Here is a 57,405-nt window from a genome sequence, read left to right on the forward strand (position 1 = left end):
GTCCATCGGTGACGTGCAGGGCCACAACATCGAAGCCGCCGCCTTCATGGGTCAGGTGAGGGTCGCCCTGCGGGCCCTGGCCTCGGTGACGAGCGAACCGGGGGAACTGCTGGCCCGGACGAACGACCTGCTCCTGTCGCTCGGCACCGATCTCTTCGTCACCTGTACGTTCCTACGGCTCGACCCGGCCACCGGGGTGCTGGAGAGCGCGCGGGCGGGGCACGTGCCCTGCGTCTGGGCCACCGCGGACGGACGGTCCGGCATCACCAGGGACGAGGGCGGGCCACCGCTGGGCGTCCAGGAGGGGGCGGTGTACCCGACGACCCGCTCCCGGTTCACCACGGGCGGAGTGTTCGTCCTGCTCACGGACGGCGTGGTGGAGGGACCCTCGCTGGCGGTCGACGAAGGGCTCGAACTCGTCGTACGACTGGCCGGCGCCGCCGCCGTCGCCGGTGTGGAGGCGGAGTCGCTCGCCGCGGGCCTGATCAGGTTCTCGGATCTCGTGGGGCACGACGACGACGCCGCCGTGCTGGTCCTGCGCCACGACGGGCCCGGCATCCGGCTGTAAGACGGATCCCGCATGCCCCGCATGCCCGGCGGCGTCCGGCCCGCGCTCGATCCGGCCGGGACCCATCCCGGGATCCATCCCGGGACCCCCCGGGGCCTCTCGCCTCGCCGAAGCGGCGGAGCCGGTGTCTCATGGCTGCTGTGGTGCGTATCCGGGAGCTGAGCGGCCCTGTCGTCACCGGCGTGCAGGTGCTGGCTGTCGCCGCCTGCTACTTCGCGGCAGCACGGCTGGGACTCCTGCGGCAGTACGTCATCGACGGAGCGGTCTTCACCCCCATCTGGCCGCCCACAGGGATCGCCGTCGCCGCTCTGCTGATCCTCGGCCTGCGCTGCTGGCCGGGGATCGCCCTCGGCGCGTTCCTCGCGGTGCTGTCCATCGCCCCGCTGCGGCCCACGGTCGTCGGCAGTGTGGTCGGCAACACCGCCGCCCCCGTCTGCTCGTATCTCCTGCTGCGCCAGGTGGGCTTCCGCAACGATCTCAGCCGCCTGCGCGACGGTGTCGCACTGGTGTTCCTGGGCGCCCTCGGCAGCACGCTGATCAGTGCGACCGTCGGCGTCGGGGTCATCGTCTTCAGAGGAGGGCTCCCGGCGGAAGACTTCTGGACGGCCTGGCCGGCCTGGTGGGTGGGTGACGCGATGGGCGTCCTGATCGTCGCCCCGCTGCTGCTCGCGCTGCACGAGGCGCGCTGGCCCCCGCGCATGTCGCGGTGGAAGGAGGCGCTGGGGATGGCCCTCGTCGCCTGCGTCCTCGTTCCGCTCGCCACCCACAGCTCCCTCAGCATGCTGTTTCTCGTCTACCCGCTGCTGATTTGGGCGGCGCTGCGGTTCCAGCTCGTGGGCAGCATGCTGTGTGCGCTGTTCGCCTCCGTCCTGGCCACCGTCGCGGCGACCGACCAGGTCGGTCCCTTCGTCGGACTGTCCCCTACGGAGCTGATGTTCAAGCTCCAGGCTTTCAACGGTGGCATGGCCCTGACCGCGCTGCTCCTTTCCTCGGTGATCACCGAGCAGCTCAACACCAGACGCTCCGTGGAACTGGCCTGCCAGGAACTGGCCGAGGTTCTCGAACACCTCACGGCGAACGAGTCCCGTCGTGAGCGGCCGCAGGAGGAGAAGGAACGGGGGGAGGGGCAAGGGGAGGAAGAGGGGGAGGGTGACGACGGGGGACGGCAGAGCGCGCCGTGACCGTCGCGCAGGTCGGGTGTACGTGGTGCGTCACTCGCGGACGGCGCGGCGCGGCGTAGGCGGTCCGCGCCCGCCCGTGTCCGGCGTGTCCGGCGTGTCCGTGTCCGGCGTGTCCGGCGTGTCCGTGTCCGGCGTGTCCGCCCTTCTGGGTTCGGTCAACTCTCTTGCTCGGCAAGGGAGTTCCGCGCTTGTTCGAAACTACGAACCTGCTCCCGGCCGGGTTACCGTCGCGCGTCGCATCTGATAGTAAACCTTCCTGTCAGTGCAATCAGGTACGGACCAACTCCACCCCCCACCTTCAATCGGAGTCCCCGTGAAGCACATAACCTCCGGGACGGCGGGCCTCACCGTCGCTTCCCGCCGCACGGCCCTCGCTCTGGTCGGCGCCCTGGCGGCGGCCCCGCTGCTCGGTTCCCCCGGGGCCGCCGCGAGCCCCGTGACCACCGCCGCCCCGGGCCTCGACGACCCGGCGAAGAAGGAGATCGCCATGCGGCTGGTGTCGAGCGCGGAGAACTCCTCGCTCGACTGGAAGGCGCAGTACAAGTACATCGAGGACATCGGCGACGGCCGCGGCTACACCGCGGGCATCATCGGGTTCTGCTCCGGCACCGGCGACATGCTCGACCTCGTCCAGCTCTACGCCGACCGCAGGCCCGGCAACGTCCTCGCCCGGTACCTCCCGGCGCTGCGCGCGGTGAACGGCACCGACTCGCACGACGGACTCGACCCGTCGTTCCCCGGCGACTGGCGCAGGGCCGCCCAGGACTCCCGCTTCCAGCAGGCGCAGGACGACGAGCGCGACCGGGTGTACTTCGACCCGGCGGTCCGGCAGGGCAAGGCCGACGGACTGCGCGCCCTGGGCCAGTTCACCTACTACGACGCCATCGTGATGCACGGCGACGGCGACGACCCCACCTCTTTCCGCAGCATCCGCAGGCGGGCCCTGGGCCGGGCGAAGCCGCCCGCGCAGGGCGGCGACGAGACGGCGTACCTGAACGCCTTCCTGGACGCGCGGGTGTGGGCCATGCGGCAGGAGGAGGCGCACAGCGACACCAGCCGGGTCGACACCGAACAGCGTGTCTTCCTGCGCAAGGGCAACCTCGACCTCGACCCGCCGCTGGACTGGAAGGTGTACGGCGACAGTTACCACATCGGCTGAACGTCCGAGCGAGTGACCCAACTCCCGGACGAGCGCCCCGCCGACCGCGGTCGGCGGGGCGCTCACGGATAACCCTCCCCGGCCCGGTACCCAGTTGACTCGTGCCGACCTCTGGTCCCGGCGACGTACCGACCGGTATACAAACCGAGTCGAACGCGCGAACACCGCAACGGCGCGGTGTGGCACGCCGACCTGGAACCTGGGGGAGTGCTCCATGAAGCAGTACGGCAGTCCGGCCGCGACAGCCCCGCGCCACCGCCGCGTCACCGCCCTGGGAGCGGCGCTCGGCGTCTGCGCCCTCGGCCTGGCCTCGGCCGCGCCGGCCACGGCCGCACCGGCCACGGGCGACGGACGGCACACCGGCCACGGTACGCGGTACGTGGCGCTCGGCGACTCCTACACCTCGGGACCGCTCATCCCCCGGCAGGTGGACGCCAACTGTGCCCGCTCGGACCACAACTACCCCTCACTCGTCGCGGCGGCGCGCAAGGCGACCGCGTTCAAGGACGTGAGCTGTGCCGGCGCGACGACCGAGAACATGTGGAAGGCCCAGGGGGCGAACGGCCCGCAACTGGACGCGGTGCAGCGCGACACCGACCTCGTGACGGTGCAGATCGGCGGCAACGACGTCGGCTTCGGTTCCATCATCGCCACCTGCGCCCGGCTCGGCGCGACGGACGTGACCGGCAACCCGTGCCAGCGCTACTACGCCTCCACCGGCACCGACCAGTTGACGCTCAACATCCTCGACACCATGCCCAAGGTCGCCGCCGTGCTGCGCGCGGTGCACACCAGGGCGCCGCACGCCCGGGTGCTCCTCGTCGGCTACCCGGACCTGCTGCCGGACGACGGCAGCGGCTGCTACCCCTCGGTGCCGTTCGCGGCGAAGGACTTCCCCTACCTGCGGGACACCGGCAAGCGTCTCAACCTGATGCTGCGTCTGGTGGCCCTGCTCAACCGCGCCGAGTACGTGGACACCTACGGGCCCACGGTCGGCCACGACATGTGCAAGGCGCCGGCGGACCGTTGGATCGAGCCGCTCCAGCCGGCGTCCCCGGCCGCCCCCGCCCACCCCAACGCCAAGGGGGAGGAAGTCATGGCGCGTGCGGTGACCGCGGTCCTCGACCCGGGCCACGGGCACCGCTGACCGGTGCGGTCGCCGCGGCCCGCCGGGGCGGCGACGGACGCCGGAGCCGGAGTCGGCGGCCGGGACGTGCATGACCGCCGGTTCTGGCAGTATCGGCCCATGACGATCCGTACCCGTACCGACCGTTCGTGGGGTTCGCTCTGGTCGAAGGGCTCGGTGCTCTCCATCGGGTCGGTGAACTCGGTTCTCTCCGTCGGCTCCGCGGGCAGTGCCCTGTCCGTGGGGTCGATCGGCAGCGTGCTGTCGGTCGGCTCCCTCGGCTCCGCCGTCAGCGTGGCCTCCGCCGGTTCCTGGCTCAGCACTGGATCCGCGCTGTCCGCCGCGTCCTCCTGGTCGGTCCTGTCCTGGCGCTCCGACGGCGCGACGGTCGCGGCGAGGACCGTGGCGATGGCGGGGATCCTGGCGGTGGCGGGGATCCTGGCGGTGGCCGCCGGCGGCACGGTCCTGCTGGCACGCACCGCCCGGCCGGGCGGCCGACCCGGCATTCGCCCCGGCTCCGGGCCCCGGCTCCGACCGGGCTCCGGCTCCGTGTAGACACGCGTGCCGCGAGGCTCAGGCGGAGTCCTCCCCGGACTCCTCCGGCGCCGCGGCGGGCTCCTGGGCGTCGGGCGCGGAGTAGTACACGGACGTGCCCTGCTTGGTGCGCTGGGCGTGGCTCCTGGCCACCAGTCCTTCGAGCGTCGTGCGGACGACGGTCGTCTTGACGGAGCGCTCGGGGTGCTGCTGCCCCAGCGTGGTGGCGATCTCGGCGGCGGAGCGCGGTTCGCGCTGCTCGGCCAGGTGTGCGCGGACGATGTCGACGAGGGTGCGCTGGGTCGGCTCCGAGGCCTGCGTCTCGGGCGCCGCGTTCCTGCGGGCCGACTTGGTGCCCTTGGCGCGGCTCGGGGAGCTCTTGCGCGCCTCCCGCGTCCGCCGGCCGGTGCCCGTCGCGTCGGCCGTCTTCTTGCGCGGCGCCGGTACCACCGCCGTGGTGTCGGCCTCGGGCTCGACCGCCGGCTCTGCCTCCGCCGTGACCGGCTCCACTGTGCCGCCGAGGACCTGACGGAGGTTCACCAGGACGGTGTGGTCCTGCTGGATCGAGGTCAACTGCTCCTGCAGCGAGGCGATTTCACCGGCGAGCCGTTCCTGCTCCTTGACGTTGCGCTCCAGGTCGGCGGCCACCTGGGTGGCGTACTGCGACGTCAGTCCGGTTGTGCCCGTAGTGGTTTCGGACATGCTGTTCACACCTCTTTCATGGGCCCTCCGGCCCCGGGAACGGCAAGCCGTGGGCGTATGCAGAACCAAATATGCCTGCTCTTGGGGCTGGTGCCGTAAGAGTAGTGGCAATTACGGCCGCACAGCCGGTAGTAGAGATAGTAGAGAACGCGACCGCGTGTCGTGCCCGCCTCGCATGTCCGGGAATCGCCTCGACGCACTCGGGTCACCCCTGTCACATCACCTGACTTCGTCATTGACAGTCAGCAGGCCCCACAGCTAACTTCGCAGCACGAAGCCAGAGAGGAAGGCAGTGCGCCGTGGGACGGACACGTACGTACGAGTGGGACGACCCCGCCGCGACCGCGGCCGCCGCCGCGCGCGACTCCGGGCTCGACTTCCTGCGGGCCATGCAGGCCGGCCGGCTGCCGGGGCCGCCCATCCTCGCCACCCTGGACTTCTCGCTCGACGAGGTGGAGCCGGGACGGGTGGTGTTCTCGTTGACCCCGGGCGAGGAGCACTACAACCTGATCGGCAGCGTCCACGGCGGTGTCTTCGCCACTCTGCTCGACTCGGCGGCGGGCTGCGCCGTCCATTCCACGCTGCCGCACGGCACGGCGTACACGTCCCTCGACCTGACCGTGAAGTTCCTGCGGCGGATCACGGTGGACACCGGCCGGGTGCGCGCGGTCGGCAGGGTCGTGCACGGCGGACGCCGGACCGCGCTGGCCGAGGCCACGCTGATCGACGCGTCGGACCGCCTGCTCGCCCACGCCACCAGCAGCTGCATGCTCTTCCCGGTGTCCGACCCGCAGGCCTGAGGGCGGGCCCGCGGCGCCGGGCGCGCACGGCGGAGCGCGACTCGGGTTACCCGGCGGCGTGGCGTTGACGGTACCGGGCGGTCGCGCGGCGAGGATGGCAGCCGGTACGGGTGCGGACGGCTGCCGCGTCCGCCGCGGAGACTCGGCTCGGAGGCGGATGTGACGGTGCGTCGGGTCGGCTTGGTCGTCCACGGTGGGCGCACGGCGGCCATGGACGCCGCACGGACCGTCCGCGCGTGGTGCGACGAGCACGACGTGCAGTGCACGGACATCGACGTGTGGCGGGACGGCGGGCGCCACAGCGCCCAGGAGGAAGTGGAGGCCGCGGGAGACCCCGACCTCATCGTCACCCTGGGCGGGGACGGGACCTTCCTGCGCGGTGCCCGGCTGGCCGCCGAGCACGACGCCCTCGTACTGGGCGTCGACCTCGGGCGGGTGGGCTTCCTGACGGAGGTTCCCGTCACCGTGGTGCGGGCGGCGCTGGACGCCGTGCGGGAGGAGCGGCTGACGGTCGAGAACAGGATGCTGCTCACCCTGCGCGCCTCGCGCACGCTGGAGGTGCCCTCCGGCATGCAGGAGCTGATGCGCTACGGCCGTGGCCCGATGCTGCCGCCGCCACGCGTGCGTACCGACTGCGAGGCCGGTGACGACTGGGGCATCGCGCTGAACGTCGCGGCGCTCAACGACGTCGTCGTGGAGAAACTGGCGAGGGACCGGCAGGTGTCGGTCGGCGTCTACATCGCCGGCCGGCTGCTGGCTTCCTACTCGGCGGACGCGCTGCTGGTGGCGACCCCGACCGGCTCGACGGCCTACAGCTTCGCCGCCGGCGGTCCCGTGGTCTCGCCCCGCGCCGAGGGTCTCGTGTTCACGCCCGTCGCCCCGCACATGGCGTTCAACCGGTCGGTCGTGGCCGCGCCCGACGAACCCATCGCCCTGCGCGTGCTCGAACGGTCCGGTCAGGCCGCGGTCAGCATCGACGGCCAGTTGCGGGGCGTGCTCGACCCGGGGGACTGGATCGGCGTGTACGCGGCACCGCACCGGCTGCGGGCCGTGCGGCTGGGGCCGATGGACTTCTACGGCCGGCTGCGTGAGCGCATGAACCTCACCGACGCCCCGGCCGCGGTGGCCGACGGAACCCCCGCCCCGCTCTGGCCGGTGACCTCCCCGCCGCCGGGGGACCTCGCCCACCTGGCCCTGCCTCCCGCCCCCGGGGAGCCGGCTGCGGCCCCGTGCCCGCCGGCCGCTCCCGGTCCGCGTGACCCTTCGGGCGCGTGACCGTGCGGTCCGTGACGAGGAGCGCGGTGGACAGATCCCTCAGAACGGCCGCCCGCATGACTTGTTGATGTCTCAACAGGGAAATTTTCAACGAGACCGTAGTCGCGGCGAAATGACCTTCGTATTGTCATGCCCATGCGGCTCGACGGGCGGGTCGCATGTGCATGGAGGTGTGGAATGCTGCGCCGAAGACTTGCCACCGCTCTCGCCGGCTCGACCCTGGCCCTGGTCGCCGTCGTCGCCACCGCGACGTCCGCCGGCGCCGTCCCGGCCGACAAGCCCCAGGTCCTGTCGAACTGGACACAGACCACCGCGTCGAGCTACGGCCTCTGGGCCGCCGCCCGCGCGAACCAGTCCGCCTGGTCCGCCTACGCGTTCGACTGGTCCACCGACTACTGCTCCTCCTCCCCGGACAACCCGTTCGGCTTCCCCTTCAGCATGTCCTGCGCCCGGCACGACTTCGGTTACCGCAACTACAAGGCCGCGGGAACCTTCAGCGCCAACAAGTCCCGTCTGGACAGCGCCCTCTACGAAGACCTCAAGCGGGTCTGCGCCGCCTACGGCGGTGCCACGAAGACCGCCTGCGACAGTACGGCGTGGACCTACTACCAGGCGGTCAAGGCTCTCGGCTGAACGACGGCCCGGGCGGTCGAGGGCCCGGGCCGCCGCATCGAGGGTCCGTCCCGGCCGCGAGGCCGCCGACCCTGACGGCGAACGAGTGCGGGGTGTCGAACGAAAGGCGCCCCGCGCTCCGACGGCTTTGCCTTTCCTTTACAACCTGCGCTTCGGTCGACTCGTCTCTCTGCGCGATCCGAAACCCAGCCCGCCGGACCCCTCCGGCCGGGCGGACCGACGAGAGAGAACGACTCATGCGCCGAACTGTCCTCAGTACCTTGGCACTTGCGAGCACGGCCGTACTGGCGAGCACCGTGCCCGCGTTCGCCGACGGGCGAAGCCCGAGCCCGGTCCCCAGCTCCCCCGTGACCGTGGACGCCACCCCCAGTGCCGCCCCGAGCGCCGTCGCGAGCGCCGCCCCGCGTCCGGCGCCCACCACCGCGCCGACCCGGGCCGCGACGCCGGGCCAGGTCAGCCGCGTCCCGAACGGAGCCCCCGACACCGGTGTGACGTCGGCGTCCACCTCGTCCGGCGACGAGGGCGCGGTGATCGGCGGCGCCGCCGCTGCGCTCGCCCTGGCCGGCGGGACGGTGCTCGTCGTGCGTCGCCGGCGGGCGAACGGGGCATGACCCCGCTCTCCAGGCGTGCGTTCGCGACCGCGGCGCTGACGGCGTTGCTCGCGGGCTGCGCCGGGCCCGACACGGACCGCGGCACGGCAGCACACCCGACGGCCACGCAACCGCCCGCGCGGATGTCGGCGCGGGCGGCCACGGCGGCGCCGCTCGGGCGCTCGGTCCCGGTCGGGCTGCGGATCCCGGCCATCGGGGTCGACACCCCGGTCATGCAACTGGGGCTGGCCGCGGACGGCACGGTGCAGGTGCCCCCGGTCACGGCGCACGACCGTGCGGGCTGGTACCGGTACTCGCCGACACCGGGCCAGGTCGGCCCGTCGGTGATCCTCGCCCATGTCACGGTCGGCGCCTACGGCGACGGGGTCTTCCGCCACCTGGCGGACCTGCGCCGCGGCGACCGGATCGAGGCACGCCTGGAGAACGGCAGGACGGCGGAGTTCACCGTCGAGTCCGTACGGACGGTCGCCAAGGCGGACTTCCCGGCGGACCAGGTCTACGGGGACGTGGACCGGCCCGAGCTGCGGCTGATCACCTGTGGTGGCGCCCGTACCGGTGACGGTTACCTCGACAACGTGATCGTCTTCGCCGCGCTGAGCGCCACGAGTCCCTGACCGGCCCGTCCGGCCCGTCCGGACTCCGGTTCACGGTCCCCGGTTCCCGGACCGTGGACCGCGGATCCCGGACCGGTGGAACGCACACCACCGGTCCGGGATCCTCCTGCACGAGCCACCCGACCCGGGCCGTACGGTCGCAGGTCCGGCCGGACGCCCCCGGACCACGACCTTCCGTGCCCAGGGCCCCGAACCCCGACAGCCACGACAGCCACGACAGCCACGACCATGGAGAGCGTTGAAACGGACCCGCGACAAGGCAGCTTCCGAGCTGTTCGCCGCCGTCTACCCGCGTCTCGCCGGCTGGTGCCGCCGCCTCGTCGACGACGACGGGACCGCCCACGAGATCGCCTCGGAGGCGTTCACCCGCCTCTGGGCCCGCTGGACGTCCGTGGAGGAGCCCCGCGGCTTCCTCTACGTCACCGCCGCCAACCTCGTCCGCGACCACTGGCGCAAGGTGGAGCGCGAACGCAGAGCCGTACGCCGAGTCACCTCCGAAGTCGCCGTCCGGCCGCACGACGAGCAGGCGGACCCCTCGGTACGGCTGCTCGTGCAGGCCCTGCCGGAGCGACTGCGCGTGCCCATCCTGCTGCACTACTACGCTGACATGCCGGTCCGGGAGGTGGCCGCACTGACCGGACGCAAGGAGGGAACCGTCAAGGCCGACCTGCACGCGGCCCGCGAACTGCTCCGCGCCCACCTGAGGAGAAGCCTTGATCACAGCCTCTGACGAGGGTCCGGACCTCGACCCCGACGACCCGCTCGCCGTCATCCTGCGGCCCGCCCCCGAGTACCTCGGACCGCCCCCCGGCCGGTACGAGGCGATCCGCCGCAGCGCCGGCCGCCGTCGACTGCTGCGGGCGGCCGCCGGGGTCGGTCTGACCTGCGTCGCCGCGGTCCTCGTCGCGCTGCCGCTGCACCTGAGCACGCCCGAGGCGCCCGTGTCCCCGGTCGTGCCGATGGCGCCGCCGCCCGCGGGCCGCCCCACCGCCGCGCCCGGTGTCACGGCGACGCCCGCGCCGGTCACCCCGCACGCCTCCCAGCAAGCCTCCCCGACCGCCTCCCCGACCGTGGGGGACCGGGTCTCCGTCACGCCCACCACCCGTGACGTCCCGGCGAACCCTCGGGCGGCCGTTCCCAGTCCGTCACGCGCCGGACGCTGAGCCGGGCGACGGCAGGTCCCGGCCCGGGGCCTGCCGTGCACGGCCCGTCGGCGAACGGGCTGTCGTCGGTGGGCCGGACGCCTACCGCCCGGCTGCGTCCACCGCACGCAAGGGGCACCCGGTGTCCATACGCTCCGTCAGTTCGGCGCGCAGGGCGGCGAGTTCGGTCATCCGGGCGTCGACGATCCGGATCTTCTCCGCGAACAGCGCGGACAGTGCCGCCGTGCTGTCCGGGGCCTCGCCGAGTTCCACGAAGTGCCGTGCGATCTCCGCCAGTGTGAACCCGAGCGCCTGCGCGGTACGGACGTACCGGAGCCAGGGAACGGCTTCCGGCGGGAAGTCGCGGTATCCGTTGGGCAGTCGACGGCTCTCGACGAGACCGATCCGCTCGTAGAACCGGACGGTGTCCTTCGTCAGGCCCGTACGTTCGGCCAACTCCCCGATGCGCATGGCCCTTTGTCCTGCCTTCCGTCCGCCCGATGGCCTTGACCTTGGAGCGTACTCCGCTGTTTACCGTGAGGCGTCGGTTGCCCAGCACCCCTCAGGAGCCCCCTCGTGATGCCCCGTCCCGCTCCCGCGCGCCCCGCCTATCTCCGCCTCGTCCGCGCGAGCGCCTGGTACGACCTCGTCGTCACCGCCGGCTTCGCGACACCGTGGACGTACGCCCTGGTCCACGACGTCCTCGACCGGGCGGGCGACACGTTCGGGTGGGGCACGCTGCCCGCGCTCGATCCGACGCAGACCATGTACGCGAACCTGATGGGTTCGCTCGTCGTCGTCTGGTCCGCCCTGCGGCTCCTGCGGCCGGTCGCGGTGCACGGTCTGTTCGACGGTTTCGCCCGGGTGCTGTTCGCGGCCTGGGAGGCGTACGCGCTGGCGCACGGTGCGACGCGGGCGCTGTGGCTGTTCCTCGGGGCCGAGGTGGCGTTCGGGGTCCTCCAGCTCGCGCCGTGGTGGAGCCGGCGTACCCGTCCGACGGCCGGGCTGGCCGACGGGCCCATGTCCGATGCCGCAGGCGGGTGACCGGGGCGCACGGTTCGATGCCGCAGGTCGGTGACCGGGACGCACGGTTCGATGCCGCAGGCCGGTGACCGGGGCGCACGGCTCAATGCCGCAGGCGGGTGACCGGGGCGCACGGTTCGATGCCGCAGGCGGGTGACCGGGGCGCACGGTTCGATGCCGCAGGCCGGTGACCGGGGCGCACGGCTCAATGCCGCAGGCCGGTGACCGGGGTGAACGGCCGGGCGCGGGCGATCAGCAGCGCGACGTCGTCGTGGTCCTGCGGGTTGCGGAGGCTGCCCAGCAGCCGGTTGCAGGTCTCCTCCAGCGTGCAGTCCGGAGCGTCGAGCAGCCCCAGCAGCGCTTCGAGCCGTTCGTCGAGGTGCTCGTGGCGGCTCTCGACCAGACCGTCGGTGTACAGGACCAGCTCGTCGTCCGGGGCGAAGCGGAGGACGGTCGACTCGAACGGGACACCGCCGACGCCGAGCGGGGTGCCCGTGGGCAGTTCCAGCAGCCGCGGTCCGGTGCCCTTGCACACCGCCACGGGCGGCATGTGGCCGGCGTTCGCGATGCGCAGCTCGGCGCGGTGCGGGTCGTAGACGGCGTAGACGCAGGTGGCGATGTACTGCTCGAGCCGTGAGGTGATCGTGTCCAGGTGCTGGAGGACCTGGGCGGGGTCCAGGTCGAGCTCGGTGAAGGCCGCGGTGGCGGTGCGCAGCCGGCCCATCGCGGCGGCCGCGTGGATGCCGCTGCCCATCACGTCCCCCACGACGAGCGCGGTCCGCTCGCCCGCCAGGGGCAGCACGTCGTACCAGTCGCCGCCGACCTCGTAGGCCGCGAGCGCGGGCAGATAGCGGGAGGCGACCCGCAGGCCGGGCAGGTGCGGCGGGTGGTCGGGGAGCAGGCTGCGCTGCAGGGTCTCGGCGGCGTTGCGCACGCTCTGGTGCGTGCGGGCGTTGTCGATGCAGACCGCGGCGCGGGAGGCGAGCTCGGTGGCGATGGCGAGGTCGTCCTCGTCGAAGGGCCGCGGATCGCGGGCGCGGGTCAGCGCCAGGAACCCGAGCGTGGTGCCGCGCGCGATGAGCGGCACGGCCATGTAGGAGTGCACCCCGGCCCGGGCCAGCAGCACCGCCGCGTCCTCGTCGCGGGCGATCCGGGCCAGGTCGCCGCCGTCCGCGTGCCGGATCAGCACGGGCCGCCCGCCGCGTACGCACGTCGTCACCGGACTCTCGGCGGCGTACCGGGTGATCGTGCCGGGCGGGTCGGCGGCCAGGAAGGCGTCGGTGGGGTAGGCGGCCTTCACCGCGAGGGCGCGGAAGAACGCCGGGCCGTCCCGGGAGGCGGGCCGGTACTCGTCGAGCATGGAGTCGAGCAGGTCGACGGCGGCCACGTCGGCGAACTCGGGCACCGTGACGTCCGCCAGCTCCCGGGCGGTCCGACCGACCTCCAGCGTGGTGCCGATCCGGGCGGAGCCGTCGGCGATCAGCGCCAGCCGGCGCCGAGTCTCACTGGCCTCCTGTGCCGACGCGTGGCGCTCGGTGACGTCCACGACGAGCTCCGCCACCCCGAGCACATGGCCGAGGGAGTCCTCCAGCCGGTACATCGAGATCGTCCAGGCGTGGTCGTGCCCGGGGTCGGCCGGAGTGCGCCCCACGACGGTGGACTCCTCGATCAGCGGGCTCCCGGTGCGCAGCACTTGCTTCAGCGCCGTCTCCGTCTCCTCGAACGCCGGGGACGACATGATCTCGCGGTAGTGGCGGCCGAGGTGGTCCGTCGCGGGAATGCCGTGCATGCGTTCCAGGGCGGGGTTCACGGACACGTACCGCAGATCGGGGTCGAAGATCGCCACTCCGACCGGTGACTGGGAGATCAGCCGGGTCGAGAGCGCCACGTCCCGTTCCAGCTCGCGCAGGGTGGGGGAGTCGGCGCCGAGTCCGAGGGCGTAGTACTCGCCCTCGTCGTTCAGCAGGCGCATGTTGCGCAGTTCCACCTGGCGCGTGCTGCCGTCCTTGCACCGGATGGGGAACGTCCCGGCCCAGCTCCGGCCGGTCTCCATGACGTCGATGAAGGCTTGGACCACCCAGTCCCAGTGCTCTTCGTGCACGAGCACGTGCGCGGCGTACCGCCCGAGGGCCTCCTGCGCCGAGTAGCCGTACAGCTCCTCGGCCTGAGGGCTCCACAGCACGATCCGGCCGTCCGCGTCCAGCACGACCGCCGCGACGTTCAGGAGGTCCATCAGCCCGCTCGGCCGACCGCCCACCGCGACACCGAGGGCGGGCGGGGGACGCTCGGGTCCGCTCATCGAGGGCACTCCTTCCGACCGCAGGACGGGCGCCGCCCCCTTCCGGCCGGGAACGCTTCCCGCCGGTGCGCGGGCGTCTCGGCTTCCATGGTCCCCCCGATGCCCGGGATCGCACACTTTCGCGCGGGTTCACCGTCCGGGGTTGGGGGCAGGTGATATGCACGCAGCGCCCCGCACGATCATGCCGACCCGCATACGGAGTGAGGGACGGTGCCGCACGCAGGCGCCGAACCGGGGAAGGGGCTCATGGCAGCGACAGGGAGTGGGCGGGGGCACCACCGGCAGGCATGGGCCGCCCGAGGCGCGCTGGCCGCCGCGGCGGCGGCCGCGCTGCTGCCCCTCGTCTACGGAGGGGTCGGCGGGCTGGTGCTGCTGGCGGTCGGGCTCGTCGGGCTGGCCGTCACCGCCGCCGCGCTCTGGTGGACGCTGTCCCGGCGCGGAGTGATCCGGGCGGCGGCGATGGTGCTGGCGGCCGCCACCCCCGTCGTCGTGGTCGCCCTGTTCGTCGCGGTGGGGCTGCTGTGGGTGATCGCGCTGTCCGCGCTCCTGTGGTGCGCGGCCGTGTGGAGCGGACGGTACGCCCTGCGCAGCACGGACCTGCGTCCCGTATGGATGAAGGAGCACCGCACACCGCCGCCGGAGCGGCCCTTCCTCATCCTCAACCCGCGTTCCGGCGGCGGCAAGGTCGAGAAGTTCTCCCTGCGGGAGAAGGCGGAGCGCCTCGGCGCGCAGGTCGTGCTGCTAGACCCCGGACAGCACCAGGACGTCACCGAGCTGGCCAGGGCGGCGGTGGCCGGGGGAGCGGACCTGCTGGGTGTCGCGGGCGGGGACGGTACGCAGGCCCTGGTCGCCGCCGTGGCCGCGGAGCACGGTCTGCCGTTCCTCGTCATCTCGGCCGGTACCCGCAACCACTTCGCCATGGACCTGGGCCTCGACCGCGACGACCCCTCCACCTGCCTGGACGCGCTCACCGACGGGGTGGAGCTGCACGTCGACCTCGCCTTCGCCGACGGCCGCCCGTTCGTCAACAACGCCTCCTTCGGGGTGTACGGGGCCGTGGTGCAGAATCCGGGCTACCGCGACGCCAAGGTCGGCACCGCGCTGGAGGTGCTTCCGGACCTGCTCACCCGGCAGCGCGGTCCGCGGCTGACCGTCCGTGCCGACGACACCACGCTCACCGAGCCGCAGGCCGTGCTGGTGAGCAACAACGCCTACCGCACCGGCGACCCCTTCGGCTTCGGCCGCCGTGAGCGGCTGAACTCGGGACGGCTCGGGGTCCTCGCCGTCCGCGTCGACAGCGCCGTGGAGGCGGCCGAGCTGGTGCTGGAGCCGAACCCGTCCGGACTGGCGGCGCTGACCGCGCACGAAGTGGTCGTGGAGGCGGACGAGGCGCAGCTGGAGGTCGGGCTGGACGGCGAGGCGCTGCTGATGCCCGCCCCCGTCCGCTGCCGTATTGCACGGCGCTCGCTGCGGGTGCGCGTCCCCCGGGTTCGGCCCGGGGTGCCGGAGGCGCCGCCGCGCCTCGACTGGCGCCGGCTGCGCAAGCTCGCGGCCGCGGTCGGCCGGACGGCCGTACCCGGACGGTCGGCCCGCACCCGCACGGCCGCGCCCGACGACGGGAGCGGCGGCCCGCGCTGAGTGCCGCGCGGGCCGCCGGCCGGTCGCTTTCACGGGTACGTCGCCGCGCCGAGGCGGCGGGTCGGTCGCCTGTGCACGCGCCCCCGGAACCTTCGGGGGCAGCGGCCCGGACGGCCGACTACGCGTCCGGGGCGGCCGCCTCCGGCCCCCCACGGGCTTTCGCGGAACCGGCTTTCGCGGAACCGGCTTTCGCGGAACCGGCATGCGCGGAACCCGCTCTCGCGGCACTGACCTGTGCGGCACCGGCCTGCGCGGCCGGGCCTTCCGGTGCCCAGCCTTCCGGTGCCCGGGCCTCCGGGGCGCAGGGCTGTGCGGCCCGGGCCTCCGGCGCACCGGCCGGTGCACCGCCCGACGGCGCGCCGGCCTCCCGGGTGCCGACCCGCTCTGTACGGGCCGCGGTGGCGCCGGGTTCCCCGGTACGGGCCTGCGGGGCCGTTCCACCGGCGCGCGCACGGCGTCCCTCGCGCAGCAGCAGCCCTCTGGCCGGGCGCTCCACGCCCTCGTACAGCACCCAGGCCAGACCCAGGGACACCGCGAACACGGCGGCGGTCAGGCCCAGGCCTTCCGGCACGCCGAAGCGCGGGCCGGTGCCGACGAGGCTGCGGACGGCGCGTACGACCAGCAGGTGCACCATGTAGAAGGCGAACGAGAGCTCGCCGAGCCGCACCAGCCGCCGGTGCCGCCACAGCGAGGGCAGTCCGCGCAGGTCGGCGACGGCGGCCGCCGGGATCAGCAGGGCGAACCCGAGCAGGGTGCAGGCGGTGGCGGAGTGACCGGGGGTGACCTGGGGCACCAGGAAGTAGCCGATGATCGTCAGGGCGAGCGAGGCCTCCAGACCCGGCCCGCGCCAGCGTCCGAGGAGCACCGTACGGGCCACGGCGGCGCCGAGGACGAACTCGGGCAGCCGGGCAGCGGGGAACGAGTAGAGCTGTCCGCCCAGCCAGGTGTGGGGGTCGCAGGCGCTCAGCGCCAGCACCGCCAGCGCCGACGCCCCGGCGACGGCCGCCGATCCGCGGGCGCCGAGGCGGCGCAGGACGAACGCCAGCGCCGGGAAGAGCGCGTAGAAGAAGGCCTCGCAGGCCAGCGACCAGCTCACCGGGTCGAGCGTCTGCCACCAGGGGCGCCACCAGGAGTGCACCAGCAGCAGGTTGGCCAGGCCCTGGCGGGGCGTGGGCATCGTGAACATGCCCAGGCCGTACGCCATGAGCAGCGCCAGCGCGGCCGTGACCAGGTGGACCGGGTACACGCGGGCGATGCGCCGCCGCCAGAAGGCGAACGCGCGGTCGGCGGGCCGGGCGGACCACATGAGGACGAAGCCGGACAGGACGAAGAAGAAGGACACCCCGCTGCCGCCGGGCCCGAACCCCCAGGTCATGATCCGTCCGCCGGTGCCGCCGAAGTAACCGGCGTTGCGGATGTGCAGTCCGAAGACGAGCAGCGCCGCCATCCACCGCAGACCGGTGAGGGACGGCAGGGCGGGTGCGCGGGCCGCCGAAGCGGCGTCGGCCGCGGCCGACGGGCCGGTGGGCGGCGACGCCCGCGCCGCCGCGTTCGTCCTGGTCTCCTGTGCGGGGGGATGTTCCGTGCCGAGCATGAAAGGCAACCTTGCCGCTTCCTCGCCGTTCATGACGCCCTCGTCCGAAACATCACACGGACGCCACCGTCCAGGGGACGGATCCCTGGCACCCGTGACCGGCCGCGGCACACCCGTACGAGCGCGCCAAGGCCGGTGTCACCGGATGTCCGGCCGAGGAGCGGCCATCCGGGTGGTCCCCGACTTACGCCGGTGGTGGCGGGTCCAGGGAATTACGGCCGCCGGGCGGCGATGTCGTTTCCGTCCGGCGGGTTCGAAGTGGCAACCTGACGAGGGACGGCCGAGACTGTAGGCCATGGATTGGTGATCAATGAGAGCGCACGGCCTCGTGGCTGCCGGATGGCTCGGTCCGTGCCGTTCCACAGAGCGCGGGGACAATGGGCCGGCGGCCGTCTGGGGCCATTGGTCAGGGAAATGTCCTCAGGAGTGCACATGGTAGATCAGTCGTCCGAGATTTTTATATCCGGATTGGACGGAGCCGCTGTGGCCGGGGGTGGCAATGGTGCCGGCCCGACGGTGGAGGACACCGAAAGGGAATTCGCGGAAGTGCTCGCCGGTGTCGTACGCGCGGACCACGTGCCGGCCGACAGTCACTTCTTCGACGACCTCGGGGCCAACTCCCTGGTCATGGCCCAGTTCTGCGCACGGGTCCGGAAGCGGTCGGATCTGCCGGCCGCCTCCATGAAGGACATCTACCGGTATCCCACGATCAGGGCCTTGGCGGCCGCCCTCGCGGACGCGGCCGCCCCGGCCCCCGTCGGCGTGCCGATTCCCGCGGCGGCGCCGGCCGTGACCGACCGCTCCCCGGAGGCGACCCCGGGGAGCACCGGGCGTTATGTGTTCTGCGGAGCCGTCCAGTTGTTCGTATTCCTGGGATATTCGTTCGTCTTCGGGCTCGTCACCGCCCGCGGCTACGAATGGGTCGCGGCCGGCTCGGGGCTGGTCGGCATCTATCTGCGGTCGCTGTTGTTCGGCGGGGTCGGTTTCCTGCTCCTGTGCCTGTTCCCGATCGCGGCCAAATGGATTCTCGTCGGCCGCTGGAAGCCCACCGAATTCCCGCTCTGGGGCCTGGCGTATCTCCGCCTGTGGCTCGTCAAGGTGCTGCTCCACGCCAACCCGATGGTGTTCTTCGTCGGCAATCCGCTGTACGTGCTCTACCTCCGGGCGCTCGGCGCGCGGATCGGCGCGGGGGTCACGATCCTCTCCCGTTCCGTGCCGGTCTGCACCGACCTGCTGACGATCGGCTCCGGCACGGTGATCCGCAAGGAGGCGTCCTTCCTCGGCTACCGCGCGCACGCCGGACGGATCAGGACCGGCCCGGTCACCCTCGGCCGGGACGTGTTCGTCGGCGAGAAGACCGTCCTCGACATCGACACCGCGATGGGCGACGGAGCCCAGCTCGGCCACGCGTCCTCCCTGTACCCGGGCCAGTCGGTCCCCGCGGGCGCGCACATGCACGGCTCTCCCGCGGAGCCCACCGGGATCGACTACGTGCGGGTCGCGCCGGCGAGGTGCGGCGCTCTGCGCCGGACCTGGTTCGGGCTGGTCACCCTGGCGCAGACGTTCCTGCTGTATGTGCCGCTGGCCGTCGGCGGTGTGTACATGCTGTTCGCGCAGATCCCCGCGCTCGGCAAGCGGATCCAGTCGGACACGCCGCTGAATTCGTCGGCGGAATTCTTCACCGACGCCGTACTCCTTTCCGCCGCGTTGTTCTTCGGGTTCGTCGTGCTGGGGCTGGCCGTGCTGTTCACCGTGCCGCGTCTGCTCGCGCTCGTGATCGAGCCCGACCAGGCGTATCCGCTGTACGGCTTCCGGTATGCGGCGCACCGGGCGACAGCGCGGATGACGAACATCAAGTTCTTCGCCTGGCTGTTCGGTGACAGTTCCTACATCGTGCATTATCTTCGGGTTCTCGGTTACGATCTCTCGCGCATCGAGCAGACCGGCTCGAACTTCGGTACGGAGGTGCAGCACGAAACCCCGTATCTGGTGCGCGTCGGCACCGGGACGATGGTGGCGGACGGACTTTCCATCGTGAACGCGGATTTCTCCAGCACGTCTTTCCGGGTTTCCCGGGCGTCGATCGGACCGCGCAACTTCATCGGCAACAACATCGTCTATCCGGCCGGGGGCAGGACGGGGGAGAACTGTCTGCTCGCGACAAAGGTGATGGTGCCCCTCGACGGCCGGATCCGGGAAGGCGTGGGGATCCTCGGATCGCCGCCCTTCGAGATTCCCCGCACGGTCGAGCGCGACGTCCAGTTCGACCATCTCAGGACCGAACAGGAACTCGGCCGCCATCTTGCCGCCAAGAACCGCTACAACACGCGCACACTGCTGCTTTTCCTGTTCCTTCGATGGCTCCACGTCTTTGTGCTCACGGCGTTCGGGCTCGCCACGGAGAGCCTGTACGGAACACTCGGGCATGTGGTGCTCGGTGCGTATGTCGCGATCACCCTCGCCATCACGACGCTCTATTTCGTGCTGTGCGAGCGTTGCATCGGATCCTTCCGCGGACTGCGCCCGCAATTGTGCTCCATCTACGATCCGGCTTTCTGGCGCCAGGAGCGGCTCTGGAAGGTCCCGGAGAACTATCTCAACGTCTTCAACGGAACCCCGTTCAAGAGCGTGGTCTGGCGACTGCTGGGCGTGCGTGTCGGCAGGCGGGTCTTCGACGACGGCTGCCACATCACCGAGCGGACGCTCACCGCGATCGGGGACGACTGCACGCTCAACGTGGGCAGCAAGATCCAGTGCCACTCGCAGGAGGACGGCACCTTCAAGTCCGACCGCACCACCCTCGGTGCCCGCTGCACCCTCGGCGTCGGCGCACACGTGCACTACGGGGTGACGATCGGGGACGGCGCGGTCCTGGCGCCGGACTCCTTCCTGATGAAGGGCGAGGAAGTCCCCCCGAACGCCCGCTGGGGAGGAAACCCCGCCGGGGAGATGCCCGAATCCCTCGACCGGTCCGACCGCCCCGCCGACGCGAGCCCGGCGGACCGGGCCGGGACACGGCACACCGACGACGACGCTGCCACCGCGAGCTGAGGAAGGCCACCCCATGGGAACGCACCTGGAGGCGGACCGCCAGTACTGGCGCCACACACTGGCCGCCGGCGGATGCACCGCGGTGCCACGGTGGGCCCCGGAACCGGCCGCCGGGGTCGCCGAGTACGTGGAGGCGGTGCCGGAGAGCGTGACGGACGCGGTGCGGGAACTGGCCCGTGCCTGGCGGGTACCGGTGACCTCCCTGCTGCTGACCGCGCACGCCAAGGTGCTGGCCGCCCTCTCCGCGGAGGAGGAGGTGGTGACCGGCTACGCCGCCGGGTCCGGCACCGGCCCGCTGCCGTGCCGGCTCAGCCTCGCCCCCGGTTCGTGGCGCGAACTGGTGGCGAGCGTCCACCGCGCCGAGGCGGAAATGCTGGAGCACCGGGACTTCCCCGTGGACGAGGTGCGCCGGGAGCTGGGGACGACGGAGCCGTCGTACGAGATCGTGTTCGACCCGACCGGGGCCGACGGCGGGCCGGCCGACGACGTGGTGCTCGCCGTGGGCTGGTGCGACCGGGACACGGGCCCGGTGCTGCGGGTGCGCTATCGCACCGAGGCGCTCGACGCCGGGTCCGCCGCCCGGATCGGCGGCTACCACGTCACCGCGCTGCGGCTGATGACCACCGACCCGGACGCCGGACACGCCCGGCAGAGCCTGCTCCCGGCCGACGAGGTGCGCCACCAGCTCCAGGCACTGGCCGGACCCAGCCGCGAACTGCCGGACGCGCGGGCGCACGAGCTGTTCGAACAGCGGGCGCGCGCCCATCCGCAGGCGGTCGCGGCGGTGCACGGCGAGGACTCCTGGACGTACGGGGAACTCAACGCGCGGGCGAACCGCCTCGCGCGGGCCCTGCGCACGCGCGGACTCGGCCGCGAGGCGGTCGTCGGCGTGGTCACCGAACGCCGGCTCGACTGGCTGGCCGCGGTGCTGGCCGTGTTCAAGGCCGGCTGCGTCTACCTGCCCATCGAGCCGCACTTCCCCGCGGGACGCGTCGAGGCGACCCTGTCGCGGTCGGGATGCCGGCTCGTGCTGACCGAGACCGGCAGCACCGGCACCCTCGACCGGGCCCTGGAGAACCTGCCCGCAGTGGAACGGCTGCTGATCGAGGCGGCGTACGCCGAGCAGCACGACGGCACCGACCTCGGGGTGCCGGTCACGCCCGACCAGCTCGCCTACATCTACTTCACCTCCGGCTCCACCGGCGAGCCGAAGGGGGCGATGTGCGAGCACGCGGGCATGCTCAACCACCTCTACGCCAAGATCGACGACCTGGGGATCGACCAGGACCGGGTGGTGGCGCAGACCGCCCCGCAGTGCTTCGACATCTCGCTGTGGCAACTGGTGTCGGCGCTGCTGGTCGGCGGCCGGACCCTGCTTGTCGAACAGGACGTCGTGGTGGACGTGGAGCGGTTCGTCGACACCCTCGTCCGCGGCCGGGTGGGGGTGGTGCAGATGGTGCCCTCCTACCTGGAGGTGGTGGTGACCTACCTGGAGCGGCATCCGCGCGAACTGCCCGACCTGACCTGTGTGTCGGTCACCGGCGAGGCCCTGAAGCGGGAACTGGTCCAGCGCTGGTTCGCGGTCCGGCCCGGGATCCGGCTCGTCAACGCCTACGGACTGACCGAGACCTCGGACGACACCAACCACGAGGTCATGGACCGGGTGCCGGACCGGGTGCTGCTCGGGCCCGCGGTCAACAACGTACGGGTGCACGTCGTCGACGAACACCTGGCGCTGGTGCCGCTGGGCGCCCCCGGGCTGATCGCGTTCTCCGGAGTGTGCGTGGGCCGCGGCTACGTCAACGACCCCGAACGCACCCGTGAGGCCTACCGGGACGACCCCTACCGGCCCGGCGGGCGGCTCTACCTGGGCGGCGACTGGGGCCGGTGGCAGCCCGGCGGCAAACTGGAGTTCCTCGGCCGCCGGGACAACCAGGTCAAGATCCGCGGCTTCCGCATCGAGATCGGCGAGATCGAGAACACCCTGCTGCGGGTGCCCGGGGTGCGCGACGCCGCGGTGGTGGTGTCGGAGCCGCCCGGCCGCGCCGCCCACCTGATCGCCTTCCACACCGGAGAGCGCCTGCGCACGGACGACCTGCGCGCGGCCCTGGGCGCCGTCCTGCCCGCCTACATGGTCCCCTCCGCGTTCCACTGGCAGCGGAGCCTGCCCCTGACCGGCAACGGGAAGACCGACCGCAAGGCACTGACCGCGCTCGCCGACCAGGCCGCGCGCGGCGAGGCCGCCGAGGAGCGGCGCAGCGCCCCGTACACCCCGACCGAACGCAAACTCGCGGGCGTGTGGGCCGAGTTGCTGGCCGTGCCCGAGCACCGCATCGGCCGGCACGACCACTTCTTCGAGTGCGGCGGCACCTCGCTGTCGGCCGTGCGGCTCACCCTGGCCCTGGACCGCGCGGTGTCCCTGAAGGAGATCACCCGCCATCCGGTGCTCGCCGACCTCGCCGCGCTCCTCGACGGCGCGACCCGGGAACGCCCCGGACTGCTCCAGCCCCTGGCGGAGCCGGCCGGCGCCCCGGACCGTGCCCTGGTGTGCTTCCCCTACGCGGGCGGCAACGCGGTCAACTTCCAGCCGCTGGCCGGCGCCCTGGCGGACCAGGGGCTGCCGGTCTACGCCGTCGAACTGCCCGGCCACGACCTGGCCGCCCGCAAGGAACCCTTCGTGTCCCTGGAGGAGGTCGCGGAGCAGGTCGCCGCCGAGATCACCGCACGCGGCCTCACCCGGGTCCTGCTCTGGGGCCACTCCTCCGGCGCCGCGACGGCCGTCGAGACCGCGCGGAGACTGGCGGAGCGCGGAGTGAGCGTCGAACGGGTCTTCCTCGGCGCCCAGTTGCTCGGCACCTCCGACGAAAGACGCGCAGCCGTCGCCGAGTTGACGGAGCTGAACAACGTCGAGATCGCCGCCCGGCTCAGCGCGGACGGCGGATACACCGAGCTCGACGAACTCGACGCGCGGCACGCCGAACACATCGGCGCCGCCTACCGGCACGACTGCGTGGCCGCGCACCGCTACCTCGCCGACGCCCTCGAACACCCCCCGGCGGTACGGCTGTCCGTGCCGGTCACCGTCGTCGTCGCCGACGACGACCCGATCACGGCGGGGTCCGCCGAACGCCACCGCGACTGGCAGCTCCTGGCCGAACACGTGGACGTGCACCGACTCGCCGACGGCGGCCACTACTTCCCGCGCACCCGTCCGGCCGCGGCGGCCCGGGCGGTGTGGGGGGACCTGCGATCACCGGCCTCCCGCTGAGCCGTCCGGCCGGCAACCGAAAGGAATCCAGATGTCGTCCTCCTCCCTGGCAGCACTGCCCGAAGCGGACCTGCGACCGGGCACGCCGCCGATCCTGCGGGTCGAGGCCCCCGCCGAGGCCACCCGGTGGGCGGCCGAGAACCGCGACACGCTCAGGGCCCGCGTCACCGAACACGGCGTACTGCTCGTGCGCGGCCTGGACCTGCGCGACGCCGAGCGGACCGCGGCCGTCTTCGCGGCGCTGGCCGGCGACCCGATGACGGAGCGCGAGGCCTTCGCCCCCCGCGAGGTCAAAGGCCCCGGCCTGTACTCCACCACCGCCTGGCCGGCCAACCAGCCGATGTGCATGCACCACGAGCTCAGCTACCGGCTGGAGATCCCGGGCCTGATGCTGTTCGCCTGCCTGCGCGCGCCCGACCAGGGCGGCGCGACCGCCGTGGCGGACGCCGAACAGGTACTGAAGGCGTTGCCGTCCGCGCTGCGGGAGCGGTTCGAACGCGAGGGCTGGATGCTCACCCGCAGTTACAACGACGAGATCGGCGCGTCCCTGGAGGAGTCCTTCGGCACCGACGACCGCGCGGCCGTCGAGCACTACTGCCACGCCCAGGACATCGACTTCGCCTGGCAGCCCGACGGATCCCTGCGTACCCGGCAGCTGCGCAGCGCCGTGGTCACCCATCCGGTCACCGGCCGGCGCTGCTGGTTCAACCAGATCGCCTTCCTCAACGAGTGGACGCTCGCCCCCGAGGTGCGCGAGTACCTGGTGGACGAGTACGGCGCGGACGGACTGCCGTTCAACACCCGCTTCGGCGACGGCTCCCCGATCGGCGAGGACGTCGTCCAGCTCCTCAACGCCACCTACGAGAACCACACCCGGCGCGAGCCCTGGCAGGCCGGGGACGTGCTGCTGGTCGACAACATCCGCACCGCGCACAGCAGAGAGGCCTACACCGGAGAGCGCGAGGTGCTGGTCGGCATGGCCGAGCCGCGGCGCCTGGCCGACGGCGCCCCGACCCCGGAGGCGAGTCTGCGATGACGGCCCTGCCCACTCCCGCCACCCGGACCGCTCCCGCCGCGTCCGCCCCGGCACCGACCTTCGCGGTGATCTCCGGCGCCCAGGTGCAGCGCGCGCTCGACGGGCGCGAACGGCAGATCGTGGAACTGGTCGAGGCGACCTACCGGCTGCACGGGGCCGGTGACTCGGTCAACCCGCCGTCGTACTTCCTGCGCTTCCCCGACCGTCCCACCGCCCGGATCATCGCGCTGCCGGCCTCGCTGGGCGGGCCGCTGCGCGTGGACGGCCTGAAGTGGATCTCCAGCTTCCCGGCCAACGTGGCCGAGGGACTGCCCAGGGCCTCCGCGGTGCTCGTCCTCAACGACCACGACACCGGCTATCCCTTCGCCGTCCTGGAGAGCTCCGTCATCAGCGCCACCAGAACCGCGGCGTCCGCGGCGCTGGCGGCCGACCGGCTCAGCCGCGGGCGGCCCCGCCCGGCCCGGGTCGGATTCGTCGGCACCGGCCTGATCGCCCGGTACATCCACACCTTCCTGGCCGCCACCGGCTGGGCGTTCGACACCGTCGGCGTCCACGACCTGTCCGCGGACAGCACCGCCGGATTCTGCGGCTACCTGCGCCAGGCCGGCACCCCGGGGCACACCGCGCAGATCACGGTGCACGACAGCGCCGAGAAGCTGATCCGCTCCAGCGATCTGGTGGTCTTCGCCACGGTGGCCGGCGCGCCCCATGTCACCGAGCCGGCCTGGTTCGCGCACAACCCGCTGGTCCTGCATGTCTCGCTGCGCGACCTCGCCCCCGAGATCCTGCTCGCCTCCGCCAACATCGTGGACGACGTCGAGCACTGCCTGAAGGCCGACACCTCACCCCACCTGGCCGAACAGCTCACCGGCAGCCGTGACTTCCTGGACGGCACGCTCGACGACGTGATGTCCGGCCGGGTGACCCCGCCGGCCGACCGTCCGGTGATCTTCTCGCCCTTCGGGCTCGGCGTCCTCGATCTGGCCGTCGGCAAGTACGTGTACGACGAGGTGGCCCGGACGGGGGAGCTCCACGTCATCGACGACTTCTTCCACGACCTGCGCCGGTACGGCTGAAGGCACTTCCCCGGCTCTGGCACCTGGAGGCCACCGTGCCCGTCATCTCCGCTCCCTACGCCTTCAACGAAAGTCGGCTCTTCGTCGACCTCCGGTCGATCGTCGGGCATCCGCTCTACTTGAAGTGCGAGGGCTTCAACTTCGCGGGCTCCATCAAGTTGAAGGCCGCGAACGAGATGGTGACGGCCGCCGAGCGGGACGGGATCCTCACCCGGGACTCGATCCTGGTCGAGTCCTCGTCCGGGAACCTCGGCGTGGCGCTGAGCATGATCGCCGCGAGCAAGGGCTACCGGTTCCTGTGCGTGACCGACTCCCGCTGCAACCTGTCGACCCGACTGCTGATGGAGGCGCTGGGCAGCGAGGTGCACGTGATCGCCGAGATGAACGCCGACACCGGTTTCCTCGGCGCCCGCCTCGACTACGTCCGTGAACTCTGCGCGTCCGACGACCGCTACGTGTGGCTCAGCCAGTACACCAATCCGGGCAACTGGCTGGCGCACTACCGGACGACGGCGCCGGAGATCGCCGACGAGTTCCCGCGCCTGGACGTGCTCTTCATCGGCGCGGGCACGACCGGGACCCTGATGGGCTGCGCCCGCTACTTCCGGGAGCACAGCCCCTCGGTCCGGATCGTCGCCGTGGACAGCGTGGGCTCGGTGGCCTTCGGCGGCGAGCCGGGGCGGCGGATGATCCCCGGCCTGGGCATGAGCATGCGACCGCCGCTGCTCGACGAGTCGTTCGTCGACGAGGTGATCAAGGTCGAGGAGGCGGACACCATCCGTACCTGCCACCGGCTGGCCAGGAGCGGCTTCCTGTTCGGCGGTTCCACCGGGACGGTCGTCAGCGGCGCGGCGGACTGGCTGAACCGGCACGACACCCGCGGCATCACCGCGGTGGCCATCGCCGCGGACCTCGGCGAGCGCTACCTCGACACCATCTACCAGACCAACTGGCTCCAGGACCTCTACGGAGACCAGGTACTGGACGCCGGACCACGGACGACGGTCACCTCCTCGGGCCCCCGCGGCCGTGCCGCCCCGCACGGCCGCGACCGGCGCGGCGGCGGTGCGGGGCGTGTCTGACGCCGGCGGCCGGCCGCGTGCACGGCGTCCCGTGACGCCGTCCGGCGGCCGCGTGCTCAGCGCCCGGCCGCGCGGGCCAGGACGTCGGTGACCTGCCGCCGCACCGCGTCCCGGGCGGCCGGACCGAGAGTGCCCACGGCGGTGCCGGACAGGGACTCCAGGACCCGGTCGGCGTCGGTGCCGGCCGCCGTGCTCTCACTGATCACGTCGTAGCCGTCGCGGACGGCGACCCGCAGCCGGCGTTCGCCCGCGCCCTCGGCGTGCACGGCCGCGGCGACGACGAGCGGCGGCGGTCCGCCCGCCTCACCGGACAGCTTGAGATACCCGCTGGCCACCGGTTCGCGCCAGCGCACGCTGAGCAGAGGGTGGCGCTTCGCCACCACCTCGGCCAGGTCGGTCTCGTAGATCCGGTCCGGATCCAGCACCGTCGCCCGGGCGTCGAGCACGAGCGCGGCGGGCAGCAGACACCGCAGGGTGCTGCCGACCAGGTTGCCGCCGACCGTGGCGGTGCGGCGCACGGCGCCGGTCCCCACCGAGGCCGCCGCCAGGCGCATCACGTCCGGTACGCGGTCGTCGATCCCGTTGAGCAGCACGGCAGCGCCCAGCAGTTCGCGCTCCACCACGAGGGCCTCGGGCACCTGGCGCAGCGACACGGCCTGTTCGGGGAAGCCGTCCTGCTGCCAGGTGGCCCACACCAGGCTCGCCCCGCCGATCGGCACGGCTCCCTCCGCTATGCATTCCTGGGCCTCGGACACGGACGTGGGCAGACGCAACAGCACGGCAGCCGACCTGCTTTCCTGGGACGTTGGGGTCGCGCGGGGCGTTGAGGACGTTGAGGATGTTCGGGGCGTCGGGGCGTCGGGGCGTCGGGGCGTCGGGGCGTCGAGGCCCCGGGCCTTGGGTCTCGCGGGATGTCGGGGGGCGACGAGGACGTCGGGGTCGGGGGCGGGACTCGGCCACGTGATCACTGACTCCGCGTATCCTGCCCCTGCGAACGGGGGCGCATACAGGGCTCACACATCTGTTCCGCGCGCCGGTCGCGTACGGACGGGCGGAAGACCGTCGCGACACGGCTTCCCCGTACCGTCCCCCGCCACGCGGGGGAGGCGAACCGCTCCCGTGGCGCGGGCTCGTACGACATGCCTCAGTTCAGGGCCTGTTCGGTCCAGATGGTCTTCCCGGTCGGGGTGTGCCGGGTGCCCCAGCGGTCGGTGAGCTGGGCGACGAGAAGGAGACCGCGGCCGCCCTCGTCGAAGATCCTCGCCCGGCGCAGATGCGGCGAGGTGGGGTTGCCGTCGGACACCTCGCAGATGAGCGAGTCGTCCTGGATGAGCCGGAGCTGGACGGGTGCCGAGCCGTAGCGGATCGCGTTGGTGACCAGCTCGCTGACGACGAGTTCGGTGACGAAGCCGACCTCGGTGAGGCCCCACGCGTCCAGTTGCGCGAGGGCGTGCTTGCGCGCCGCGGCGACACCGGCGAAGTCCGGCTCCAGGTCCCAGACGCGGACGTGGCTGGCGTCCAACGTCCTGGTACGGGCCAGGACCAGGGCGATGTCGTCGGCCGGACGCCGCGGCAGCAGCGCGGCGAGCGTCTCGTCGCAGGCGCCCTCCAGCGAGGTGTGCGGAGCGGCCAGGATCCGGCGCAGCCGGTCGGTGCCGACGTCCGGGTCCTGGCCGGCCGCCTCGATCAGCCCGTCGGAGAACAGGGCGACGAGCGTGCCCTCGGGCAGCTCCAGCTCGGTGGCCTCGAAGGGCAGCCCGCCCACGCCCAGCACCGGTCCGGCGTTGACCTCGACGATGTTCGTGGTGCCGTCCGGCAGCACCAGTACGGGCGGCGGATGGCCCGCGCTGGCCACCGACAGGGCCCGCGCGACCGGGTCGTAGACGGCGTAGAGACAGGTGGCGCCGACCTCGCTGCCCGGGGCGTGGCCGAATTCGTCGCTGCCCAGCCGCAGGACCAGGTCGTCGAGATGGGCCAGCAGTTCGTCCGGTGGCAGGTCGACGTCGGCGAGGGTCTGCACGGCCGTACGCAGTCGGCCCATCGTCGCGGAGGCGTGGATGCCGTGCCCGACCACGTCGCCGACCACGAGGGCGGTCCGGGAGCCCGAGAGCGGGATGACGTCGAACCAGTCCCCGCCGATACCGGCCCGTGAGTCGCTCGGCAGATAGCGGAAGGCCACGTCCACCGCCGACTGCCTGGGGGGCCGGTGCGGCAGCAGGTTCTCCTGGAGGGTGAGCGCGGTGATGCGCTCACGGGAGTAGCGCCGGGCGTTGTCGAGGCAGACGGCGGCGCGGCTGGCGAGTTCCCGCGCCAGGGCGTAGTCGTCCTCGCCGAAGGGTTCGGGCCGGGTGCGGAAGAGGACGGCGACGCCGAGCGTGGTGTCGCGGGCGATCAGCGGCACCGCCATCAGCGAGGTGATGGCGGTGCCGTTGATCCTCCTCGCCCGGGATGGCATGCTCGCCATCCACCGCTCGAAGTCGGCCTCGCCACTGCCGCTGTGCACCGTCCGTCCCAGGTGCAGGGCCCTGGCGGGCGGCGAGTAGGCGGGGTAGGTGTCGACGGCCCCGGGACCGATGACCGGCTCGACGCTGCCCTCGGCGGTCGAGAGGTGCGCGACCCGGTGCAGTACGACGGCCGCGTCCGGCGGGCCGGTGGCCGGCTCCTCGCCCCGGACGACCGGCGCCAGCAGGTCCACGCTCGCGAAGTCCGCGAACTGCGGCACCACCAGGGCGGCGAGTTCGCACGCGGTGCGATCGAGGTCCAGGGTCGTGCCGATCGAGACGGCCGCCTCGTCGAGCACCGCCAGCCGCTGCCGGGCCCGGTACTGCTCACTGCTGTCGAACGCGGCCATCGCCACCGCGCAGACCTCTCCGGCCGGGTCGCGCACGGGCCACAGTTCGAGGCTCCAGGCGTGCTCGTGCGCCTCGGAGGGGGCGCGGGTGTAGCCCTCGTAGTGCCGGGGCCGCCCGGTCGCGGCGACGTCCCGCAGCGCGGCCACGGTGCCCCGCCGGTCCACGTCCGCCGGGACGCCGTCCGGGAACACCCGGCCGCGCAGGACGTCCTCCTCGATGCCCATCAGGCGGACCGCCATGTCGTTGAGCCGCAGGTAACGCTGGTCGACGCCGAAGACCGAGAACGACATCGACGCCTGGCGAAACGCCCACTCGACCAGCGGGCGCCCGTCCTCGCCCCCGCCCTGAGGCTCCATGCATTCAGCTTGCCTCCCCGTCTGTGGCCCAACAACTCGGCCGTTCCCGCGCGAGCGCCCTTGGAGCTCCGCCGGGAGACAGGGCGGGTCACCGGGTCACGACAGGGAGTGCCGCCTCTTTCAGGGGCGAGCCCGGCGGGCCTTTCGGCCCCAGTCCTCCAGGACCGGGACGCAGGTCTGCGCGAAGCGGTCGTAGTCGTCGGGGGTGTTGTAGACATGCGCGGACAGCCGGAGGTAGCCGACTCCGTCGAAACTGGTGAAGGCGCACTCCACGCCCAGGTCGACGGTGGCGCGGTCGCGCAGCGCGTCGGCCGCGAGACGCGTGGTCCCCAGCCCCTCGGGGATGCGGACCAGCCGCATCCCCGGTACGGGCATGCCGACGTCGACGCCCTCCACCGCGTCCCCCGCCGCTCCGGCGAACGCGGCACCGACGACCCGGGCCCCGTAGTCGGCCAGTTCGTCCATGTAGCGGCGGGCGGTCTCCCAGCCCCAGGTGCGCTCGACGAACTCCAGCGCCGTCGGCGCCGCCAGGGGTCCGGTGGCGTCGAGTGTGCCCTGCTGGTCGAAACGGTGCGGGAACGGCTCGGCGGCGCTCCACGAGTCGATCAGCGGATGCAGGTGCTCGCGCAGCGGGCCGCGGGCCACGAGGGCGGCCGTGCCGCGGGGCGCGCAACCCCACTTGTGGAGGTTGCCGACCCAGGCGGCGCCGTGTTCCAGCCCCTTCAACGGGGCGGGGAGGAGCCCGGGGGCGTGTGCGCCGTCCACCAGCAGCGTGATGTCGTCGTGCCGGGCGAGCTCGGCCGCGATCCGCTCGACCGGCAGCCTGCGGGCGGTGGCCGAGGTGATCTGGTCCAGGACCACGAGGGCGCACCGGTCGTCCACTTCGGACATCACCGCCCGGTACGCCTGGTCCGCGTCGGCCGCCAGCGGCACGCGCGCCGTGCGCACCCTGCCGCCCCAGCGACGGGCGAGGCGCTCGGCCCCCATGGTGACGGCGCCGTAGCCGTGATCGGTGACGACGACGTCCTTGCCGGGGCGCGCGGACAGGGCCGCGTACACGACGCTGGCACCCGCGCTGGCGTTCGGGACGAGCGCCAGGTCGGCGGCGTCGACCCGGAGGTGCTCGGCGATCTCGGTGCGGGCGGCGGCGATCCGCTCGGTCACGTCCCGGAACCAGACGACGGGGGCGCTCTCCATCTCGGCCCGCAGTTCGTTCTGCCGTCGCTGGGCGACCAACGGGACGGCGCCGAAGGAGCCGTGGTTGAGGTGGAGCATGCCGGGGTCGAGCGACCAGGCCGCGGCTGCGGGCCGGCCGTCGTCCAGCGTCAGCGGGCGGGGCGCGGTGACGACCTGGGTCTCGCTCACGGAACTCCTCGTTGTTCGCGGCCTCGGTGGCCGTGGTGCGGTTGCCCGGACGGCGGCCGCCCGTCGCCGGGCACGGCCCGGCCGCCGGACCGCCCACACCATACCCAGGAGGTCCGTGGGCTGCGCCGTACGGTCTGCGGGCACGGCGCAGTCCACCACCCCGGCCGATCCGCCTCTGCCGAACCGGCCGATCCACCCCGGTCTCACCGTTCCTGCCCGCCGTCCCTGCCGCGTGGTCCCTGCCGTGCCGTCCCTGACGGCCGGGCGACGCTCGGGCGACGGGTCGGGTGCGGCCCGTGTACTACCGCCCGACCGTCCCCCGGTCCGCCGAGCGGGCCCGTGCCGAGGGGGCCGCCTCGTCCGAGGCCGCCTCCCCGACGTCGGACGCGGTCCCGTGGCCGTAACGGACGTGCCAGACGCCGTCGCGCAGGATCAGGGAGACGACGGCGGGCGGGCACGGCAGGTCGAGATGCCGGAAGGCCCTCGCGGGTACGGAGAAGGCATGCACGAGCGCGCCCCGGATGACGGACGGTTCGACGATGGCCAGGGCCCGGTCCGTGTCGGACGGCAGACGGTCCAGCCAGCGGGCGGTGCGCTCGCAGAGATCGCGGACCGACTCGCCGCCGTGCGGCGCGGCGTCGGGATCGGTGAGCCAGGCCGAGTAGCCGTAGGGGTCGTCGGCGACGACTTCGGCCACCGTCCGCCCGCACCACCGGCCGTAGTCGAAGTCCCGCAGGGCGGGTTCGGGCACGGTCTCCAGACCCAGGGCGTCGGCGGTCCGCGCGCAGCGCGCCGAAGGTCCCCGCACGGCCAGCGAGTAGGGCGGGAACCCCGGGTGCGGGGAGGTGGCCCGCGGCGGGCCGCCCGCGAGCGAGAGCGGGTCACCGAAGACCCTCGTGGTCTCCTCGGCGGTCGCGCTCAGAAACGTCAGACACGTCGTCATTCGTCTGACCTCCTCGGCTTCCGTGCCACGTCGCATGGTCGGACGCTGCACCGTCGGCTAGTGGATGAGCTGGGCGGGCGCGGTGGCGGTGTGCATGGCGTACTCCAGCGGACCGCGCCGGAAGCGACGGGTCCAGGCCAGGGCCACGAGCATGGCCACGGTGACGAACGCGGCGAGGACCGCGAACGAGTCCGCGTCGGACATGTCCTCGCTGATACCGAAGGCCTTGATGGCGACGATCTGGCCGACGTAGGCGGTCAGGGAGACGGAGCCGAGCGCGATCAACGGGGCAGCGAGCCGCCGTACGCGGGCGAAGCGGGCCGTGGCGAGCAGACAGGTCGCGACGACCAGCAGAGCGACGCCGGTGTTGCCCACGATGGATCCGGTCGTCTCGCTGTGCGGGGCGGCCACCAGCAGCCAGGCGGGCCTGCCGGGCAGGGGAGGCCCGTCACCGACGGCGTCGGACCACCAGGCGGAGGCGGCCGGACCGCCTCCCACGGCCGCGCTCACGGCGGCCCGGGCGCCCGGAACGAGGTGCAGGGCCAGCCACGACCCGCCGTACCCGACCACCGCCAGGGCGAAACCGCAGGCCGCGACCCTGGCCAGCGCGCGGGGCCGGGTGAGGTCGGTCTTGGCCAGGGCCATGCCCGCGACGATGAACGGGAACCAGGTCAGGACCGGGTAGTCACCCGTGACGAACAGACCGACGAACCCGTCCGTGCCGGTGATCCGGGCCAGGGGATCGTGGGCGATCACGGTGTCGGACCAGTCCCCGCCCTCGACGGCGGCCCGCAGCAGGTACAGCGCCAGGGGCAGGACGATCGCGCCCGCCGCGGCGACCGCGGCCAGGGTGCCTGCCCGCAGCCGGTGGAGGGGGAGAGCGAGGACGAACAGCAGCCCGTAGTAGGACAGGATCACGTTGACCGGGGTGTCCAGGGCGGTCAGCGCGTATCCGAGGGCCACCAGGACGGCCGCGCGGATGAGTACACGGCCCATCGCCTGCCGTCCGGCCCGCCCGGTCCGGGGCCGCGGCCGGCCCGTCAGCAGCACCAGGGTGAAGCCCGCCAGCACGGCGAAGAGCGTGGCGGAGCGGCCGCTGGCCACCTCCAGGAGCCAGCCGACCGGCCCGCCCACCGACGGGTCGGGCCCCAGGTGCACGGCGAACATGCCGACGATCGCCAGACCGCGGGCCAGGTCGAGTCCGATCAGCCGGCCCGTCGACGGCGGGCCGTCAGGGTTGGCGGGGCCGGCTGCAGGGGTGGCGTCCGCCCGGGGCACGGCGGACGCCACCGCCGACGGTGCGTCGTGCGTCATGCGTTCAAGGTTGCGGGCGCCCGTCGGGCGGCAGCCATCCGGCAGTTGTCCGGACCGCCCCCGCCGACTGGCTGGTCCCGGGGCGCCGCTCGGCCGGTCCGGACGGTCCCCGGATCTCGCGCCGGGGGTCCGGGGTCCGGGTGCCGGCACCGGGCGGAGTGCCCGCCGACGTGGTACGAATCGGACAGTGGTCCGTCCGTGAGGGAGCACGCGTGATCCGGGTACTGGTGGTCGACGACGAGGCTCTGATCCGCATGGGCTTCCAGCGCATCCTCGACACGGCCGACGACATCGAGGTCGTCGCGGCGGTGCCCGGCGCCCAGGCAGTGCGCACCGCGCGGGAGACCGCCCCCGACGTGGTGCTGCTGGACATCCGGATGCCGGACGTGGACGGCCTGACCGTCCTGGCCGAACTCCGCGGGCTCCCCGACCCCCCGGTCGTGGCCATGCTCACGACGTTCGACATGGACGAGTACGTGGCGACGGCGCTGCGCTCGGGCGCCTCGGGCTTCCTGCTCAAGGACACCGACCCCGAGGAGCTGCCGTTCATGGTGCGCTCCCTCGCCGAGGGCGGCACCGTACTGTCGGCCAAGGTCACCGGGACCGTGGTGGCGGGCTATCTGGACGCCGGTTCCCAGGACCGCTGCGCCGGCGGCCTCGACCGTCTCACCGACCGTGAGCGGGCGGTGCTGGTCCTGATCGCCGAAGGGCTGTCCAACGCCGAGATCGCCACCCGGCTCTACCTGAGCACGGGCACCGTGAAGGACCACGTGAGCGCCATCCTCACCAAACTGGAGGTGGGCGGACGGGTCCAGGCGGCCCTGCTCGCCCAGCGGGCCGGTCTGCTCCGGGAGGAGGGCGAACCCCTTTGAGGGTGCCGCGTCGACCGCCCCCGGTGCTGTTGGACGCCGTACCGGTCGGGGTCGCGCTGCTCGACGTATGGGCGCACTGGGACCCCGAGGCCTGGGTGCGCATGGCCTGTGCCCTCGGCGCCGCCTTCGCCCTGATCGTGCGGCGCCGTCTGCCGCTGCTGACCTTCCTGCTCACCCTCCCCGCCGTCCTGCTCTCCGACGCGGTCATCGCCTCGCTGATCGCGTTGTACACGCTCGCCTCGATCACCCGGCACCGTGCGCTCCTGGTCGTCTGCGCCCTGCTGTTCACGCTGGGGGACGTGAGCTCGTGGCCCTCCCCGGGCCTGGACCTGACCCGGGGCAGCACCTTCATCACCATCGGTTACACCGGGGCGACCGCGGCCGCGCCGGTCTTCCTCGGCCAGCTCGTCCAGACCCGGCGCGACCTGTCGCTGCGGCTCGCCGAGATCTCCGAGGCCCGGGACCACGAGCAGCTGCTGACCGCCCAGGCGGTCCTGGCCAGGGAACGCGCCCAGCTCGCCCGCGAGATGCACGACGTGGTCTCGCACCAGGTCAGCCTGATCGCGGTACGGGCCGGGGCGCTCCAGGTCGGCACCCGGGACGCGGAGGCCAAGGAGGCGGCCGGCACCATCCGGCGGCTCAGTGTCCAGACCCTCGACGAGCTGCGCCACATGGTCAGTGTCCTGCGCGCCTCCGGCGGGCGCCCCACCGAACTGACCCCGCAGCCGTCCCTGGCCGACCTGGAGCAACTGGTCGGCAGCAGCGGCATCGACGTGCGGCTGACGACGGACGTCCCCGAGGGGCTGCCGCCGACCGTCCAGCGCGCGGTGTACCGCACCGTTCAGGAAGCGCTCACCAACACCCGTAAACACGCTCCCGGCGCCACCGCGACGGTGTGTGTCCGCCACGAGGGCGACGCCGTCCGGGTCACCGTCACCAACACCGCGCCCACCCGGCCCGCGCTGCCGCTGCCCAGCGCGCACTACGGGCTGGTCGGTCTGCGGCAGCGGGCCGCCCTCCTCGGCGGCACGGTGACCGCCGGCCCCACGGCCGACGGCGGCTACGAACTGCGCCTGGAGCTCCCGGCGACCGGGACCGGTCCGTAGTACCGCGCGCCCGGAGGAAATCGGGTGCGCCCAGCGCGGCCCCGCAGTACGGTCGCGCGGTGACGGATGACGACGGCTACTTCGGGGAACGTGTCGCCGCGGACTACGACGCGTCCGCGGCGGAGATGTTCGATCCGGCCCTCGTGGACGCGACCGTGGACGTCCTGGCCGAGCTGGCCGATGGCGGCCGGGCGCTGGAGCTGGGCATCGGGACGGGGCGCATCGCGCTGCCGCTGGCCGGCCGTGGGGTGCCGGTCCACGGCATCGACCTGTCGCGGGCGATGATCGCGCGGCTGCGCGCGAAGCCGGGTGGGGACGCGATCGGCGTCACGGTCGGTGACTTCGCGACGGCGAGGGCGGAGGGCACGTACTCCGTCGTGTACCTGCTCTTCAATACGATCATGAACCTGACGACCCAGGAGGCGCAGGTGGAATGCTTCCGCAACGCGGCGGCCCACCTGGCACCCGGTGGCCGTTTCGTCGTCGAGGTGATGGTCCCCGAACTGCGCAGGCTTCCCGCCGGGCAGACCGTCGTGCCGTTCCACACGAGCGCGACCCGCTGGGCCTTCGACATCTACGACGTCGCCACGCAGGCGACGAGTTCGAACTACGTCGAGGTGGTCGACGGCCGCGGCGAGTACCGGTCGATCCCCTTCCGGTACGTCTGGCCGTCGGAGCTCGACCTGATGGCCCGGCTCGCCGGGCTGCGGCCGCGCGAACGCTGGGAGGGCTGGACGCGCGAACCGTTCACCAGCGACAGCGACCGGCATGTCTCCGTCTGGGAGAAGCCGGTCGCCTAGGGTCGGTCTGTCGCCGCCGGTGGTGCCCGCAGAGGCGGCCGGGCTCAGCCGGCGACGTCGGCCGGCGCGCCGCCGCCGGTGTCCATGCCGCCCCGCGGCTTGACGGCGGAGAGCGGCGGGGTGTCCGTACTGTCCTTCGGCCGCTCGGCGCTGTCCTTCGGCTTGTCGGCACTGCCCTTCGGTCGGTCAGCGCTGTCCTTCGGTTTCTCGGTGGCGAAGGGCGGGCTGTCCGGCCGGCAGGTGGCACCGGCCGGCGGGAGGATCCCGTCGACGAGATAGCGGCTCTCGTAGTCCTTGGCGCAGGTGCTGGGGTTGAGCAGGACGGTGTGCCCGTACCCCCGCACGGTCAGCAGCCGGGCGTCGGCGAGCTGCGTGGCCATCGCCTGCGCGCCCCGGTACGGCGTGGCCGGGTCGTAGGTGTTGTTCACCAGCAGCAGGGGACGGGCCGTGGGCCTGTTCCAGGGGCCGGTGTAGCTGTCGGCGGCCCGGGCGGGCCACTGGGCGCAGGCCTCCGAGGCCCAGGCCCAGTACTGGCCGGCCGCTCCCGCCCGGCGGGCGCCCAGTTCCGCCAGGGCCTGGTAGGCGGCCGGATCGCGCGGATTGGGGCTGTCGGAGCAGAGCACCGCGGCGGCCTGCTCCACCCCCAGGTAGGGCAACTTCGCCGGCTGCGGGAACAGCGGAGGCGACGGCTTCGGCGCGCGGCCCTGCCACAGGTCCTCCAGCCGGCCGGCGGCCCGGGACCACGCGGGATGGACCACGTAGAGGTTGGTGAGGAGGTCGTCGACGGTCGCGCCGTACGTCCACGGACCCACCGGGCGCTCGGCGAGCCGCGTCGACAGCTTTGCGAACTTGTCGTGGGTCGCCGCCGGGCTGCCGGCCGAGAAGGCGCAGTCCGCGGGCGTGGCGGAACCGCACAGGGAGAGGAACCGGTCCAGGGTGGCGGCCGCGCCGATGTCGGCGCCCAGGCGCTGGAAGGTGGTGAGTTCCGGCTCCGTGCCGGTCCCCTCGCCGAACCAGGACCGAGGGTCGAGGTTGCCGTCGAGGACCATGGCGCGGACCCGGTCGGGGAAGAGGTTGGCGTAGGTGGCGCCGAGGAACGACCCGTAGGACGTGCCGAGGTAGCTGAGCCGGTCCTCGCCCACCGACCGGCGGAGCAGGTCGAGGTCCCGGGCGGTGTCGGTGGTCGACACATGGCGCAGGAGCTCCGGGTCGCGCTTCATGCAGCGCTGCCCCAGATCCCGGTACGCGGCCGTCCAGGCCGCCCGCTCCCGCGCGCCGACGGGGAAACCGGCCGGAACGCGGGCCTGCCAGGCCGCGGAGGCCAGGTCATCGTCGAAGCAGCGCACCGCCGTGCTCTCGCCGACGCCCCGGGGGTCCCAGCTGACGATGTCGAACCTCTCCCGCACCTCCTTCGGGAAGAACTCGTACCACTGCGGCATCTGTAGCGTGCCGGGGCCTCCGGGGCCGCCGGGATTCATGAACAGAGTGCCGATACGTCGTCCGGGACCGGTCGCCTTCCGTCTGACGACGGCCAGCCGGATCGAACGCCCGGCGGGTTCGCGGTAGTCGAGCGGCACCTTCGCGGTCGCGCAGTCGAACGGGCTGCCGGAGGTGCAGGGACGCCAGTCGAGCCGCGGGGCGGGCACCGGGGGCAGCGGCGGCGCCGCCGCGGCGAGGTCAGGCCGGGTCACCGCCGTCAGGCAGACGACCGCCGCGGCGAGGGGCGCGGTGCGCCGTCGGCGGACCGCCGTGGACCGGGGTATTCGCATGATCCGTCCTTCCGCCGGCCAGGCCTCGACATGGGGATGTCCCTGCCTGAACACCACCGTGGCCCGACCGGGCGGGCAAGCCGGCGGGGGCCGAACGAACCAGGCCCGTCGGGCGGGCCGGACGGAGGGTCCGAGGGGCGGACGCCCGCGGATCAGAACGTGATCATGACCTTCAGCGCCTCGCGCCGGTCCATCGCGCGATAGCCGTCGGGTACCTCGTCGAGGGTGACGGTGCGGTCGAAGACGCGTCCCGGTTCGACCGAGCCGTCCAGGACGCCCGGCAGCAGGGCGTCGACATAGGCGCGTACCGGGGCCGGCCCGCCGGTCAGGCTGACGTTCGGGCCGAAGAGACTGCCGAAGCCGACCGGGGCTTCCTCGTACTGCGGCACGCCGACCCTGCTGATCACACCGCCGGGACGCACCACGCCGACGGCCGTCTCGTAGGCGGGCAGGTGCCCGACGGCCTCCAGCACCGCGCGGGTGCCGTGCCCGCCGGTCAGGTCCTTGACCCGGTCGACGCCCTCCTCGCCGCGCTCCGCCACGACATCGGTGGCGCCGAAGAAGCGTCCCAGGTCGGTACGGTCCTCGTGGCGGCCCATGAGGACGATCCGCTCCGCGCCGAGCTGCCGGGCCGACAGCACCGCGAGCAGTCCGACCGCGCCGTCACCGATGACGGTGACCGAGTCACCCGGCTCGACCCGCGCCCGGTGGGCGGCGTGGTACCCGGTGCCGTACACGTCCGCCAGGGTCAGCAAGGACGGCAGCAGGCTCTCGTCCACCCCGGCGGGCAGCTTCACCAGCGTGCCCTGCGCCTGGGGCACCCGTACCGCCTCGGCCTGGGCGCCGCCGACGCCGCCGTTGCCGTACCAGCCGCCGTTGGGGCAGGAGGTGTGCAGGCCCTCCCGGCAGAACTCGCAGGTGTTGTCGGCGAAGGCGAACGGGGAGACCACCAGGTCGCCCCGGTCGAGTCCGGACACCTCCGGGCCGAGCTCCTCGACGACGCCGATGAACTCGTGCCCGATCGGGGCGGGCCCGTCCGCGGCGTCCAGGTTGTGGTACGGGTGCAGGTCGCTGCCGCACACACAGGAGCGCACGACGCGCACCACGGCGTCGGTGGGCTGCTCGATCACCGGGTCCGGCGCGTCCTGGACGCGCACGTCACCGGCCTTGTAGAGGAATGTCGCCCTCATGTCGTCCTCTCTCCTGCCAGATGGTGATCAAGGAAATGAGTTCGCGTGACGATGTCCGGGCCCCCGAACCAGGCTGGCACCCGCGTCCGGGATCGCAAACAGGAGGCTTCGCCCCGGCGATCGGGCACGCGGCGGCAGGAGGCCGTGGCTGCTGCGGCCTTGAGGCCCGTGACCACACCACGACCACATCACGCCGAAAATTGAGCACAATCTCTCTGTCATTTCCCGCGACCGATGGTTAATGTGCTTGATCAGAGGCGTAAAGCGGCGCAAAGCTATGCAAAGCTCGTTGCCTTTCGGGTCTGATTGTGTACAAGCAGGCGATCGGTCGAGATGTACACGAGGGGAGAGAGGTGGACATCGCATGCCTGACGACGGGCGGAGCGACGACCCGCGTACGGCGCCCCCGGGCGCGGTCGGGGATTCCCGCGGACCACTGGCGGGAGTCCGGGTGGTCGAGACCGGCTCACTGATCGCGGGGCCGTTCTGCGGGCAGTTGCTCGGCGACTTCGGGGCCGAGGTGATCAAGGCCGAGGATCCCGCCGGCGGCGATCCCATGCGGCAGTGGGGGCGCCTGCTCCCGCAGGGACTCTCGCTGAACTGGCCGGTGATCGCCCGGAACAAGAAGTCGATCACCTGTGATCTGCGTCGGCCGGAAGGGCAGCGGCTCCTGCGGGACGTGCTCGCCACCGCCGACGTCCTCGTCGAGAACTTCCGGCCGGGCACGCTGGAGCGGTGGGGGCTCGGGCCCGCCGAACTGGCCGAGATCAACCCGCGGTTGGTGGTCACCCGCGTCACCGGGTACGGCCAGGACGGCCCGTACGCGCGCCGTGCCGGATTCGGGTCCATCGGCGAGGCGATGGGCGGCCTGCGGTACATCACGGGCGAGCCCGACCGGGCCCCCAGCCGCACCGGCATCTCGATCGGTGACTCGCTGGCCGGCATGTTCGCCGCGCTCGGCACGGTGATGGCCCTGTACTCCCGCGAGCACACCGGGCGGGGCCAGGTCGTCGACTCGGCCATCTACGAAGCCGTACTGGCGCTGATGGAGGCGCTCCTGCCGGAGTGGGAGCTCACCGGATCGCGGCGCGAGCGCACCGGTTCGGTCCTGCCGGGAGTGGCCCCCAGCAACGTCTACCCCACCCGCGACGGATCGGCCGTCCTGATCGCCGCCAACCGCGACACCGTCTTCAACCGGCTGGCCGAGGTGATGGACCGGCCCGAGCTGCGGACCGACGAGCGGTACGGCACGCACGCCGCCCGCGGCGAGAACCTGGAGGAGCTCGACGAGCTGGTCGCCGAGTGGACCCGGCGGTTCGACGCCGAGGAACTGCTCGCCCGGCTGCACGACCACGGGGTACCCGCCGGACTGATCTACACGGCCGAGGACATGCTCGCCGACCCCCACTTCCGGGCGCGGCAGGCGATCGTCCGGCTGATGCACGACAAGCTGGGCTCGTTCCCCATGCAGAACGTCGCCCCCAGGCTGTCCGCGACCCCGGGTGCCGTGCGCACGCTCGGCCCGGAACTCGGACAGCACAACGACGAGGTGTACGGCGGCCTCCTGGGGCTGGACACCGAAGCCAGGGCCCGGCTCCGGGAGCAGGGCGTCATCTAGGGCGTGTTTCGAAAGTCCCGTCTGCCCGGCGACGCCTGGCACGCGCTCCCCCAGAGGGGGCACCCCCAGCCGCGTTGTCGGGATCGCCCCGATACAACCAGTATCGGGGCGACCCTCCGCCTTGCGATCGCACGCACCAGACGCCGCCGGGCCCGCCCTTCGGGCGGACGACGCTACTTTCGAAACACGCCCTAGTCCCCGGGCCGGCCGACTGCACAAGGAGACAGCACGTGACCGTCGGAATCTGTGAAGTGGGCCCACGCGACGGCCTCCAGAACGAGGCCGAGCAGCTCAGCCCGCGGCTGCGCGCCGAGTTCGTCGACCGGTTGTCCTCGACCGGCCTGCGCCGGGTGGAGATCGCCAGCTTCGTCAACCCCGAGCGCGTACCGCGGATGGCCGGCGCGGAGGAGGTCTGCGCCACGGCGAAGCCCGTGACCGGTGTGGACCACGCCGCGCTGGTGCTCAACCCCCGCGGCTACGAGCGACTGGCGCGGACCCGGTGCGTGGAAGCCCGGATGGCCTTCTGCGTCACCGAGTCGTTCAACCGGCGCAACCAGGGGCGCGGCGTGGCGCAGTCGGTCGCGGACGTGGGCGGGATGGTCGCCGCGGCGCACGCCGACGGGCGCCGCGCGAGCGTCACCCTCGCCGCGTCGTTCGGCTGCCCGTTCGAGGGGGTGGTGGACCCCGGCCGGGTCCTGGACCTCGCCGGACAGGTCGCCGCCACCGGGGCCGACGAGATCGTCTTCGCCGACACCATCGGCGTCGGGGTACCCCGGCAGGTGACCCGGCTGCTCACCGGCGCGGCCGCGCTGGGCGTCCCGCTCGGGCTGCACCTGCACAACACCCGTAACACCGGCTACGCCAACGCCTACGCCGGCCTTGAGGCGGGCGTGTCGGTCCTGGACAGCTCCGTCGCGGGCATCGGGGGCTGCCCGTTCGCGCCGAACGCGACCGGTAACATCGCGACCGAGGACCTTGTCTACCTGCTCGAAGGACAAGGTGTGGACACCGGCGTCGACCTCGACGCGCTGTTGTCCACCGCGGCGTGGATCACCGAGGTCCTCGGCAGGCCGTTGCCGGGTCAGCTGCTGCGCGCCGGGCGATTCCCCGTGCCGCCGCGGTGATCCTCCGGGCGGACGGTGTACGGCGGCGTCCCGGAGCACACACGTCGGCGCCGTACCGGGAGTGGGAACGATGACCAGACCGTCGGCGAGGGTCTACGAGGAACTGCGCAGGCGCATCCTGACGGGGGAGTACGCGTCAGGGGCATGGCTGCGCGAGGAGAACATCGCCACCGCGCTCGACGTCAGCCGCACCCCCGTACGCGACGCGCTGCGCCGGTTGCAGGCCGACGGCCTGGTCGAGGCACACCCCAACCGGGGCACGCAGGTGACCGGGATGGGGTCGGCCGGCCTCGACGACATCTTCGAGATACGGGCGCTGCTCGAGAGTCATGCCGCGCGCCGCGCGGCCGAGCGCGAGGGCTCCGAGGCGTTCGTCGAGGAGATGCGCGCACTGTGCGACGCGATGGACGAGGTGGCGGCTGCCGACGGCGACGACGCCGACGACCGGATCACCGCGCTCAACGTGGAGTTCCACCGCACGCTGCACCGGGCGGCCGGCAACGCGCTGCTGCCCGGACTGATCTCCGGGGTCATCGAGATCTCCCTGGTGCGCCACACGTTCCACAACTACTCGTCCGAGGAGATGCGGCGCAGCCTGCGGCAGCACCGTGAGCTGGTCGACGCGATGGACGCCCGCGACGGACTGTGGGCGCAGTCGGTGATGGCCTCGCACGTGCTGGCGGCGCGCGCCTCGCTGCGGCGCCACCTGACGGAACAGCAGCCGCAGGAGTGAGCGGTCGGCGCGCCCCGCGCGGGCGCCGCCCGGGGGCGGTCAGCCGGTGTGGTTGAGCCAGCGCTGGAGGGTGGTGTGGACGCTGCCGGGCAGTGCGCTGAGCTGGTCGATGGCCTCCCGGTCCTCGGGCCGGGGCGGGATGCCCGCCATGGTCAGGGTCGCCTGGAGCTCCAGCCGCCGCCGGTCGCGCGGGTCGATCGTGAAGTCGAGGCGCTGCGCCGGGTTCGGCGCCGGCAGGAAGTAGTCGCCCTCCCCCTTCCGCCGCCAGGTGCTCGCCCAGGTCGCGGGCGCCGCCGGGTCGACGGCGTAGGGGTCGACGTAGGTACGGGGCGAACCGGGCTCGAAAGCGGTGGTGGTCACGTGGGTCTCCTCCTTGTGCGGTCCCTTCTCGCAGGACAGGAGGTGTCACGTGACCGGTCCGGTTGCGCCGCGCGCCGGATGTCACGCCAATGGCGTCATCGGTACGTCATCGGCTGGTCCGCTGAACATCTCACGCGACCGGCGACCGGCGACCGGCGACCGGCGACCGGCGACCGGCGACCGGTGACGAGCGACCGTTCGCCGGTGACGGGGGATCCGCGGACCGAGCCCCCGACCGCACCCCTGGCTACGGCCGCGGTTTGACGGCGACGTCGAGGTAGAAGGCGTCGATGCTGCGCACCGCCTCCTCGAACTCGTCGAGGTTGACGGGCTTGGTCACATAGGCGTTCGCGTGGTGCTCGTACGCCCCCGAGACGTCGTCCGGCGCCGCCGACGTGGTGAGCACGACCACGGGAATCGTGCGCAGGTCCGCGTCCGCCTTGACGATCGCGAGGAACTCGCGGCCGTTCATGCGCGGCATGTTCAGGTCCAGGACGATCAGGTCGGGACGCGTACGGGCCGGGTCACGCAGGTACTCCAGCGCCTGCACGCCGTCGGAGACCTGGGTGAGATTGCGCGTGCCCCGCTCGGCCAGGGCGTCCTGGATGAGCATCGCGTCGGCCACGTCGTCTTCGACCAGCAGTACGTCATAGGGACGGGTGGAGGCAGAGGCTGCCATGTTACGAGCTCCTGGTCGGCTGGTGGGTGGGGGAGGAGACCGGGTCGGTGACCAGTCCGGGCCACCGGCGCCTGGCACCCTGTCGGCTCATTCTCGAGACATGGCCGATCTCCGGATAACCGGCGCCCGCGTCGGCGGCCGCTCGGGCCGCGCCGCGTTCGAGATGCTGCACCGCCTCCTCCATGGTCACCAGAACATACAGGTGCGCGAGGGCGCGGACGCGGTCGGAGGGTACGGGGTCCCCGGCGCGGCCCACCGCGCACAGCTGTCCCGCCGCCCGGCGGGCGACCTCGTCGACGGCCTTCCTGACCTGGGCGGCGAATTCAGGTTCGGACACGTGAGGGACGAATCCGGGGGCAGGCATACGGTCAGCCTAGTTGTCGGTGCGAAGAGTCGACAACAACTGTTGTCCGGCCAGGCTAAGGTGTGCCTGCCGTACGCACGGTTCGGCTGGATGTTCGGAAATCGGTCGGATCCTGAAGGAGTGTCACCTCGTGCAGAACGCCGCCTCCGCCGACGGGCCGATGGCCGGCTGGACCACCCGGCACTGGTTGCGCCGCGGCGTGGCCGCGACCCTGCTGGTGCTGACGGTCCTCGGATCGGTGGGGGTGTGGGCGATGCTCCGGTCGTCGAGGATCTCCGACGAACTGGTCAACCGGCGCAGCCCCGCCCTGGTGAACTCGGTGCGCCTGGAGTCGGCGCTGCTCAACCAGGAGACCGGGGTGCGCGGTTACGGACTGACCGGCCGCAGGGAGTTCCTCGCTCCGTACACCGACGGCGTGGCAGCGGAGCGGCAGGCCGTGGGGCGGCTGGAGGAACTGCTGCGCGGCGACGACGACCTGGCCGATCTCGCGGCCGTACGGAAGGCCGCGGGCACCTGGCAGGACCGGATCGCCCGCCCCGTCTCCGGCGCGTCGGCGTCGGCGGCCCTGACCCTCTCGGCGCAGCGGGCGCAAGAGGGCAAGACCGAGTTCGACGCGGTGCGCAAGGCGCTGGAGCACCAGCAGGACCGGCTCCAGCAGGAACGCCAGAACGCGGCCGCCGCGCTGGGCCGTGCCACGGTCCTGCGCAACTGGACGCTCGCCGTGGACGCCTTCGTCGTCGCCGTGGTGGCGGCGCTCGTCTTCGAGGCGCTGCGGCGGGGCATCACCCGTCCGCTGGAGCAGGTGGGCGCCGGAGCCAGGGACGTGGCCCGCGGCCGCTTCGACCGGCGCATCGCGGTCACCGGTCCCGCGGACATCAGACAACTCGCCGTCGACGTCGACGGGATGCGGACCCGGCTGGTGGACGAACTCGCCTTCAGCGAGGAGTCGCGTCGGCTGCTCGACGAGCAGACGGCCGAACTGAAGCGGTCCAACACCGAACTGGAGCAGTTCGCGTACGTCGCCTCGCACGATCTCCAGGAGCCGCTGCGGAAGGTGTCCAGCTTCACCCAGCTCCTGCAACGACGCTATGGCGGTCAACTCGACGAGCGGGCGGACCAGTACATCGCGTTCGCCGTCGACGGCGCCAACCGGATGCAGGTCCTCATCAACGACCTCCTCGCCTTCTCCCGGGTGGGGCGCGTGCACAACGACCACGCCACGGTGGACCTGGAGGAGGTCCTGCGGCGCACCCTGGACACCCTGAGCATCCCGATCGAGGAGACCGGCGCCGAGGTGACGTTCGACCCGCTGCCCGAAGTGGTCGGCGACGCGACCCAGTTGGGCATGCTGTGGCAGAACCTCCTGTCGAACTCCCTGAAGTTCCGCGACCCCGACCGGCGGCCCGTGATACGGGTGAGCGCGCGACGCGACGGCGACGTCTGGGAGTTCGGCGTCGGCGACAACGGCATAGGCATCGCCCCGGAGTTCCGGGACAAGGTCTTCGTCATCTTCCAGCGGCTGCACACCCGGGAGGCCTATCCGGGTACCGGCATCGGCCTGGCCATGTGCAAGAAGGTCGTGGAGTTCCACGACGGTTCGATCGGGATCGACCCCGACCACGCCCCCGGCACCCGGGTCGTGTTCACCCTGCCCTGTGCCGACACCGCCGACTCACCCAGGTCATCCCAGTCATCCGAGTCATCCGAGTCGCCCGAGTCACCCGAGTCGCCCGCGAGAGAGTCGCAGTCATGACACCACCGGCCCCACGGGACGAGACGGCCTACGACATCCTCCTCGTCGAGGACGACGAGGGCGACGCCCTGCTGGTCGAGGAGCTGCTGTACGACACCGATCTGCCGCACTCCCTCGCGCGCGGCAGGACGATGGCCGAGGCACGCCGGGAACTGGCCGGACGCCGCTTCGACTGCGTACTGCTGGACCTGCACCTGCCCGACATCTCCGGGCTGGAGAGCGTCGAGGCGATCCGGCGGGAGGATCCCCAGGCCGCGGTGATCGTGCTCACCGGGCTCGCCGAGTCCGGCGCGGGGGTCGACGCGCTGGCCGCGGGCGCGCAGGACTACCTCGTCAAGGGCAAGGTCGACCACGAACTGCTCCAGCGGGCCGTACGGTACGCGGTGCAGCGCAAGCAGTCCGAGCGGGCCAGCGCCGCCCTCCAGGTCGGCCGGCTCCGGGCGCAGGAGAACGCCCGGCTGGAGCGGGGCCTGCTGCCCGAACCGATCCTCGCCTCGCCGTCGGTGACGGCCACCAGCCGCTACTTCCCCGGTCGTGAACAGGCGCTGCTGGGCGGTGACTTCCTCGACGTCGTACAGACCGAGGACGGTCAGGTCCACGCGGTCGTCGGGGACGTCAGCGGCCACGGTCCGGACGCCGCGGCGCTCGGCGTCTGTCTGCGCATCGCGTGGCGCGCGCTGACCCTCGGCGGCCACCGCGGAGCCCAGCTGCTGGATCTGCTGGAGCGGATGCACATCGCCGAACGCACCGGCAGCGACCTGTTCACCACCTGCACCCTCGTCACCCTGGACCCGGCCCGCGGCCTGCTCACCCTCCATCTCGTCGGCCACCACGAGCCGCTGATCGTGACCTCCCGCGGCCCCGAGGTGCTCCAGTCCAAGCACGGCATCGCCCTGGGCATCATCCCCGGCCTCGGCGAGTGGCCCGCCACCACGGTGCCGCTGCCGCCGGAGGGCAGCCTGATCGTGTACACCGACGGACTGATCGAGGGCTACGCCGGCGGTGACGACTCCCGCCTCGGCGTCGAGGGCGTGCTGGACATCCTCGGCGAGACACGCTCCTACGGCACCGGCGAACAGCTCGATCACCTCATCGCGGAGGCACGCGCCCGCAACGCCGACCGCCACACGGACGACCTGGCCGTCCTGCGCATCGACTGGTGCGACGTGCGCGGGCCCGAGCCCGGAGCCCGGGTGCCGGACCAGAGCGGTGATCCGCGCGACGTCGCCCGGAGGCAGCCGACCGACCGGTGACGCACGGCTCCTGACGGGGGAGCGGCCGGGGGCCGGGAACTGACGGCGAGACAGGCCGGTGTGCGGCGACGCGAGCGCCGGACACCGCTCCCGCGACGCCGACGCGCTTGCCCACGACCACGGACGGCCTACTCGGAGCGCGACTTCGACCACCGTGTGCCGCGGTGATCAAGTCAAGCGCGGACCTGGTCCATACCAGGTCCTGTCCGAGATCTGGTGAAGAGCGAGGGGCCGCCACTCCACCGCCGCCGACGCGCGGCGGTGTGCGCCGCGGCGTCCGGCGCGGCGGCCTGGTCCGGCCCCTCGACACCTGGAAGGAACGCAAGTGAAGTTGTACTTCGGCGCAGGCCGCGGCAAGGCTCTCGCACTCGCGGCCATGGCCGCGATCGCCGTCACGACCGTCCCGGGAGCGGTGTCCGCGTCGGCGGACGACAACCGGGTGGCGTGCTCGGAGAACTGGGGGTGCTCACCCGCAACACCATCGGCTCCCCGGTCGCCGCCCTGCGCAACGGCCCCATCGCCCGCGACGTGCTGACCGGGTCCAGCCGGCCGCCGTACGGCAACGGCAGTCTCGGCATCGAGGTGGCGGACCACTCGACCAGCCAGACCCCGCCCGCCGAGAAGGTCGACTTCGGGAACGAGGCCGACTTCTTCGGCGCGGACTTCCTGGACCTGGACCAGGTCGGGTTCCATGTCTTCCAGACCAGCGAGAACGTCAGCGCCGGCGGCGGTGACCACGAACCTGCCGAACATCAGGTTCGTGGTCAACCCGAACGTGAGCTCCGCTCCGCGTGACGTCTACTCCACCATCGTGTGGGAGCCCGACCCGGTCCCGGCGACGTCGCTGAACCGCTGGAGCGGCCACCTCGACGCCACCAAGAGCGGCCACCGGTACCTCACCGGCGGCGGGGGCGGCTGCTCCCGGGCCGACAAGTGCGACTTCCAGCACCTCAAGTCCTCGCTCAACGACGGCGGCAGCACGCCGGTCGTCCGCTCCGTCGCGATCAGCAAGGGCCGCGACTACGCGTGGGTCGGCGCGGTCGACGGACTGCGGATCAACCGGTACGTCCACGACTTCGAGGCCAACGGGGTGAACGCCCGCCGGGCCCGCTAGTCACGTAGTCACGAAGGCCCGAAGGCCCGAAGTCACGCAGGCGGGACGGCCCGGCCGTTCCCGGCCGACACGGCCCCGCCGGTCGCCTCCGACCGGCGGGGCCGTCGTGTCTCCCGGCCGTCCGCGGGCCGCCGTCCTGGTAGCGGGGTGCCACCGGCCTCCCCTCGTCGCACGGCCCGGCCGGCGTAGTACCGCGGTACCACCACCCCGCGCCATTGCCCCCCGCGGTACCACGGATCGCGGCCGGCCGGCACCTAGCGTTGCAGGTGAGAGGACCGGACGGGTCCTGCGGCCCAGAGCGAGGGAGCGACGATGATCGAGGCGCAACAGCTGACGAAGCGGTACGGGGAGAAGACGGCGGTCGACCACCTGGACTTCGTCGTGAAGCCGGGCACGGTCACCGGCTTCCTGGGCCCCAACGGCGCGGGGAAGTCCACCACCATGCGCATGATCGTCGGACTGGACGCGCCGACCGCCGGCAGCGTGACCGTCAACGGACGCCACTACGCCGAGCACGGCGCGCCGCTCCAGGAGGTCGGCGCCCTGCTGGAGGCGAAGTCGATCCACCCGGGCCGCTCCGCGTTCGACCACCTCATGGCGCAGGCCCACACGCACGGCATTCCGCGCCGCCGCGTGGAGGAGGTCGTCGAGCTGACCGGCCTCCAGTCGGTGGCGAAGAAGCGCGCCGGTGCCTTCTCCCTCGGCATGGGCCAGCGGCTCGGCATCGCCGCCGCCCTGCTGGGCGACCCGGCCACCCTCATGCTGGACGAGCCGGTCAACGGGCTGGACCCCGAGGGCGTGCTGTGGATCCGCAACCTGCTCACCCAGCTCGCCTCCGAGGGCCGTACCGTCTTCGTCTCCTCGCACCTGATGAGCGAGATGGCGCTGGTCGCCGACCACCTGATCATCGTCGGCCGTGGACGTCTGCTGGCCGACACCACGGTGCAGGAGCTGATCCGCCGCGCCGGCGGCGACTCGGTCACCGTCGCCTCCGACCGGGCGGCCCGGCTGCGCGAGGTGCTGTCCGGACCGGGCGTCGAGATCACCGGCGCGGTCGGCACGGAGGAACTCCAGGTGACCGGCCTGTCCGCACGGGCCATCGGCCTCAAGGCCGCCGAGCACGGCATCCCGCTGTTCGAGCTCAGCTCCCGGACGGTCTCGCTGGAGCAGGCGTTCATGGACCTGACCAGCGACGCCGTCGAGTACCACGGCACCACCACCGTCGAGACCCCCAGGAGCGTGGCATGACGACATCGACCGTGACCGAGAGCTCCGCGACCGCGCCGTCTCCCGCCCGGCCGCCCCGGCCGCAGTACAAGGTGACCGGGCGCAGGGTCCTTCGCTCGGAGTGGGCCAAGCTGTGGTCCCTGCGCTCCACCTGGATCACCCTGGGCCTCGGACTGCTGTTCCTGGTCGGCTTCGGCGTCATCGCGAGCGCGCACTACCACGCCGACTTCGTCGCGGGCCGGCCCCCGCGCCGGGACGACGCCAACGCCACCGCGCTCAGCCTCTCGCTGTTCGGCACCAACTTCGCCCAGTTGGCCCTGGGCGTCCTGGGCGTGCTGGTCTCCGCCGGCGAGTACTCCACCGGCATGATCCGTTCCACGCTCGCCGCGGTGCCCCGCCGCCTGCCGGTCCTGTGGGCGAAGGCGGCCGTGTTCGGCCTGGTCGCCCTGGTCGTCGCCACCGTCGGCGTCCTCGTCGCGTTCCCGATCGGCAGCAGCCTGGTCTCCGACACCCCCGCGGCCCTGTCGCTCTCGCACGAGGGAGTCGTACGCAGTCTGCTGGGCGCCGGTCTCTACCTCGGCACCGTCGCGGTGATCGGCGTCGCGCTCGGCGCGCTGCTGCGCTCGGTCGCCGGCGGCATCGCCGTCCTGGTCGCCTCGCTGATGCTGGTGCCCGGACTGGTCTCGCTGCTGCCCACCTCGTGGCAGGACGACATCAGCCCGTACCTGCCCAGCAACGCCGGCGAGTCGATGTTCGCCCTCACCCACGACGCGACGACGCTGGCCCCCGTCGCCGGAGGCCTGGTCTTCCTCGGCTGGACCGTGCTCGCGCTGGCGGGCGCCGCGTACCGTCTGGTGCGTACCGACGCCTGACCCGGCGGCCGTGGACGGGCGGTGCGTGGACGGGCGGTGCGCGGGCGGCCACGGGCCGGCGCGCTCCGCCCGGCCGGCGTGCGCCACGATGAACAGGTGACCCCCATGAGCAGCGAAGACATCACCGCGCGGGCGGCCGCTCCGGTCGGGGCGGCCGTCCCGGCCGGAGCGACCGCCCTGACCGGGATGGATCCGGTGTGGAACCATCCCCTGGTCGGCCGGGTGTCCCGGGTCGGCCGGAGGTTGCGGCGCACGGACCGCGCCCGGCCGTGGCTGCTGGACACGGCGCTGGTCCTCGTCATGGTGGCCGTGCTGTGCGTGCCGGACCTGTGGCCGCACCACCACGAACGGCACGACCAACTCGCCAAGGCCTTCACCCATCTGTCGCTCACGGCGACCCTCGCGCTCCAGGCCGGACAGGTGCTGCCGCTGTTGTGGCGCCGCAGACGTCCTTCCCTGGCCTTCGCGTTGATCGTCACCGCCTTCCTGGTCCAGTGCGCCCTGGGAGCCTGGCTGCGCGTCGCCGTCGCCGTCCTGGTCGCGCTCTACAGCCTCGCGCTGCACGGACGGCTGCGTCACCTGCCCACCGCCTGCGCCGTGACGGTGAGCGGCCTGGTGCTGCTCGCCGTACGGATGCGCTCCGACGTGTCCGTCCTGGACGGCCTGTTCCTGCTGAGCACCACCATCGTCGCCGCGGTCGCGCTGGGGCTGGCCGTACGCATCCGGCGTGCCCAGGTCGCCGGACTGCGCGACCGCGCGGCCCGACTGGAGATCGAACGCGACCAGCGCAGCCGGCTGGCCGTCGCCACCGAACGCACCCGGGTGGCCCGCGAGATGCACGACATCGTCGGCCACAACCTCTCCGTCATCATCACCCTCGCCGACGGCGGCGCCTACGCGGCCGACACCTCCCCGGAACGCGGCAAGCAGGCCCTGCTGCTCATCGGTGACACCGGACGCCAGGCGCTGGGCGAACTGCGCCGCACCCTCGGCGTGCTGCGCGAGCAGAGCCAGACCCCCCGGCTCAGCCCCCAGCCGGGCCTCGCGGACATCGACGCCCTGTGCGCCCGGATCCGCTCGGCGGGACCCCAGGTCACCTACCGGACCGGGGGCACACTGGACACCCTGGACCGCGGCATCCAGCTCGCCGTCTACCGGATCACCCAGGAAGCCTTGACCAACGCCCTCAAACACGCGGGCCACGACACCCGGATCCGGCTGTCGGTGACCGCCACCGACCCGCTGGTGCACATCGAGGTCCACGACACCGGACCGCGGGACGGGACCGTCCGGATCCGGGCGCCCCACGACGAAGGACACGGACTCGCCGGAATGAGAGAACGCGCGGCCCTCTACGGCGGGACCGTCGCCGCGGGTCCCACGACGGACGGCGGATGGACGGTCCGGGCCACCCTCGACCTCACCCCCCTGGCCGGCCTGCCGGGCCCGGCGGCCTCCGCCGACCCGCCGGGTCCGCCGGACCCCGCCGGTTCTCCCGCCGTGCTCGACCTGACCGGTGCGCCGGGCGAGACCGGGACGGGGGGTGCGGCATGACCACCGTCCTCATCGTGGACGACCAGCCGTTGCAGCGCTTCGGTTTCCGCATGCTCCTGGAGAGCTCTCCCGAGACCGTGGTCGCGGGCGAGGCGGCCCACGGCGGCGAGGCCGTCCGCCAGGCCGCCGAGCTGCGCCCGGACGTGATCCTGATGGACGTCCGGATGCCGGGCATGGACGGCATCGAGGCGACCCGGCGCATCGTCGCCGCCGGCGGCCGCTCCCGCGTCCTCGTCCTGACCACCTTCGACGTGGACGAGTACGCCCACGCGGCGCTGCGCGCGGGGGCCAGCGGATTCCTCCTGAAGGACGCCCACCCGGAGGAACTGCTGGCCGGGATCCGCGCGGTCGCCGCGGGCGACGCGGTGATCGCCCCCGCCCTCACCCGGCGTCTGCTGGACGCCTACGCACACCATCTGCCGCAGGCCGCGCCGGACGCCGGCGCCGAGGGCGATGCCCGGGTGCGTTCCCTGACCGAACGCGAGTACGAGATCCTGGTCGCCATCGGCCGGGGCTGGACCAACGGGGAGATCGCCGAACGTCTCGTCCTGTCGGAGTCCACCGTGAAGACCTACGTCGGCCGAGTCCTGGCGAAGGTCGGGGCGCGCGACCGTATCCAGGCCGTCATCTTCGCCTACGACCTCGGCCTCGCCCGCCCGAATCCACCGGACTGAACCGCGTCCGTACGGCGGGAGGCGAGGTGTGACGCGGTGCGGTGCGGGTCACGGGTGGAAAAACTATACGGATGTGTTTAGCGTGGTAAGCTTACGTTAGTTGCAGTTGTGGTTCCCGAACTTCAAGTGCCTCGACGGTTGTATGCCGTCGGGCGTTTTTTGTCTTTCCGGTGCTTATCCGGACGGGGTTCATTGTGGCGACGCTGGGGCTCGCAAAGTGTGAGCCCGCGGGCACAGCCCCGAAGGAGATGACATGGCTACTGGCACCGTCAAGTGGTTCAACGCGGAAAAGGGCTTCGGCTTCATCGAGCAGGACGGCGGCGGCCCGGACGTGTTCGCCCACTACTCGAACATCGCCACCTCCGGCTTCCGTGAGCTTCAGGAAGGCCAGAAGGTGAACTTCGACGTCACGCAGGGCCAGAAGGGCCCGCAGGCGGAGAACATCACTCCCGCCTGACGTCGAAACGTCTGAGAAAGTTGGGGCCCGCCCGTCAGGGTGGGGCCCGACTTTTTGTTTCTGCATTCTGTGGGAAACCCTTGGTCCGGGAGCTCGACCTCAAAGCCCGGCCCTGAGATTCTGGCCCCGAAGCGCGGCCTTGAAATCGGCTCGTTCTTGCAATTCGTCCGGCTCAGTCCTGCCGGGAATTCCTCGATGCGTGCCCTCGAGGAAGGTTCTGCATGAGCCGTTCACCCCGTCCTGAAGTCGGCTCCAGCGGCGACGCGCGCCGCCGTGCCGCCCGTCCCGAGGAATTCCGGTCGCCGGACACCGTCGCCCCGGCCCTGCCCCCGGCCGCGACCTTCGGTGAACTGGACCTGCCCGACGCGGTGCAGCGGACCCTCGCCGGCCGCGGCCTGAGCGAGCCGTTCCCGATCCAGGCCGCCACCCTGCCGAACTCCCTCGCGGGACGCGACGTCCTGGGGCGCGGACGCACCGGCTCGGGCAAGACGCTCGCCTTCGGCCTGGCACTCCTCGTACGCACCGCGGGCCGACGCGCCGATTCACGCAGGCCGCTGGCCCTGATCCTGGTCCCGACGCGCGAACTCGCCCAACAGGTCACCGACGAACTCGCCCCGTACGCACAGGCGGTGAAGGTGCGCCTGGCCACCGTGGTCGGCGGCCTGTCGATGGGTCGGCAGACGGCCGCGCTGCGCGAGGGAGCCGAAGTCGTCGTCGCGACGCCCGGCCGTCTCACGGACCTCGTCGAGCGCAAGGCGTGCCGCCTGGACCGGGTGGACATCACCGTCCTGGACGAGGCCGACCAGATGGCCGACATGGGCTTCCTGCCCCAGGTCACCGAACTGCTCGACCAGGTGCGGCCCGACGGCCAGCGGATGCTGTTCTCGGCCACCCTGGACCGCAACATCGATCTCCTCGTCCAGCGTTATCTCCACGACCCGGTGGTGCACTCGGTCGACCCGGCGGCGGGAGCGGTCACCACCATGGAGCATCACGTGCTCCAGGTGCACGGCGCCGACAAGTACGCCACCGCCACCGAGATCGCCGCGCGGGACGGGCGCGTGCTCATGTTCCTGGACACCAAGCACGCCGTCGATCAGTTCACCAGGCATCTGCGCAGCAGCGGGGTGCGCGCCGCGGCCCTGCACGGCGGCAAGTCCCAGCCCCAGCGCACCCGCACCCTGGCGCAGTTCAAGGAGGGCGAGGTGACGGTGCTCGTGGCCACCGACGTCGCGGCGCGCGGCATCCACGTCGACGACCTCGACCTCGTCGTCAACGTCGACCCGCCCGGCGACCACAAGGACTACCTGCACCGCGGCGGCCGTACCGCCCGCGCGGGCGAGTCGGGCACCGTCGTCACGCTGGTCACGCCCGACCAGCGCCGCGACATGGCCCGGCTGCTGTCCGACGCGGGTGTCAGGGCCCGGGTCACCCAGGTCCGCTCGGGCGAGGCCGAGCTGAGCCGGATCACCGGGGCCCGCACTCCCTCCGGTGTCGCCGTCGACGGTGCCGCGCCGCTGCCGGCGCAGCGGCAGCGCGGCGGGGCCCCCTTCCGAGGTCTGGGTGCCCGCCCGGGCCGGGGCGGCCGTGCCGCCGCCGAGGCCCGGCAGCTCGCCGAGGCCCGCAAGGCCGCCCGGGTCCGCCGGGGCGCGTAGGAACTGTCCGGCGGTGTACCGATTCTGTCGGCCCGTCGGCCCGTCGGCCCGTCGACCGGGTGACCGGCCGCGCAGGTCGTGCCTGACGCGGCCGGTCACCCGGCGGTGGCCCCTGGATCCGAGGCTGAGCTCAGGGGAGCAGGGGCAGCAGCCAGCAGTTGGAGAGGGTGGCCTGGCCGGCGAGCCGGTCGACCAGCCACGAGATGGCATCGCCCTGGTCCGTCAGGAGCGGGGCGAAGTGGTTGACGATGTTCTTCTCCCCGAGGCTCGGCAGGTTGACCGGGACGTACGTGACGTCGGCGCCCTTGGCGCACCAGTCGGCGGCGAGCCGGCGGGCCTGCCCGTGGGGCACCATGTCGTCGTTGACGCCGGTGACCACCCGCACCGGACCCGCGGGCTTGAGCGTGCCGATGCGCTGGGCGTCGATGAAGGACTTCAGCCGGGGTTCGCCGGCCACCACCTGCGCGACCGAACTGCCGTCCGTCGTCCACTGCGTGCTCGACACGGCCCCGACGGTGAGCAGCGCGTCACCGACGCACATGGTCGAGGTCCTGGCCAGCGCCGTCCTGCCGGCCGCGTTGAGATGCGCGTCGATGACGGGCCCGAGCGACGGGTCGCTCTGCACCATGCCGTTGACGGACCAGCCGATGGCGGCCGCGAGGGAACTGCCGTCGACGCCCTTCATCACCTCGTTCAGATCGGCCGGCGGCGCTCCCGAGTAGGTGCCGGCCACGGGGACGTCGGGTGCGTAGGAGGGCTGGAGTTCGGCGGCGGCGGCGCTGGCGCCCCCGCCCTGGCTGTAGCCGTACAGACCGACCGGGGACGCGGAGGTGACGGATCCTCCGGCCACCGTACGGGCGGCGCGCGCGACGTCGAGGAGGGCGTGTCCCTCGTCGACGCGGCTGACGTAGGTGTGGACGCGGTCGGTGGTGCCGAGCCCCGCGTAGTCGGTGACCGCGACGGCGACGCCCCGGCTCAGGATCCGGTAGATGGCCAGGGCCTCGTACCCGACGGAGACGGATCCTTCGTTCAGGGCGATGGGGTGTTCCAGGGCGAGGGAGGCGGAGCACTGGTCGCCCTGGCCCATCGTGCCGGGGGCGAAGGCCACGACCGGGCGCGGGCCCCTGCCCTTCCAGGCGGCGGCCGGCTCGATGTAGGCGCCGGTCACGGCCATCGGCCGGCCGGCCGAGTCGGTCGACCGGTACATCAGCCGGGTCGCCGTGCCCGGCAGCGGGCCGTCGACCCCGGGCAGGCTCAGCGCCAGGGGGAGCGGCTCGGTGCGTATCAACGCGCCGTTGGTGTCCGGCAGTTGGGCGGGCGGTGTGTAGAACGGCGGGACGGTCGGGGCGGTCGCCTCGACGGCGGCCGCGGCGGACTGGGCCGCGGCGGGCAGGGCGGCGGCGCCCAGGCCGCACACGGCGACCAGCGCGGTGGTCAGCAGACGGCTGCGGGCGGAGGCCGGCCGCCGTTCGCCCGCGGGCGGTGCTGTGGGGGGCTGCTGGGTCCGACGGGGCGTCTCCATCGACGCGTCCTGCGGTCCGGATGGTCCGATCGATCGCTTCATGCGGCTCGCTCCTGCTGGCAGACGGACTTCGGGGCACACGGCCCCTGAAGTCCCGGGTGGGGAGTCGTTCGAGTTGGTGCGTCGCGCATGCCGACCGCCGGACGGTCGCCGTGGGCGGCGACGGTCCGGGATCAGGCGGATGGGACAGCGGGCCCGCTCCTCGTGCTCTCCCGGACTCTCGGACCGGGCGGGCGGCGTACCGGCGGGCACGGGGGTACGAGGCTCTGGCCAGGAGCCTTTGTGGGGTGAGGTTCCGGGGCCGCCGGTCTGGTGCACCGAGGGCGCCTGGAGGTGACTCACGAGTCAGTTACTCGGTAGTCACATCGGCAGAGTAAGACGACGTGTCACTGAGTGACAAGATGTCTGCAAGCGTCAGATGTGGCTCTGGCTATGCTGCGTCGACCAGACGCATTGGGGTGGGGAGCGACAGTGCACGAGGTATCGGCCATGGAGCGTTCGGCTCCGGCGGACCGGGCCGCGCGACGACCGACGCTCGGCGAGCGGCGCAAGTCCGCGCTCCGCGTGGAGATCGCGCACGCGGCCATCCGCCTGTTCACCGAGCAAGGTGTCACCGGCACCACGGGGGAGGAGATCGCGCAGGCCGTCGGCATCTCGGCCCGGACCCTGTGGCGGCACTTCCCGACCAAGGAGAGCTGTGTCAGACCGCTGCTGATCGCGGGCCTGGACTTCGTCGCGGAGGCCCTGCGTGCCTGGCCCGCGGACATGTCGCTGCGGGACTACCTCGAGGACGTCCGCGCGTGGGGTGACGCCTTCGCACCGCCGGAGGCCGTCTGGGAGCTGATCTCCCTGACCCGTACCGATCCGGGACTGCACGCCGTGTGGCTCCAGGTCCACGACGACGCGCTGCCGGTCTTCGCCGAACTGTTCGCCCGCAGGGACGGGAGCAGTCCGGACAGTCTCCGGGTGAAGGTGCACGCGGCGATGTTCAACGGGGCGCTGCGGGCGGCGGTGGAGGACTGTCTGGCGGCGCCCGCGGCGATCCGTTCGGAGACCGGCCTGAACACCTCCCTGCGCACCGCCCTGCGCGCGGCGGCCGAAGGACTGCCCTACTGAACCGGCACGACACACCGCGGCCGAGCGGTCGAGCCACCCGGCGACCACTCGTCCGAGGGGTCGCCCGGCCGCTCGGCCGGGGGACCGCGCGCCCGCCCGGCATTGCGTCCCCCGGGTGCGGCCGGTGACCTCTTCGGGGATGCGGCCTGCGGCCGACGCGGGCGATGCCCCATGATGAGCGGGCGATGACCACGCCCCGCACGCTCCGCCCCCGCACCCCGGTACCCGGCCCGCCGCTGCCCGTCCTGCGGGCAGCCGTGTTCGCGGTCGTCGGGACGGCCCTCGGGGTGAGCGCGCACCATCTGGTCACCGAGGGGCCCGCGCCCTGGCGGCACGGCGCCCTGGCGGCCG

The 57,405-nt window shown here is 72.6% G+C and carries 52 protein-coding genes (2 of these 52 only partly in view); 37 read left to right on the forward strand and 15 right to left on the reverse strand.

Annotated features, from left to right (window positions below; translation table 11 throughout):
* The 5 genes from ACWC24_RS30355 to ACWC24_RS30375 all read left to right on the forward strand — a co-directional run.
* Positions 1-568: the 3' portion of a PP2C family protein-serine/threonine phosphatase gene (locus ACWC24_RS30355; RefSeq protein WP_450666083.1), read on the forward strand. 263 nt of this gene lie to the left of the window's left edge; 568 of the gene's 831 nt are visible here — the last part of the coding sequence; its start codon lies off the left edge, out of view; the stop codon is at positions 566-568.
* Positions 569-699: 131 nt separating this feature from the next.
* A complete protein-coding gene (locus ACWC24_RS30360) occupies positions 700-1,749 on the forward strand; it encodes an MASE1 domain-containing protein (protein WP_450666084.1) in 1,050 nt (349 codons plus the stop codon).
* 313 nt (positions 1,750-2,062) lie between these two features.
* A complete protein-coding gene (locus ACWC24_RS30365) occupies positions 2,063-2,908 on the forward strand; it encodes a chitosanase (protein ID WP_450666085.1) in 846 nt (281 codons plus the stop codon).
* A gap of 214 nt (positions 2,909-3,122) precedes the next feature.
* Positions 3,123-4,055 (forward strand): SGNH/GDSL hydrolase family protein, encoded by a 933-nt coding sequence (locus ACWC24_RS30370; protein WP_450666086.1) that lies wholly within the window; start codon positions 3,123-3,125, stop codon positions 4,053-4,055.
* A 99-nt stretch (positions 4,056-4,154) separates the two neighbouring features.
* Positions 4,155-4,589 (forward strand): hypothetical protein, encoded by a 435-nt coding sequence (locus tag ACWC24_RS30375; protein ID WP_450666087.1) that lies wholly within the window; start codon positions 4,155-4,157, stop codon positions 4,587-4,589.
* A gap of 18 nt (positions 4,590-4,607) precedes the next feature.
* Here the strand turns inward: ACWC24_RS30375 and ACWC24_RS30380 are convergent, their stop codons facing one another.
* Positions 4,608-5,270: a hypothetical protein gene (locus ACWC24_RS30380; protein ID WP_450666088.1), complete on the reverse strand. Its 663-nt coding sequence runs from the start codon at positions 5,268-5,270 to the stop codon at positions 4,608-4,610.
* Positions 5,271-5,569: 299 nt separating this feature from the next.
* Between ACWC24_RS30380 and ACWC24_RS30385 the strand changes: the two genes are divergently transcribed.
* The 7 genes from ACWC24_RS30385 to ACWC24_RS30415 all read left to right on the forward strand — a co-directional run bounded on the left by ACWC24_RS30385 (position 5,570) and on the right by ACWC24_RS30415 (position 10,366).
* Positions 5,570-6,070, forward strand: a complete 501-nt coding sequence (locus tag ACWC24_RS30385) for a PaaI family thioesterase (RefSeq protein ID WP_450666089.1) — start codon at positions 5,570-5,572, stop codon at positions 6,068-6,070.
* Between the two features lie 159 nt (positions 6,071-6,229).
* On the forward strand, positions 6,230-7,345 hold the full coding sequence (locus ACWC24_RS30390; protein ID WP_450666090.1) for an NAD(+)/NADH kinase: 1,116 nt from the start codon (positions 6,230-6,232) through the stop codon (positions 7,343-7,345).
* Positions 7,346-7,525: 180 nt separating this feature from the next.
* A complete protein-coding gene (locus tag ACWC24_RS30395; protein WP_450666130.1) occupies positions 7,526-7,978 on the forward strand; it encodes a phospholipase in 453 nt (150 codons plus the stop codon).
* Between the two features lie 236 nt (positions 7,979-8,214).
* Positions 8,215-8,589: a sortase-dependent protein gene (locus ACWC24_RS30400; protein ID WP_450666091.1), complete on the forward strand. Its 375-nt coding sequence runs from the start codon at positions 8,215-8,217 to the stop codon at positions 8,587-8,589.
* Positions 8,586-9,203: a class F sortase gene (locus tag ACWC24_RS30405; protein WP_450666092.1), complete on the forward strand. Its 618-nt coding sequence runs from the start codon at positions 8,586-8,588 to the stop codon at positions 9,201-9,203. The genes ACWC24_RS30400 and ACWC24_RS30405 overlap by 4 nt, the downstream gene beginning before the upstream one ends.
* Positions 9,204-9,441: 238 nt before the next feature.
* Positions 9,442-9,933 carry an RNA polymerase sigma factor gene (locus ACWC24_RS30410; RefSeq protein WP_450666093.1) on the forward strand — a complete coding sequence of 164 codons (492 nt, stop codon included), beginning with the start codon at positions 9,442-9,444 and terminating at the stop codon, positions 9,931-9,933.
* Positions 9,917-10,366: a hypothetical protein gene (locus ACWC24_RS30415; protein WP_450666094.1), complete on the forward strand. Its 450-nt coding sequence runs from the start codon at positions 9,917-9,919 to the stop codon at positions 10,364-10,366. Before ACWC24_RS30410 ends, ACWC24_RS30415 begins: the two co-directional genes overlap by 17 nt.
* 81 nt (positions 10,367-10,447) lie before the next feature.
* On the opposite strand, the gene ACWC24_RS30420 is transcribed toward ACWC24_RS30415, so the two are convergent.
* The gene (locus ACWC24_RS30420; RefSeq protein ID WP_450666095.1) at positions 10,448-10,816 is read right to left on the reverse strand and encodes a MerR family transcriptional regulator; all 369 of its coding nucleotides are present in this window, start codon (positions 10,814-10,816) and stop codon (positions 10,448-10,450) included.
* A gap of 108 nt (positions 10,817-10,924) precedes the next feature.
* On the opposite strand from ACWC24_RS30420, the gene ACWC24_RS30425 reads away from it, so the two are divergent.
* On the forward strand, positions 10,925-11,389 hold the full coding sequence (locus tag ACWC24_RS30425) for a hypothetical protein (protein ID WP_450666096.1): 465 nt from the start codon (positions 10,925-10,927) through the stop codon (positions 11,387-11,389).
* A gap of 184 nt (positions 11,390-11,573) precedes the next feature.
* Here ACWC24_RS30425 and ACWC24_RS30430 read toward each other — a convergent pair whose 3' ends face one another.
* Positions 11,574-13,667: a SpoIIE family protein phosphatase gene (locus ACWC24_RS30430; protein WP_450666097.1), complete on the reverse strand. Its 2,094-nt coding sequence runs from the start codon at positions 13,665-13,667 to the stop codon at positions 11,574-11,576.
* Positions 13,668-13,913: 246 nt separating this feature from the next.
* On the opposite strand from ACWC24_RS30430, the gene ACWC24_RS30435 reads away from it, so the two are divergent.
* Entirely contained in the window at positions 13,914-15,305 is a 1,392-nt protein-coding gene (locus ACWC24_RS30435; RefSeq protein ID WP_450666098.1) for a diacylglycerol/lipid kinase family protein, read from the forward strand.
* 118 nt (positions 15,306-15,423) lie between these two features.
* Here the strand turns inward: ACWC24_RS30435 and ACWC24_RS30440 are convergent, their stop codons facing one another.
* A complete protein-coding gene (locus tag ACWC24_RS30440; RefSeq protein ID WP_450666099.1) occupies positions 15,424-16,899 on the reverse strand; it encodes an acyltransferase family protein in 1,476 nt (491 codons plus the stop codon).
* 432 nt (positions 16,900-17,331) lie between these two features.
* Here ACWC24_RS30440 and ACWC24_RS30445 point away from each other — a divergent pair, with 432 nt between their 5' ends.
* The 5 genes from ACWC24_RS30445 to sbnA are packed head-to-tail and all read left to right on the forward strand — an operon-like array spanning position 17,332 to position 26,412.
* Positions 17,332-19,950 carry a Pls/PosA family non-ribosomal peptide synthetase gene (locus tag ACWC24_RS30445; protein ID WP_450666100.1) on the forward strand — a complete coding sequence of 873 codons (2,619 nt, stop codon included), beginning with the start codon at positions 17,332-17,334 and terminating at the stop codon, positions 19,948-19,950.
* Positions 19,951-19,963: 13 nt separating this feature from the next.
* Positions 19,964-23,218, forward strand: a complete 3,255-nt coding sequence (locus ACWC24_RS30450; RefSeq protein ID WP_450666101.1) for a non-ribosomal peptide synthetase — start codon at positions 19,964-19,966, stop codon at positions 23,216-23,218.
* A 31-nt stretch (positions 23,219-23,249) separates the two neighbouring features.
* On the forward strand, positions 23,250-24,254 hold the full coding sequence (locus ACWC24_RS30455) for a TauD/TfdA family dioxygenase (protein ID WP_450666102.1): 1,005 nt from the start codon (positions 23,250-23,252) through the stop codon (positions 24,252-24,254).
* Complete coding sequence (gene sbnB / locus ACWC24_RS30460; RefSeq protein WP_450666103.1) at positions 24,251-25,330, forward strand: 2,3-diaminopropionate biosynthesis protein SbnB; 1,080 nt, start codon at positions 24,251-24,253, stop codon at positions 25,328-25,330. The genes ACWC24_RS30455 and sbnB overlap by 4 nt, the downstream gene beginning before the upstream one ends.
* Positions 25,331-25,365: 35 nt before the next feature.
* Entirely contained in the window at positions 25,366-26,412 is a 1,047-nt protein-coding gene (gene sbnA / locus ACWC24_RS30465) for a 2,3-diaminopropionate biosynthesis protein SbnA (protein WP_450666104.1), read from the forward strand.
* 56 nt (positions 26,413-26,468) lie between these two features.
* On the opposite strand, the gene ACWC24_RS30470 is transcribed toward sbnA, so the two are convergent.
* From ACWC24_RS30470 to ACWC24_RS30490, 5 genes are all read right to left on the reverse strand, one after another.
* Positions 26,469-27,191 carry an FAD binding domain-containing protein gene (locus tag ACWC24_RS30470; RefSeq protein WP_450666105.1) on the reverse strand — a complete coding sequence of 241 codons (723 nt, stop codon included), beginning with the start codon at positions 27,189-27,191 and terminating at the stop codon, positions 26,469-26,471.
* Positions 27,192-27,556: 365 nt separating this feature from the next.
* Positions 27,557-29,620, reverse strand: a complete 2,064-nt coding sequence (locus ACWC24_RS30475; protein ID WP_450666106.1) for a SpoIIE family protein phosphatase — start codon at positions 29,618-29,620, stop codon at positions 27,557-27,559.
* A gap of 120 nt (positions 29,621-29,740) precedes the next feature.
* The gene (locus tag ACWC24_RS30480; protein ID WP_450666107.1) at positions 29,741-30,985 is read right to left on the reverse strand and encodes an aminotransferase class V-fold PLP-dependent enzyme; all 1,245 of its coding nucleotides are present in this window, start codon (positions 30,983-30,985) and stop codon (positions 29,741-29,743) included.
* Between the two features lie 301 nt (positions 30,986-31,286).
* Positions 31,287-31,928: a histidine phosphatase family protein gene (locus ACWC24_RS30485; RefSeq protein WP_450666108.1), complete on the reverse strand. Its 642-nt coding sequence runs from the start codon at positions 31,926-31,928 to the stop codon at positions 31,287-31,289.
* 57 nt (positions 31,929-31,985) lie between these two features.
* Positions 31,986-33,242, reverse strand: coding sequence for a DUF418 domain-containing protein (locus tag ACWC24_RS30490; protein WP_450666109.1), 1,257 nt, complete (start codon positions 33,240-33,242; stop codon positions 31,986-31,988).
* Positions 33,243-33,454: 212 nt separating this feature from the next.
* Between ACWC24_RS30490 and ACWC24_RS30495 the strand changes: the two genes are divergently transcribed.
* The 3 genes from ACWC24_RS30495 to ACWC24_RS30505 are packed head-to-tail and all read left to right on the forward strand — an operon-like array spanning position 33,455 to position 36,020.
* Entirely contained in the window at positions 33,455-34,114 is a 660-nt protein-coding gene (locus ACWC24_RS30495) for a response regulator (protein WP_450666110.1), read from the forward strand.
* A gap of 2 nt (positions 34,115-34,116) precedes the next feature.
* On the forward strand, positions 34,117-35,220 hold the full coding sequence (locus tag ACWC24_RS30500) for a sensor histidine kinase (protein ID WP_450666131.1): 1,104 nt from the start codon (positions 34,117-34,119) through the stop codon (positions 35,218-35,220).
* A 59-nt stretch (positions 35,221-35,279) separates the two neighbouring features.
* Positions 35,280-36,020 (forward strand): class I SAM-dependent DNA methyltransferase, encoded by a 741-nt coding sequence (locus ACWC24_RS30505; protein WP_450666111.1) that lies wholly within the window; start codon positions 35,280-35,282, stop codon positions 36,018-36,020.
* Between the two features lie 44 nt (positions 36,021-36,064).
* On the opposite strand, the gene ACWC24_RS30510 is transcribed toward ACWC24_RS30505, so the two are convergent.
* Together ACWC24_RS30510 and ACWC24_RS30515 are read right to left on the reverse strand one after the other, a co-directional pair.
* Entirely contained in the window at positions 36,065-37,789 is a 1,725-nt protein-coding gene (locus ACWC24_RS30510; protein WP_450666112.1) for an alpha/beta hydrolase, read from the reverse strand.
* 152 nt (positions 37,790-37,941) lie between these two features.
* Positions 37,942-38,979: an alcohol dehydrogenase catalytic domain-containing protein gene (locus tag ACWC24_RS30515; protein WP_450666113.1), complete on the reverse strand. Its 1,038-nt coding sequence runs from the start codon at positions 38,977-38,979 to the stop codon at positions 37,942-37,944.
* Between the two features lie 364 nt (positions 38,980-39,343).
* Between ACWC24_RS30515 and ACWC24_RS30520 the strand changes: the two genes are divergently transcribed.
* The 3 genes from ACWC24_RS30520 (at position 39,344) to ACWC24_RS30530 (ending at position 42,454) form a co-directional block, all read left to right on the forward strand.
* Positions 39,344-40,597, forward strand: a complete 1,254-nt coding sequence (locus ACWC24_RS30520; protein WP_450666114.1) for a CaiB/BaiF CoA transferase family protein — start codon at positions 39,344-39,346, stop codon at positions 40,595-40,597.
* Positions 40,598-40,827: 230 nt separating this feature from the next.
* A complete protein-coding gene (locus ACWC24_RS30525) occupies positions 40,828-41,721 on the forward strand; it encodes a hydroxymethylglutaryl-CoA lyase (RefSeq protein ID WP_450666115.1) in 894 nt (297 codons plus the stop codon).
* A 70-nt stretch (positions 41,722-41,791) separates the two neighbouring features.
* Entirely contained in the window at positions 41,792-42,454 is a 663-nt protein-coding gene (locus ACWC24_RS30530; RefSeq protein ID WP_450666116.1) for a GntR family transcriptional regulator, read from the forward strand.
* 39 nt (positions 42,455-42,493) lie between these two features.
* On the opposite strand, the gene ACWC24_RS30535 is transcribed toward ACWC24_RS30530, so the two are convergent.
* The 3 genes from ACWC24_RS30535 to ACWC24_RS30545 all read right to left on the reverse strand — a co-directional run bounded on the left by ACWC24_RS30535 (position 42,494) and on the right by ACWC24_RS30545 (position 43,830).
* Positions 42,494-42,814, reverse strand: a complete 321-nt coding sequence (locus ACWC24_RS30535; RefSeq protein WP_450666117.1) for a hypothetical protein — start codon at positions 42,812-42,814, stop codon at positions 42,494-42,496.
* Between the two features lie 247 nt (positions 42,815-43,061).
* Positions 43,062-43,493 carry a response regulator gene (locus ACWC24_RS30540; RefSeq protein ID WP_450666118.1) on the reverse strand — a complete coding sequence of 144 codons (432 nt, stop codon included), beginning with the start codon at positions 43,491-43,493 and terminating at the stop codon, positions 43,062-43,064.
* Between the two features lies 1 nt (position 43,494).
* Positions 43,495-43,830 (reverse strand): hypothetical protein, encoded by a 336-nt coding sequence (locus ACWC24_RS30545; RefSeq protein ID WP_450666119.1) that lies wholly within the window; start codon positions 43,828-43,830, stop codon positions 43,495-43,497.
* A gap of 187 nt (positions 43,831-44,017) precedes the next feature.
* On the opposite strand from ACWC24_RS30545, the gene ACWC24_RS30550 reads away from it, so the two are divergent.
* From ACWC24_RS30550 to ACWC24_RS30595, 10 genes are all read left to right on the forward strand, one after another.
* Complete coding sequence (locus ACWC24_RS30550; RefSeq protein ID WP_450666132.1) at positions 44,018-45,610, forward strand: sensor histidine kinase; 1,593 nt, start codon at positions 44,018-44,020, stop codon at positions 45,608-45,610.
* Entirely contained in the window at positions 45,607-46,863 is a 1,257-nt protein-coding gene (locus ACWC24_RS30555) for a PP2C family protein-serine/threonine phosphatase (RefSeq protein WP_450666120.1), read from the forward strand. Before ACWC24_RS30550 ends, ACWC24_RS30555 begins: the two co-directional genes overlap by 4 nt.
* 444 nt (positions 46,864-47,307) lie before the next feature.
* Positions 47,308-47,658, forward strand: coding sequence for a hypothetical protein (locus ACWC24_RS30560; RefSeq protein WP_450666121.1), 351 nt, complete (start codon positions 47,308-47,310; stop codon positions 47,656-47,658).
* Positions 47,624-47,977, forward strand: coding sequence for a hypothetical protein (locus tag ACWC24_RS30565; RefSeq protein ID WP_450666122.1), 354 nt, complete (start codon positions 47,624-47,626; stop codon positions 47,975-47,977). The genes ACWC24_RS30560 and ACWC24_RS30565 overlap by 35 nt, the downstream gene beginning before the upstream one ends.
* A gap of 312 nt (positions 47,978-48,289) precedes the next feature.
* Entirely contained in the window at positions 48,290-49,225 is a 936-nt protein-coding gene (locus ACWC24_RS30570; protein ID WP_450666123.1) for an ABC transporter ATP-binding protein, read from the forward strand.
* On the forward strand, positions 49,222-50,076 hold the full coding sequence (locus ACWC24_RS30575; protein WP_450666124.1) for an ABC transporter permease: 855 nt from the start codon (positions 49,222-49,224) through the stop codon (positions 50,074-50,076). Before ACWC24_RS30570 ends, ACWC24_RS30575 begins: the two co-directional genes overlap by 4 nt.
* Before the next feature lie 186 nt (positions 50,077-50,262).
* On the forward strand, positions 50,263-51,630 hold the full coding sequence (locus tag ACWC24_RS30580; RefSeq protein WP_450666133.1) for a sensor histidine kinase: 1,368 nt from the start codon (positions 50,263-50,265) through the stop codon (positions 51,628-51,630).
* Positions 51,627-52,304 carry a response regulator gene (locus ACWC24_RS30585; protein ID WP_450666125.1) on the forward strand — a complete coding sequence of 226 codons (678 nt, stop codon included), beginning with the start codon at positions 51,627-51,629 and terminating at the stop codon, positions 52,302-52,304. Before ACWC24_RS30580 ends, ACWC24_RS30585 begins: the two co-directional genes overlap by 4 nt.
* 253 nt (positions 52,305-52,557) lie before the next feature.
* Complete coding sequence (locus ACWC24_RS30590; RefSeq protein ID WP_152889447.1) at positions 52,558-52,761, forward strand: cold-shock protein; 204 nt, start codon at positions 52,558-52,560, stop codon at positions 52,759-52,761.
* Positions 52,762-52,982: 221 nt separating this feature from the next.
* On the forward strand, positions 52,983-54,416 hold the full coding sequence (locus tag ACWC24_RS30595; protein ID WP_450666126.1) for a DEAD/DEAH box helicase: 1,434 nt from the start codon (positions 52,983-52,985) through the stop codon (positions 54,414-54,416).
* A gap of 130 nt (positions 54,417-54,546) precedes the next feature.
* On the opposite strand, the gene ACWC24_RS30600 is transcribed toward ACWC24_RS30595, so the two are convergent.
* On the reverse strand, positions 54,547-55,938 hold the full coding sequence (locus tag ACWC24_RS30600; RefSeq protein ID WP_450666134.1) for a lipase family protein: 1,392 nt from the start codon (positions 55,936-55,938) through the stop codon (positions 54,547-54,549).
* 489 nt (positions 55,939-56,427) lie between these two features.
* Here ACWC24_RS30600 and ACWC24_RS30605 point away from each other — a divergent pair, with 489 nt between their 5' ends.
* Together ACWC24_RS30605 and ACWC24_RS30610 are read left to right on the forward strand one after the other, a co-directional pair.
* The gene (locus ACWC24_RS30605) at positions 56,428-57,054 is read left to right on the forward strand and encodes a TetR/AcrR family transcriptional regulator (protein WP_450666127.1); all 627 of its coding nucleotides are present in this window, start codon (positions 56,428-56,430) and stop codon (positions 57,052-57,054) included.
* Positions 57,055-57,239: 185 nt separating this feature from the next.
* A protein-coding gene (locus tag ACWC24_RS30610) for a DUF1775 domain-containing protein (protein WP_450666128.1) crosses the window boundary here: on the forward strand, positions 57,240-57,405 show its start. Its footprint extends 1,301 nt past the window's final position; 166 of the gene's 1,467 nt are visible here — the first part of the coding sequence; the start codon lies at positions 57,240-57,242; the stop codon falls past the right edge of the window.

It is taken from the genome of Streptomyces sp. NPDC001443 (genome assembly GCF_053597355.1).

Bases quoted from the DNA above. Each gene is read 5' to 3' on its own strand.
- ACWC24_RS30425 (WP_450666096.1), top strand. From the start codon at position 10,925: ATGCCCCGTCCCGCTCCCGCGCGCCCCGCCTATCTCCGCCTCGTCCGC.
- ACWC24_RS30445 (WP_450666100.1), top strand. From the start codon at position 17,332: ATGGTAGATCAGTCGTCCGAGATTTTTATATCCGGATTGGACGGAGCC.
- ACWC24_RS30590 (WP_152889447.1), top strand. From the start codon at position 52,558: ATGGCTACTGGCACCGTCAAGTGGTTCAACGCGGAAAAGGGCTTCGGC.
- ACWC24_RS30570 (WP_450666123.1), top strand. From the start codon at position 48,290: ATGATCGAGGCGCAACAGCTGACGAAGCGGTACGGGGAGAAGACGGCG.
- ACWC24_RS30485 (WP_450666108.1), bottom strand. From the start codon at position 31,928: ATGACGACGTGTCTGACGTTTCTGAGCGCGACCGCCGAGGAGACCACG.
- ACWC24_RS30360 (WP_450666084.1), top strand. From the start codon at position 700: ATGGCTGCTGTGGTGCGTATCCGGGAGCTGAGCGGCCCTGTCGTCACC.
- ACWC24_RS30490 (WP_450666109.1), bottom strand. From the start codon at position 33,242: ATGACGCACGACGCACCGTCGGCGGTGGCGTCCGCCGTGCCCCGGGCG.
- ACWC24_RS30515 (WP_450666113.1), bottom strand. From the start codon at position 38,979: ATGAGGGCGACATTCCTCTACAAGGCCGGTGACGTGCGCGTCCAGGAC.
- ACWC24_RS30375 (WP_450666087.1), top strand. From the start codon at position 4,155: ATGACGATCCGTACCCGTACCGACCGTTCGTGGGGTTCGCTCTGGTCG.
- ACWC24_RS30435 (WP_450666098.1), top strand. From the start codon at position 13,914: ATGGCAGCGACAGGGAGTGGGCGGGGGCACCACCGGCAGGCATGGGCC.
- ACWC24_RS30555 (WP_450666120.1), top strand. From the start codon at position 45,607: ATGACACCACCGGCCCCACGGGACGAGACGGCCTACGACATCCTCCTC.
- ACWC24_RS30475 (WP_450666106.1), bottom strand. From the start codon at position 29,620: ATGGAGCCTCAGGGCGGGGGCGAGGACGGGCGCCCGCTGGTCGAGTGG.
- sbnB (WP_450666103.1), top strand. From the start codon at position 24,251: ATGACGGCCCTGCCCACTCCCGCCACCCGGACCGCTCCCGCCGCGTCC.
- ACWC24_RS30380 (WP_450666088.1), bottom strand. From the start codon at position 5,270: ATGTCCGAAACCACTACGGGCACAACCGGACTGACGTCGCAGTACGCC.
- ACWC24_RS30595 (WP_450666126.1), top strand. From the start codon at position 52,983: ATGAGCCGTTCACCCCGTCCTGAAGTCGGCTCCAGCGGCGACGCGCGC.
- ACWC24_RS30520 (WP_450666114.1), top strand. From the start codon at position 39,344: ATGCCTGACGACGGGCGGAGCGACGACCCGCGTACGGCGCCCCCGGGC.
- ACWC24_RS30420 (WP_450666095.1), bottom strand. From the start codon at position 10,816: ATGCGCATCGGGGAGTTGGCCGAACGTACGGGCCTGACGAAGGACACC.
- ACWC24_RS30575 (WP_450666124.1), top strand. From the start codon at position 49,222: ATGACGACATCGACCGTGACCGAGAGCTCCGCGACCGCGCCGTCTCCC.
- ACWC24_RS30455 (WP_450666102.1), top strand. From the start codon at position 23,250: ATGTCGTCCTCCTCCCTGGCAGCACTGCCCGAAGCGGACCTGCGACCG.
- ACWC24_RS30370 (WP_450666086.1), top strand. From the start codon at position 3,123: ATGAAGCAGTACGGCAGTCCGGCCGCGACAGCCCCGCGCCACCGCCGC.
- ACWC24_RS30430 (WP_450666097.1), bottom strand. From the start codon at position 13,667: ATGAGCGGACCCGAGCGTCCCCCGCCCGCCCTCGGTGTCGCGGTGGGC.
- ACWC24_RS30605 (WP_450666127.1), top strand. From the start codon at position 56,428: ATGGAGCGTTCGGCTCCGGCGGACCGGGCCGCGCGACGACCGACGCTC.
- ACWC24_RS30510 (WP_450666112.1), bottom strand. From the start codon at position 37,789: ATGCGAATACCCCGGTCCACGGCGGTCCGCCGACGGCGCACCGCGCCC.
- ACWC24_RS30580 (WP_450666133.1), top strand. From the start codon at position 50,263: ATGGATCCGGTGTGGAACCATCCCCTGGTCGGCCGGGTGTCCCGGGTC.
- ACWC24_RS30400 (WP_450666091.1), top strand. From the start codon at position 8,215: ATGCGCCGAACTGTCCTCAGTACCTTGGCACTTGCGAGCACGGCCGTA.
- ACWC24_RS30600 (WP_450666134.1), bottom strand. From the start codon at position 55,938: ATGGAGACGCCCCGTCGGACCCAGCAGCCCCCCACAGCACCGCCCGCG.
- ACWC24_RS30550 (WP_450666132.1), top strand. From the start codon at position 44,018: ATGGCCGGCTGGACCACCCGGCACTGGTTGCGCCGCGGCGTGGCCGCG.
- ACWC24_RS30530 (WP_450666116.1), top strand. From the start codon at position 41,792: ATGACCAGACCGTCGGCGAGGGTCTACGAGGAACTGCGCAGGCGCATC.
- ACWC24_RS30405 (WP_450666092.1), top strand. From the start codon at position 8,586: ATGACCCCGCTCTCCAGGCGTGCGTTCGCGACCGCGGCGCTGACGGCG.
- ACWC24_RS30585 (WP_450666125.1), top strand. From the start codon at position 51,627: ATGACCACCGTCCTCATCGTGGACGACCAGCCGTTGCAGCGCTTCGGT.
- ACWC24_RS30440 (WP_450666099.1), bottom strand. From the start codon at position 16,899: ATGCTCGGCACGGAACATCCCCCCGCACAGGAGACCAGGACGAACGCG.
- ACWC24_RS30540 (WP_450666118.1), bottom strand. From the start codon at position 43,493: ATGGCAGCCTCTGCCTCCACCCGTCCCTATGACGTACTGCTGGTCGAA.
- ACWC24_RS30450 (WP_450666101.1), top strand. From the start codon at position 19,964: ATGGGAACGCACCTGGAGGCGGACCGCCAGTACTGGCGCCACACACTG.